Here is a 53,761-nt window from a genome sequence, read left to right as displayed (position 1 = left end):
TTTCGGCTGAAGGCCAGATCGTTGCCTTCAAGGACTGGAATTCAGGCAACGCCTTCTCCGCTTGCCAGGAATAAGCGGCGCGCCCTGCCCCTTCGGCCGGCATCACACCGGCGGCGGTGCTGCCGGTGTCAGCCCGTGGCGGCGCATGATCTCCATCATCTTGGCCTTGTCCGGCGGGCCACCGGCAGCGGCGTTGAGCAAGCCGAAGGCTTCGCGGAAATAGTCCGGGCCGATCGCCGCCGGCGTGATGACGCACAGCGCCTTCGCGTCTCGGGTGCCATTGTTGTCGAAGCGGTGAACGGCGCCGCGTGGAATGCACAGCGCCTCTCCCGGTCCGACCTCGATCGGCTTGCCGTTCACGGTCCAGGTCAGAACCCCGTCAATGCCGTAGATCGTTTCCTCGTAGTGGTCGTGGCTGTGCGCCGGCGCAGGCAGGCGCTGTGCGCCTGGCACCATCAGCTCGAAAGCGGCGACACTGCCATTCGAATTTTCACCCGATACCAGGAAGCGGACCGACAGCCCCTTGGTGCCGATGGTCTCGTTGGCTGGATTGACCTGAAGATTCATCACGGACATTGCGCAAACCCCTCCGGTAAATTACATTTACTAGATATCAGTAAACTCAATTTACCGGATCGTCAATGGCCACCTCCACCGAAGTTCTCCAGACCAAGACCGAGAACCTTTTGATCGGCGCCCTGCTGCGCGTGCCGGCACAGGCGATCCAGCGCCGGCTGATCAAGGAACTCAACGCCGCCGGTTTCGACGAATTGCGCCTGCCGCACATGGCCGTGCTGCAGTTTCCCGGCCCGGACGGCGCGCGCCCTGGCACCATTGCCGAGCGTGCCGGCATGAGCAAACAGGCCATCAACCAGTTGCTCAGCAGCCTCGAAGGCTACGGCTATCTCGTCCGCTCCGACGGCGAAGGCAGCGCGCGCGTGGTGCACTCCACCGAACGCGGCCACGCCGCTTTCTGGAAGATGGTCGACATATTGCGCGACATCGAGGAGGAGTGGCGGAGCGAGCTCGGGCCGGAGCGCTTCGACCAGCTGAAGGCGCTGCTGTTCGTCGTCTGGGACAGCCCGCTGGTGCGCTGAGCGGGACGTGCTCTGCGGGCACCATCGGCCTCTCCGATAACACCATCGGTTTCTTCCGTTTTCCCTCGGCACACCGACCTGCCAATCCCCTGCCCTTGTCCCAATCCAGCAAAGGCAGAGCGACATGAGCATTTCAAACCAGAAAATCCTGATCGTCGGCGGCGGCTCCGGCATGGGCCTGGCGTTGGCCAGGCGCTGCGTCGAGGCCGGCGCCGAAATCGTCATTGCCGGGCGCGGTGAGGACCGGCTGCAGCAGGCGCGCGAGGAACTCGGCAATCCCCCCGGCCTGGAGGTGGCCGTGGTCGACATCGCGCGGGAAGACCAGGTCGCGGACCTGTTCGCGCGCATTGGCGGGCTCGACCACATCGTCAGCACGGCGGCCGACATCGAAGGCGCCTACAGGCTGTTGCCGGAGCTTGACCTCGAGGCGGCGCAACGCGCGGTCGACAGCAAGCTCTTCGGCCCGCTGCTGCTTGCCAAGCACGGTGCCCCACGGTTGGCGGTGAACGGCTCGATGATCTTTGTCTCCGGCATCGCCGCCTACCGGCCGGCGGCGCGCGGCTCGGTCGTCGCCGCCGTCAATGCAGCACTTGAAGGGCTGGTGCGGGCACTTGCCGTCGAACTCGCGCCGATCCGCGTCAACGCCGTCTCGCCGGGCTGGGTCGACACCACGATCTGGGCGCAGGTCGCCGGCGACCGCAAGGCCGAGATGCTGGCCGCGATGGCCGAGCGGCTGCCGGTCGGCAGGATCGGCCAACCCGACGACATCGCCGACGCCATTTTCTTCCTGATCGGCAATGGTTTTACCACCGGAACGACGCTGCATGTGGAAGGTGGACACCGGCTTGTCTGAACCGGATCGGCATCGGGAACTGCTTTCAAAGCAAGACCTTGGGACGGCTTGTCGATTCGGGCTCTGAACTGGTTTGAGAGGGTTCCGGTGTCAGTATATCGCGCGCGGCGGCGAGCAACTGCCGCAGCGCCGGCGGCTGGACGCGCCGGCGTCGCCAGATCATCGTCAGCGGTGCCGCCTGTGCCAGGCCGGGCCACGGCAGTTCGACAAGATCGCCACGCGCCAGCGCGTCGTTGACGGCAAGGCGTGGAACGAGGCCGAGGCCAGCGCCCGTCGCCACCAGCCGGGCAATGGCGCCGATGCTGCCGACTTCGGCGGCAGGTTTGGGCGGAGCCATGTCCGCCTCGGCAAAAGCGCTGTCGAACATGTGCCGGTAGATGCATCCGGGCTCCGTCACCACGAAGCGCAGCGCGGCAAGGTCTGCCAGGTCGCGCGGCGCGGTGGCTTGCCCGGGAGCGGCAACCAGAACCAGCGGTTCGGTCCCTATCGTGCGCCTGGCCAGGCGTTCATCGGTCGCGACCGTCTCAGCATCGCGACGCTCGAAGCAGAAGGCGACATCGATGTCGCCATCCCTGAGCAGGCGCCGCAGCGTGCCGCTGTCGGTCACCTTCATCCGCACGGTGATGTCGGGATGGCTGGCCTGGAACACCGGCAGCCATGGCGCCAGCCTAGCCGAGGCGATCGTTTCCAGCGCACCGATGGTCAGCGGTCCGCTTGTCTGTCCCGCCGCCGCCAGCACGGCCGCACGTCCCTCGCCATCGAGCCGCAACAGCTCTTCGGCGATCGGCTTCAGCGCCAACCCTGCCGGCGTCAGCTCCAGGCCGGATTTCGAGCGCGTGAACAAGGCGGCACCAAGCTCAGCCTCCAGCGCCTGGATCTGGTCGCTGACACTCGACTGGGCGAGGTTCACCGCCTCGGCGGCGCGGGTGATGTTGCGGCTACGCGCCACCGCAAGGAAGGTTCTGAGCAGTCTTGGATGCATTGCCGACGCAACGCGGCTACTGCAGCTGCGGCTTCTTCAAAAAGCTGCCCCGGTCGGCGGATTTCACCCGCAGCCAGGTCTCGCGGCCATCGCGCACCACCCGCATCGGGATCTCGGCGCCGGCCGAGCCGCTGTCCCACAGCTTGCGATAGAAATCGGCGAGCCCGTCGACCGCGCCGTCGCGGACCTCGGAGATGACATCGCCCTGGCGCAGGCCGGCCTTGGCGGCCGGGCCGCCTTCGGTCACGCTCATCACCACCACCTTGCCGTCGCTTTCGGCCGACAGGGCGCCGAGCCACGGACGCGGCGGCCTCGGCCACCTGGCCACGCGTCAGGAGATCGTCGAGGATCGGCGGCAACAGATCGATCGGCACCACCATGTTGATATCGGCGACCTCGCCGGCGCGGCTCATCTGCAGGCGCAGCGAGCCGATGCCGAGCAGCGCGCCATCGGCGCCAAACAGCGGCGCGCCGCCCCAGGACGGATGCGCGGGCGCGATGAAGATCGCCTCGTCGAGCAGATACTCCCAATAGCCGGCGAATTCCTGCTTGGTGACGATCTTGGCCTCGACAGCCCGGCCGATGCCGTCGGCAAGCACCACCGCGTCGCCGATACGAGCCTTGCCGGCATCGCCGAGCGCCACGGCCGGCAGCCCGGTCGGCGCCAGCGCCTGGACCAGGCCGAAGCCCGATTCCTGGTCATAGGCCAGCGCGTGCGCGGGGATGACGCGGCCGTCATGCGCGGTCAGCCAGACCTCTTCTGCCTCGGTGATGAGATAGCCGATGGTCAGCACCAGCCCGTCGTCACGGATGACAACGCCGCTGCCCTCCCGGAGCGTGCCCAGCGCGCCGGCCGTAAAAGCATCCTCTGGGACGGTCGCGCGCACGGCAACGACGGAGCGCGGATTGGGATTGATGGTCATGATTTTGTCCTGCGATGCATATGCCCTGACGGCTTCTTCTATAGGTATGCCGTTGAGAGGAGCGCGCAAGGGTGCGGAGCGCGGTTCTTCCTTCTCCCCCTGTGGGAGAAGGTGGCCTCGCGAAGCGAGGTCGGATGAGGGGTGCTCCAGCTTGGCAAGGACGGCACTCCGTCACCCACCCCTCAACCGTCTCGGCGCGGTGCGCCGATCCACCTTCTCCCACAAGGGGAGAAGGGAAAACCGCGCCAACATTGACAATAGTTCAACGCAAGTTGAACTTCCGCCTCCGCAGCCCTAGCTATGGATGGATCTGCCCATCCCGTCCCACGCTATCTTCCCCACGAGGCCCGACATGACAGACTACACCCCGCCGAAAGTATGGACCTGGAACAAGGCAAATGGCGGCGCCTTTGCCAGCATCAACCGGCCGATCGCCGGGCCGACCCATGACAAGGAATTGCCCGTCGGCAAGCACCCGCTTCAGCTTTATTCGCTGGCGACGCCGAACGGCGTCAAGGTCACGGTCATGCTGGAAGAACTTCTGGCGCGCGGCCACAAGGGCGCCGAATACGACGCCTGGCTGATCAAGATCAACGATGGCGACCAGTTCGGCAGCGGCTTCGTCGAGGTCAACCCCAACTCCAAGATCCCGGCTCTGATGGACCGCAGCGGCGCCACGCCTGTGCGCATCTTCGAGTCCGGCTCGATCCTGGTCTATCTCGCCGAGAAATTCGGCGAATTCCTGCCCACCGAACAGCCGGCGCGCGCGGAAGTGCTGTCCTGGCTGTTCTGGCAGATGGGCTCGGCGCCGTATCTTGGCGGCGGCTTCGGCCATTTCTACGCCTATGCGCCGCAGAAATTCGAATACGCCATCGACCGCTTCGCCATGGAAACCAAGCGCCAGATGGACGTGCTCGACCGCCGGCTGGCGGAAACTGAATATCTCGGCGGCAAGGATTACTCGATCGCCGACATGGCAGTGTGGCCCTGGTATGGCGGGCTGGCGCTCGGCCGCATGTACAACGATTCCGCCGACTTCCTGTCGGTGCAGGAATACAGCCACGTGCAGCGCTGGGCCAAAGCGATCGACGCGCGCCCGGCGGTCAAGCGCGGCCGCATGGTCAACCGCGCCTTCGGCGAACCGGCCCTGCAGCTGCACGAGCGCCACGACGCCAGCGATTTCGACACCAATACGCAAGACAAGCTGGCGGCTGAATAGACCGCCACAAGGCCGACAAGAAAAACCCGCCACGAGATTGGTGGCGGGTTTTTAAATGCCAGTTGTTGCAACCGTTAGTTCAGAACCTCGACGATCTGACGGGTCTCGGGGTCGACGAGCACAGTCTGGTCGTTGATGACGGCGACGCGGTATTTGACGTCAGGCACCTCACGCAGTTCGACCGTGTCCGGCACCGGCGAGCCGAGCTTGAGCTCGAGGCCCAGCAGATTGACCGACGCCAGCGGCTGTTTCTTGACGTATTGACGAACGACCGTCTCCTGCTCCGGTTGAATCACGACCCGCTGCGCCGGCTGGACAACGACGACGTCTTCAGCCAGGGCCGCACCAATGCCACCCATCAGAACGATCGCGGCCGCCGCACTCGAAAGATAATATCTCATAACAAATCTCCTTGTTAGCTATCTGGGTTCCGCCCTGCAGGAAAACTCGGCCATCATCGCAAGGTTCCATTCCAATTCATGGAATAAATATACGACAATCCGGCAAATGCCGATTTTGATTGTTTTCGCGTACGAGCGCACAAACCCATATTTTTCTTCAAAAATTCGGGAAATACCAAGGGTATCGCGCAAGATAGACTTTCCTCGAAGGCGCATCTGAGGTGCTTCTTGCGAAGGGAACGCGATCCGCTGATTGCCTTAGCGATAGCCAACGTAGAGCGCACGGTGTCGTTCCAGATGCCGTCGTCCAAGGCGTGAAAAAAGGCCCGCCCTGCCGGGAGCAGGGCGAGCCTTACACTGTGCCGGCGGAGGTGGCAGCCTCACCGGGTCACATATGGAAAACGCCGGTGCCGGCATCCGGTTCCAGCCACCGAGTGGCGTGGCCTTCGTTCGATGCAACCATGTCGCCGCGATGACGTTGTCCCGCGCATTTCACCGATAAACCTCTCAAGGACGATCGCGACATGGCTCCCCGACCCTCCGTGACCAGGCATCCCTTCACGCTGATGTTTGTCGTCATCGCGCTGATGGCGCCGTTTGCCGGCCTTGCCTGGCGCACCCGCGAATGGATGGGCTGGTAGCCGCAGCCGCCACTGCTGGTCGATACCGGGCGCCCGGCCTCACAGCCAGCCGCCGTCGCGATGCAGCGGCGGAACAGCGTCGACCTCATCCTGGCTTGTCGCCTCGTGCGCGCGGTTCGCGCGGTTGAAGATCAGCCGCACGACGAGCACGAAATAGCCAACCTGCAGGACAACCAGCACCGCTATCGTCCAGGCAAGCGCCTCCCAGAAAGAACCGGTGGCGATATAGGTCCAGACTGCGACGATAACGGTCGTTGCCGACATCCCTACGAGAAACGGTCCAAAATACATCGATGCTCAAAGCCGCCGAAACCGCCCCGGTTCGAACGACTCCCTTCCCGAACTCCCATTGCCCGCACACAAGGTTCCATTATTTTAGCAACTTCGCAAGTATGTGATCGGTCGGTTCCGCAACGGCTGTTGCGCGTTGGCTTGGTCCGGCGCAATTTGATGCTCACGGGCTGACATAACGGAGAAAACAAGTCCGCGGGGATGGGGGAATGACGCTCAAATTGATCGGGGCCGGTTTCGGCCGCGCCGGCACGTGGTCGACTTTTGCCGCGCTGAACAGGCTCGGCCTGCCTTGCTATCACATGCAGGAAGTGATCATGAACAAGGCCAACAAGGGCCATCTCGATTTCTGGCGCAAGGTGGCCAACAGTCCGCCCGGCAGCCAGCACGACTGGGACCGTGTCTTCGCCAACTATACGGCGACCGTCGACAATCCCGGCTGCTGCGTGTGGAAGGAATTGCTGGCCACCTATCCCGATGCCAAGGTGCTTTTGACCTTGCACCCGCGCGGCGCCGAGGCCTGGTACGAAAGCACGATCGATACGATCTACTTCACCGAGAATGTCTGGCAGTTCAAGATCCTGGAATGGCTGACGCCGTTCGGGCGGAAATTCGGCGACATGTCGCGCAAGTTGATATGGGGCCGCACGCTGGACGGCGTGATGGGGGACCGCGACAGGGCCGTCGCGAGATACAACGCCTATATCGATGAGGTGAAGGCGGCGGTGCCGCCGCACAAGCTGCTGGTCTACAAGGTGACCGAAGGCTGGGCGCCGCTCTGCGAATTCCTCGGCGTGGCGCTGCCCAACGATCCCTTCCCCAACCTCAACGACCGCGAGACGATCAAGAAGATCATCCGCGACATCATCAAGGGGTCGTACATCATGCTTGGGCTGGCGGTCGCCGCTGTGGTGGCGGTGCTTGCCGCGCTGTGGTGGTGGCTGGGGTAGCTGCGCCTGGAACCCGAAGCGCGAATTGCGCCCGACCCCTTTGCCGCCGAGACCCTTTGCCGCCAATACTGGGAACCAACAGCTGCACCCCGAGTTTCGCCTTCAGTCTTTCATGGATTGGAGGCCAGCATGGCACCGCGCAGCAAACCACGCACCGACGATGACGACAGCCCTGAAGTCGAGGGGCCGGCCATCGAGCAGCTGGACCGGGACGCGGTCAAGGGCGGCCAAATCCTGCCCGACTCCGTGCCGGAAAACGGCGACATGCGCTACGGCGTCGAAAAGGACGGCGACCTGCCCGAGGAAGACGACGACAACGCACTCCAGGACAGCGACGACGCCTTGCCCGACGATGAGGAAGAAGCCGCGATCAAGCGGCACCCGACGCGCGAGGGTCGGTTCGACGAGACGTGAGGGCTGGAAATTACCGGCCCCTTTCCTGCGCTACCACCGCTTTCTCCCCCGCAATGTCGGCGTAATCCCTCCGGGCTAACCCCGCTCCCACAACAGCCGTGTGGGATGCATCTTGATTTTCGAAACGAGCGAGCACGCCGGGTTGCGGGAAACCGCTGGCGTCTTCAGTCAGATCCTTGGCCTTTGCGGACGGCTGGGGGTGCGGCAATCCAGGATTTTCCTCACCCGCTTCGCCTGCAAGCCGGTGAGCTCTTTCAAATGGTTCCGCTTTCTCGCGGGTTTCCGGCGGCGGCACGGGCTGGGCCGCCCGCATGACGATCTCATGCGCAAGAAGCCCTACAAATTCTTCGCCCTAGGGCTGCCCGGCCATCGCGGCTTCGACCTTCTGGTCGACCACTTCAATCTGGCAGCGGCGGGCCTGCCACGGGAAATGCTTGAGGCGGCCTGGCGCGGGCGGGCGATCGACATCGGCCAGGTCACCGGGCGACGCGATGCCTATGCGCTGACCATGCGTCTGTCCGTTCATTCCGGCACCAGCCACGAAGGCGCCTTCTCGATAAGGCTGACGCGACAGAGTGACCGGCTCGACCTGGTCAGGTTGAGCTTCATCCTCTATCCCTTGGGCGCCAGCCCCTGGGCGCCAGCCGCTACACCGTCGCCATTGGCGGGCTTCAGGGCAGCAAGAAGCCGGAGGCCAAGCGTGCCGTCATCGACGCCACGCGCGACCTGGGCGGGCTCAGGCCCAAGGATGCGGCACTGCTGGTCATGGAAGGCATCGCCATCGGCGGCGGCTCCGATCAAGTCCTCGGCGTCTGCGATGCCAGGCACACCATCAACTTCCGCTCACCCGAAAAACGCGCCCGCAAGCGCGCCGACATGGACCGGTACTGGATCGATCGCGGCGGTTGCGAAGGCGGCGAATTCGGCTTCGCCATGCCGGTACGGAGCCGCGACATGGCAGCGCCGCTCAGCCGCCGCGATGTCTACAAGTTCGAATTCCTGGAGTTCGGCAAGCGCCTGTTTGCCGCACCGCCCAGGCTGAACGAGGTTCCACTTGACCTACCTACAGAAGGGTCATCGCCCGACGAAATGTGGAGGGCAGCACATCATTGCCGGATGACGGCGGGCCGTCATTTTACCCTTCCCAGCGCCCGAATTCGCCCCTCGACGGGGGACAGACATTATATCTCATTTGGCTAAAATAGCAGAACGTCCCATGGACATTGCCGGAACCGAACAAGGCCTCTCGGACCTTTGCTTAAGCCACCTAAGACCTTGGTCCTACAAGGAAACGCAAAGGGCCGATGCGGCTCGTCATCGGGAACATCCCGCCTTTGTCGTCGTTTGCCGCAAGGTCTCCGGACCGGACTGAATTTCGGAGGAAAGAGCGATGCACCATCGGTCCATTATCACCAGAACAGGCCACGGCCCGGGCACGGCGATCGCCGTGTTGATGGTCGGACTTGTGGCAGTCGGGATTGTGTTCCTCGTCCTGGGCGGTTTGCTCTATTTCGGCGAGCAGCAATCCAATGAACACGCTCTGTCTTCCGTGCCGGCCCGATCGGCCCAGGCAGCCGACCAGAGCGCGGCGGAGTGATCGGCCGGAGCGCCACTTTCTTTGCACAAAACCTTATTCACAATGGAAACCCAAAGTGAAAGCCAATCTTCTCTGCGCACTTCTCTTTGTCTCTGTGCTGTCCCCCGTCAACGTTGCCCCGACGCAGGCCGCCAGCCTCGTCATCACCACGGACAATGGCGGCATGGGCCGGCATCACTGGCGCGATCATCGCTGGCGCAAACATCACAACCGGCATTGCTTCGTAAAGGTCAGGAAGCATTGGCGCCACCACCACTGGGTCATCGAGAAGGTGCGGGTCTGCGATTTCGATCGCTTCTGAGCCATGCCGAGGATGGAATTGCCCAGGCGTCGTCGAAGGTTCCGTCTGAACGGGCAGACCTTGGCAGTGGCGGCTGCCTGGGGCGTGGCGGCGGTGGTTCTGGTGCTGATGGTGGCGGGCGCGGCCGGTTTTTGAAATCCGGCAGCGTCTATCCCTAGGGATGCCGCGCCTCCATCTTGCAATTACATTAGATACTACTAATGTAAAAGCCGCCGGCTCCCGCCAGAAGCCGGCGGGGCCTGGCGTGCTCCCTTTGCACCTGCCCGCCGGGCCCCTTCCGCCATCAACCCATGGCGTCAACGTGCCAGTACAGTCCCGCCCTTCGCCACCGCCCTGCCCCGGCGATACACCGTCCGATCCTTCGGCACCGCCACCACCGCCTCGGGCACGTGCTGCGCCCGCATGACGACGAAGTCGGCGCTGGCGCCAACCGCAATGCCGTAGCCCTCCAGCCCCAACGCCTTGGCGCCGGCGTGGGTCACCACATCGAAAGCGGCGGCCAGCTCGTGGTCCTCGTAGAAGCCGGAGCGGTAGCCGATCATGTTGGCCCGGTTCAGCATGTCGCCATCGCCATAGGGCCACCAGGAATCGCGGATGTTGTCGGAGCCGCTGAACACGGTGACGCCTTCCTGCCGCAGAGCCGCCACCGGCGGGAAGGCATGGTTGCCGGGCGCGTTGGTATTGATCGCCACGCCAGCGGCCGCCAGCATCGCACCGGCCTGCTTGAGCGCATCGGCTGGAATGTCGCCAAGCCCATAGGCGTGGCTGACGGCGACGTTTCCCCGCATGCCGAGCGCCTTTGTCCGCGCGGCGATCTCCTCGACCTGGAACAGGCCGAGCGTGTCGCCATCATGCAGGTGGATGTCGATGCCGGCGCCATGCTTTTGCGCCATGGCGAACACCACATCGAGATGGCCCTTCACATCGCGGTCGAAGCTGGCCGGGTCGAGCCCGCCGATGAGGTCGCAGCCAAGCTTCAGCGCCTCGTCCAAAAACTCCGCCGTGCCGGGCGAGGAGAGAATACCGCTTTGCGGGAAGGCGACGAGCTGGATGTCGATGAGGTCGCGGTATTCTTCACGCACGGCGAGGATGGTTTCGACATGTTTCAGCCCGACCGAGCCGTCGACCATGACATGGCTGCGCATGGCCAGGCTGCCATTGCCGATGCAGAGATCGAGCTGGTTTTTCGCCCGCTCCGCCATCGGCGCCGCGGCGGCGAGGTTCTGCGCCTGGAAGGCAACGCGCTCGCGCACGTCGAAACCGTTGGTGCAGGGAATGTGCGGGCGCCAGGCATCGCCATAGAACGAGGTGTCGAGATGGATATGCCCCTCGACGAAAGCCGGCACGACAAGCTGGCCGCCGAGATCGATGATGGCTGGGCCGGCGAGATCAGCCGGCGGCGCACTGCCGGCCGGCGCGATGGCGCTGAAGCGGCCGCCGGTGACAAAGAAATCCGCCAGCGAGCCATCGGCCAGTTTCGCGTTGCGGAAAATCGTCTGTTCGCTCATGGGCACCATCCCTGCTGAAAGCGCCAGTCCTCGCCGCCCGCCCGCCGCGGGTCAATGCGGCAGGCAAGAGAAACTGTTTCTCGGCAATTGTCCTGGCGAAGCAGGGCGCCGAATCCGCACTACGGCTCCTGCCTATTCCGCTATCACGGAAGTTTCGAACGCCCGGCAACGTGTCATGGTGTTGCTGCGGCGGTACGAGCCGCCCTGGTTGACGCGGGCGCCCAGCCATCCCAACAATGCGCCCCCCGTCCGCGTCGACCACGGCAAGCGTCCCAGACGACGCAGCCGCCGCGCGAGCGAGGATTCTCCAGCAGCGTCATTCGTTGCAGCTTCAGCCGTCGACCAGCGCCTTCGTGGTCACCACAGTCGCGCCGGCCGCGGTGAATTCACCATTGTGCCGGGTGATGATCTGCTCAGCGCTTTCCCTGGCGCTGTCCAGCGTGCTGTGGGCATCGGAAACCACGGTCACGCCGAGCCCTCTGGCGATCGCGCCCTTGACGGTCGCCGCCACGCAAAAATCGGTCTGCGCACCGAGGATCACCACGGCACCCGCGCCCTGCCCAGCGACCCAATCGCCAAAGGCCGGATTGCTGAAAGCATCGCGCACGGATTTGGCGAAGGTCGGCTCATCGTCGGCCTGGCCAAGGGCGGGCCAAACCGGCCAGCCCGGCTCACCCGGTGCCAGCGGGTCGCCCTCGGGTCCGTCATGCCTGACGAAAGCGACCTTGCGCCCACCGCGCCTTGCCCAGTCGATCACCGCACGGGCGCGCTCGGCAATGGCAGGCGCATCATGGATCGGCGGCTCATGCACACCGTCAAACATGCCGGTCTGGAGGTCGATGACGATAAGCGGCGCTTTGGCAGTGGGGCTGGGTTCTGACATGGGCGCGAACATAGCTTGGACGGCGGGAGGGTCAAGGACGGGAATGGCGGACGTGGCCGTAGTCACCCCGGCGCCCCAGCAAACAGGACCACACCATCGCCGCCGCTCGCCGGCCAATCCCTGATGGTGCGGTCGTAGCCGCCGGTCAGCACCGTGCCGTCGGGGGCGAAGGCCACGGCGTAGATCGGGCCGGTCTGGCTGTCGAACATAGCGATCTGGTTGCCGGTTTCCATGTCCCAAAGCCGCGCCGTGCCATCGAGCGAGCCCGACAGCAGGCGCTTGCCGTCGGCCGACAGCGCCAACGTATAGACCGTGCCTTCATGGCCTTCGAAACGCTTCACCTCGCGGCCGCTGTCGAGATCCCAGACCTTGATCGTCAGGTCGCCGCTGCCGGTGATTACATGGTGCCCGTCGGCGGTGAAGACGGCGCCATAGGTGCCCTGCTCGTGGCCGTGCCAACTGCGCAATTGCTTGCCGCTTTCGATGTCCCAGAGTTTCAGCGTACCGTCGATGCTGCCGCTCAGCGCCTGCTTGCCGTCGGGCGAGACGGCGACCGCGCTGATCGACCAGTCGTGCCCAGTCAGCACATGCAGCACGGAATTGTTGACGAGGTCCCAGACGATGACATTGCCGGTGTCGTGTCCGCTAACGGCGCGCTTGCCGTCCGGGCCGATCGCCAGCTTGTTGACGCCGCCATTCTGGCCGGACTGGAAGACATGCAGAACGGCACCATCGGCCAATTTGCGCAGCACGATCTCGCCATCGTCGCCGGCCGTCAGCGCGCTGACGCCGTCGGGCATATAGAGCGCGGTGCGCGCCATGTCCTTGTGGACGCCGAGATTGCGGATCAGGTGCTTGCCGCCAATATCCCACAGCTTGATCACATGGTCGGTGCTGGCGCTGAGGATCGAGCGCCCGTCGGGCGCCACCGCCAGCCAGACGACCGCGTCGCGATGGCCGTCGGGCTGCGTTGGCGCCGCCGGCGGCGGTGGCGGCAACGGCGCCACGGTGGGCGGCGGAATGACCGCGACCTCCGGCGGCGCGACAGGCGTTGGCGCAGGCGCGGCCACGGGCGGCGCTGCGGGTGCCGGCGGCGGGTTGGCAGCTACTGGTGGCGGAGCGGATGGCGCCACTGGCGGGGCCGGCGCAGGTGCCGGTTCGGGAGCCGGCGGTGCGCTGGCGACATCCTGGCCCTTCGGCTCAACGGGTTTGGGTTCGGCAAGTTTCGGTTCATCGGGTTTCGGTTCGCCAGGCTTCGGTTCGGCCGCCTTGGGCTGGCTGGGCTGGCTGGCGATCTCGCCACCATCATGCCACGGGCCGAACCGGTCGACGGCCAGCGCCGCCAGCACAATCAGCGGCAAGGCGAAAAAAACCTTGCGCAGGCCGGGCCTGCCGGTCTCCTGCACTTCGGCCGCGCGACCGAACAGCGGCGCCCCGGCCGGTTGCGCCGGCCGGCCCGGCAACAGGCCCGACCAGAACAGCAAGGCGCCGGCCAGGCAGGCAAATGTCGCCACGCAGAAAACCAGAATCCGCAAGGAGGCCGCATCCGCCAGCAGCCCGGCAGCGCCATGCCAGGCAAAGCCACCGGCGAGCGGATAGACCCGCACCAGGCAGGCCATGGCAACCGCAGCCAGCACGAGCGCCAGCACCCTGTCAGCCAATCTGTTCATCGCGCTCTCCGCCCGCGGATTTGGCGGAGATTATCAGCGCCGCCGTATACCGCAAAGCGCCGCCCTCGCTTCCTGCCCCATGTATATCACCTGACATATCCCGATTTGGGCCCGGGATATACATAGAAACAACGGCTTAAGCATGTCGGACCGCGCTTTAGAGTGTCGGTCTATGCGCAATCAGGCCGAAGCAATCGGCATCCCGGAACCAGAGTCTCCGATCTTCTGGTTGAGATAGTCTGGACTATCCCCAGCGCAACATTGACAGAAGATCGAGATGTGTCACACTCACGGCGGGATATAGTGGAGAGACTGCATCATGAAGAAGATTTATGAACGGCCTGCTTTGATCAAGAAGGGCAATTTGAAATCGATCACCGCCGCGACCAACGGCCCGGTCGTGACCTCGAATCCTGTGATACCGCAATAAGTCAGCCCGTCAGCATCAGGTCGTCCAGCACCATCTGCCAAGAGTGTTTCGTCGAAAGACGAACACGGGTTACCGCTTTGAGCATCGGGGCGTAGTGCAGCGGCGTCAGCGCCGACAGCGCCAACTGATCGCTGGCGACCAGCTGCTCGCCCAGCCAACACTCGATCAGCGCCATCTCCCCTTCAGACTTCAGCCACGCCGCGCTCAGCAGCACTGAGTGGAAACCAAACGGGGTTTCGCGGCTGAACTCGGCCGGGTAGCCGCTGCTGGTATAAGCGACGTGATCGCCCGAGACATTGCCGTTGACATAGCCTTCGCTGCCCTTGGTGTGATCCTGCGCCATGGCGTTGAGGTTGCACCATTGCAGCCCGGCATGGCCGCACGGGATCTTGCGGAAGCCACGCCCCGTGACGTCGTCGAAGCCGATCGTCCGCAGCGGGGCCTCGTTCGGCAGTGTTTGCGATGACAACAGCCCGAGATCGGTCGGATAGGGCGAAAGCGCAAGCTGCCGGTCAAGCCCGCCGCCGGAAATCACCACCATGTCGGCCTCGCCGGCAAGGTCGAGCCGGAAGGGTAAACCCGGCGCCAGCGCCCGGCTCTCCAGCTCTTGCCCATTTGCCATCACCGACAGTGTCGCGGTGCCGCCCGCCGCCATCCTGCCGGCCAGGCAGCGCGGCGGCGCCAGGCCGACCGGCTGCGGCAGGTCCTGCGACACCAACCCGGCGGGCGAGCCGGGCGCCAGCCGGAAATCCTGCGATTGCGTCTCGTTGGCAGTGGGCGAGCGCCAGCCCGGCGGCATCGAAACCGCGAACCGGTAGGTGCCGGGCGCGCGGATCATGGCGTTGGCCGAAGAAATCGACATGGCGAAGTTGGCAAAGCCGCCATTGTTTGTCCTGGTCGAAGCGACGAAGCCGCCCTGCCCGTCGAACAGCCGCACCATGATGCCGGCCATCGGCCGGTCGCCAACGCCGTATTTTCCGTCGCGGTCGACATCGAAATAGACGAAGGACGAGTAGTTGACGGTGCCAGTGCTGCGCTCCCAGTCGCTGCGCACGGCATAGTCGTTGGCCGGATCCGCACGGCGTTGGGTGCGGCGCCGGACACGCGCCTTGCGCAACAGCCAGACGACGCATGCCGCGACCGCAATAAGGACGGCGGCCGCGAGCAGGATGTCGACGAGGCTGAAATCATGCATGGCGGGCAGGCTTCGATAGTGGCCGTTCGCGGCTGTCAGACATGCAATGCATCAAACGCCCCCGATGCTGATCCATCGCCAGAGTAGCGCGAGATGGCGCCTGCGCAAAAGCACTGTGCGGCCTTCGAGATTGGCTAGAATGATCCGACGTCCAATCTTGCGTCAGCTTCGCCGGGCACGACCGGGAACAATACACCCTTCACCTTAACTCCACCCACACGGGCGCGTGGTCGCTGGCGCCGTCCTGCCCGCGCACGTCGCGGTCGATGCCAGCCGCTTTCAGCCGGCGGGCGAGCGTCTTCGACAGCAATATGTGATCGAGCCGCAGGCCCGCGTTGCGTGGCCAGCGGTTCCGGCGGTAATCCCAGAACGTGTAGAGCGTCTCCTTCGGATAGACCTTGCGCAGCGCGTCGGTCCAGCCCTGCTCGATGAGCGCGGCGAAGGCGGCGCGGCTTTCCGGCTGCACCAGCGCATTGTCGTCATAGGAGCGGGTGGCATAGATGTCGCGCGGCTCGGGCACGATGTTGTAGTCGCCGGCCAGCACCACAGGCAGGCCGGTATCGATAAGCTGTTCGGCATGCGCCGCTAGCCGCGCGTGCCAGGCGAGCTTGTACTGAAATTTCGGCCCTGGCTGCGGATTGCCGTTCGGCGCATAGAGGCAAGCGATGACAATGCCGTTCACCGCTGCCTCGATGTAGCGGCTTTGCGTGTCGGTATCGTCGCCGGGCAAGGCATCGCGGGTCAGGACGGGTTCGGATCCTCGCGCGAGGATGGCGACGCCGTTCCAGGTCGGCTCGCCCTTCCACACCGCGCCGTAACCTGCGTCGGCCAGCGCGGTACGCGGAAACTGCATGTCGCGGGCCTTGAGTTCCTGCAGGCAGACGACATCCGGTTTGGCCGCAGCCAGCCATGCCAGCAGGTTTTCCAGCCGGCTGTTGATGTTGTTGATGTTGAAGGTGGCGATTTTCATTGGCGGATCAGGAGGCCACGCTGCCTACCCAACCCTTCACCGTCTCCGCCAGCGTCTTCAGATGATCGGCGGTCGAGAACCCCGAAATGCTCTTGCGCGGCTTGAGATCATGGTCGCCATCCTCCAACCACACCACCTCGATGCTGTCGGAGAGCTCGTAACCGGCCACCTCGTCCTTCGTGCCGAACTCGTCGCGCGTGCCTTGAAAGACCAGCGTCGGCGTCTTCAACCCGGCGAGATGCTTTGTCCGTAATTGCTCGGGCTTGCCGGGCGGGTGGAAGGGATAGCCAAGGCAGACCAGCCCCGAGATTTCACCCTTGGCGAATATCTCGTCCGCCACCATCGAGGCGACACGCCCGCCCATCGACTTCCCGCCGATGATGAGCTTGCCCACCACGCCCCTGGCTCTGAGGTCGGCGATCGCCTTGATGTATTCCGGGTTCACGGTCTCGGCGCGCGGCGGCGGTTTGCGCTGACCGTAGCGGCGCGCCGCCATGTAGTGGAATTCGAAGCGCGCGACCTGGAAGCCGGCGGCGGCAAAAGCCTTCGCGGTGGCGGTCATCGAGGGCGAATCCATCGACGCGCCGGCGCCATGCGCGAGCAGGATGGTGACGGGGGCGGTGTCGTCGCCGTCGAAGAGGACGCTGGTCATGGGGCGGTCTTTTCCGAGAGGTCGCGTTCCTTCACACCCCCTCTGTCCTGCCGGACATCTCCCCCGCAAGGGGGAGATCGGCAGCTTTGACGTTCCACCCACCTTCCAGTGTCGATGATTGGCGAAAGCGATGGCGATATCCAATCTCCCCCTTGCGGGGGAGATGTCCGGCAGGACAGAGGGGGTGTTCAAGCACCAGCATCAGTCCCTCACCCCGCCGTCCGTGCCAACTGCATATCCACGAACTGCACGCCCCTGGCCGCCACCCCGGCCCATTCCGACTCCGGATCGAGCTCCAGATAGCGCACCCACAGCCGGCGCGCTTCCAGCAGATTACCGGCATCGAATTCCACGCGCGCCAGGTTGAACACCGGATCGGCATAGCTCTTGTCGAGCGCGATCGCTTTCTGCAGATGTCGTCGCGCTGAGGCGTCGCGGCCTTGCTCGCTCATCAGCCCGGCAAGGTTGAACCAGGCTTCGACAAAGGCCGGGTCGAGTTTTATCGCCCTGGCATAGTCATGCGCGGCGTCCGCCGCGTGGCCGCCGGCGCGCAGGCAGTTGGCGCGGTTGAAGGCGGCGATGGCGTCGCTCGGGTCGATGGCGAGGCAGCGCTGGTAGAGTGCGGCAGCACCGTCATGGTCGCCGCTCTCCTCCACCGCTTCGGCCTCGGCAAACAGCTCTTCCAGCGTGTCGTCGCTCTGTGCCGCGGCACCCAGGTCGAACAGCAGCTGCCCGTCGAGTTCGCTCTGGCCGCCTTCGAGATAGATCGCGTCAGGCCTGCCATGCTGCGAGCCGACATTGAGCGACTTGGCGGTGAGCGAGGCGACCGGTCCGGAGCGGTGCACCGAACGCGCGATCGCCCCCCATGTCGCACCGCCGGCCACCAGTCCGGCATATTTGCGCGCCAGGATCAGGTCGCGGAAGGAATAGGGTTCGTTGTCATGCTCGAAGGCATCGAACAGCGACAGCAGGTCGAGATCGGCGCCGGACAGGCGCGATTGCTCAATCAGCGATTGCCTGGACAGCGAGGACGCCTCCGGCGCCTTTATCAGCCCGAGCAGGCGCAAAAAACCGTTCTCGCTGAGCAGCATGCGCCCGGCCGCACGCTCGGCGGCGACGCGGCGCTCGATCCCGGCATCGCCGTTTTTCGTCAATCCAGCCTTGGCAAGCAGCGCCCGGCCGAACACGACATGCGTGGTGCGCCTTGTGATGCCGCGCCGGAGCTGGCCGTGCTGGCGCTCGACCTCGCGACCCGCCAACCTCAGCGGAAACGCCGCCAGCGCGCCGATGGTGCCAAAGACGGCGCCCGCCGGTGCCGTCATTTCTTGCTCTTGCCGACCGCCTTCAGCAGACTGGCCTTCAGCGGATTTTCAGGCGCACCACCCGCTGCCGCCTTTTTGGCGGCGGGCTTGGCCGCCACGTCGTCGGCCTTGCTCTTCGACTTGGCTGGCGGCTTCGACTGCGACAGGCTGGCCTTCAGCGCATCCATCAGATTGATGACATTGCCGCGCTCGGGTGCCGCCGCGATGATCGGCTTGTGGCCCTTCAGCTTCTCGCGGATCATCGCCATCAGCGCGATCTCGTAGCGGTCCTCGTAGTTCTTCGGATCGAAGGTGGTTTCCTTCTGCTTGATCAACGCTTCGGCGAGCTCAAGCATTTCCTGGTCGGGCTTGCCGGCAGGGATGTTGCCGAAATACTCAACCGTGCCGCGCACTTCGTTCGGGTTCCTCAACGTGCACACGAACATCCCGTTCTCGCGAGCGCCGATCGTCACCACGCGTTCGCGGCTCGACAGCACCAGCCGGGCGATCGCCAGCTTGCCGGATTTCCGCATGGCTTCGCGCAGCACGGCGAAAGTCTCCTCCGCCATCGCCCCATCCGGCGCCATGTAGTACGGCGCGTCCTGATAGATGACGTCGACCTCGCCCTCATCGACGAAGGCCTCGATGTTCATCGTGTGGTTGGATTCGATGCGCACCGCGTCGAGGTCGGCATCATCGATGATGATGTACTGCTTGTCCTCGTACTCATAGCCCTTGACCAGGTCCGAGCGCTCGACCAGCCCGAGTTCCGGATCGACCGGCTTCATGTTGATGCGGTTGTGGGTCTTCTTGTGCAGCTGATTGAACGAGATGCGCTCGCTGGTGGTCGTTGCGGGGTATAGCCGCACCGGACAGCTGACGAGGCTGAGCTTGAGATAACCCTTCCAACTTGCCCTGGGCGCCATGATATACTCCTACGCGGCCATGCACTGACATTTTAGCTTGAGCATGATCTTATCCGAAAACCGGTTCCCACTTTTCGGGATCATGCTCTCTGCAGCGCTTTTCGTCCGAAGGACGAACGAGGCTGCGCAAATCCTACACCGACCCCGCACAATACCGGCAAATCCCTGACGAAATCTTCCGCTACGCTTTTGAGGTCGTTGCGAGAGAATAATTCAAATTGTCGGAAGCGTCGATGGCACCCAGCCCCTTCGGATCAAGCCAAGTAGATGACCCCGCATCCCTTTCCTTCGTCATCCTAGGGCGGAGCAAGGAGCGAAGCGACGCGGCGCAGACCCTAGGATCCATGCCGTGACTCTCAAGCGTCGCTACGGTTCAGAATTCTGATCCGCCGTATTCCACGACCACCATCACGGCATGGATCCTCGGGTCAAGCCCGAGGATGACGAAGCGTGAGGTGGCCTCACCATCCAGTTCCACGAAACAGTTCGAACCAGTCTGGATTCGCCTTTTCGATCAGGTCGATCTTCCATTGGCGCGGCCAGCGTTTGAGCGACTTCTCCCGCTGGATGGCGTCGGTGATGTCGAAGTATTCCTCATACCAGACCAGTCGTTGCACACCGTATTGACTGGTGAAGCGCGAGCCTTCGCCTGACTTGTGCTCCGGCATGCGGCGGCCAAACACCGATGTAGATCGTGCCGCGTTTCTGACTCGCGGTCATGTAGACGTAGCCGGTCATGCGACGACTTTAGCTGGCGTTATAGTCGGCGGCCATTCTGAGCAGCCGCATTTTACGGCCAACGTCACGGCATGGATCCTTAGGGTCTGCGCGCGTCGCTTCGCTCCTTGCTTCGCCCTAGGATGACGAAAGATGGGGAGGCAAATCCCTGGCAAACTCCTCAATCTCCGCCCACGGATCGCCCGACGTCTCCAGCAGCCCCGGCAGCGACGAATAATTCAAATCCTGCGGCGCATCGATCGTCTCCAGATCGCCCCAGCTCACCGGCGTCGACGCCGGCAAATTGGTCCGCGCCCGCAGCGAATAGGGCGCCGCCGATGTGTGGCCGCGCGCATTGCGGTGATAGTCGATGAAGATGCGTTTCTTGCGGTTGTCCTTGCCCATGGTGGTGGTGAAGGTGTCGGGCGCGGTCGCCGCCAGATGCGTGGAGATGGTGCTGGTGGCCTGGTGCAGCTTCTTCCAGTTCTGCTTTGGCGTCACCGGCACGGTGATGTGGATGCCGTTGCCGCCCGACGTCTTGGCGAAGGGCACCAGCCCCAGCCTCTCCAGTTCGCCCTTGATGTGGACGGCGGCCTCGACCACCTCGCGCCAGGAAATCCCCTCGCCCGGGTCGAGGTCGAAGACGATCTGGTCGGGCCTGTCGAGGCTGGTGCGGTGCGTGCCCCAGGTGTGGAACTCGACGACGCCGAACTGCGCCAGTGCCAGATAGCCTTTTGCTCCTTCGATCGAGAGGTAGGATTTGGTCTCGCCCTCGGAATTGGTCGCCTGGAACGTCACCACCGAAGGCGGCATGCCGGTGAAGGCGTGGCGCTGGAAGAAGCAATCCTTGGGCAGGCCGGTCGGGCAGCGCACCAGCGACACCGGGCGGCCAAGGATGTGCGGCAGCATGAAATCGCCCACCAGCGCGTAATAGACGGCGATGTCGAGCTTGGTCGGCCCGGTCTTGCCGAACAGCCGGCGCTCCGGATTGGTCACCCAGATGGTGGCGAGATCCGCCTCCGAGATCAGCCGCTTGCGTTTGGCCGAGACCGGCGTCGACAGGCCGACATCCCTGAGGCCGCGAAACACGCCATGGCGCAGCGAATTGTCCGCGGTACGGTTGGCATAGTGGATGCGCGCCGAAAACAACGGCTTCACCCAATGCATCTCGCGCATGATTTCGCGCGGCACGCCTTCGGGTGGCGTGGCACCCGATGTCAGCGGCTCCAGCCGGGCGAGCAGGTCGGCTGCGGTCCCGGCGTCGAAGCCGGTGCCGACCTTGCCGCGATAATGCAGTTCGCCGTCCTGCCACTCGGCCATGCCCAGCGCCGCCAGCCCTTCCGCCGCTTGCGAGATCGTGTAACCCGCGATGACGAAATCGTCCTTCTGCAGCGCCTTGCACTTGGTCCAGCTCTTGGTGCGGCCGCTCTGGTAGATCGCGGTGGCGCGCTTGGAGACGACGCCTTCGAGCCCGAGCTCCGTCGCCTGATCGTAAAGCCCCTGCCCTGAGCCTTCGACATGGTCGGAGAACTGGATGGCGGAGTTGGCGCCCAGCCCGCCAAGCAGCTCGGCCAGCAAAGCCTTGCGCCGGATGAGCGGCGCCTTCAGCAGGTCCCAGCCATCGAGATGCAACAGATCGAAGGCATAGAAATGCAGCTTGCTGCCGGCGCCCTCGGCCAGCGCATCCTGCAGCAATGCGAAGCGGCTGATACCCCGGCCGTCGAGCACGACGATCTCGCCGTCGATGATCGCCTCGCGGCACGGCAGTTTGGCAAACGCGTGCGGCAGGTCGCCGTAGCGCTTCGTCCAGTCGATGCCGCCTCGGGTGATCAGCCGCACCTCGCCATTGGAGATATGCGCCATGGTGCGGTAGCCGTCGAATTTGATCTCGTGCAGCCAGAGCTCGTTGGTGTTTTCGGCAGGCCCTTCGCCGCCCGGCGGGTTTGGCACCTGCGTCGACAGCTGCGGTTCGATGCGGCTCAGCGCCGGCGCCTTCACCGCGCCCGGCAGTGTAGAGGGCTTCAGCGAACCCGGCTTTGGCGCGGACTTTGCGGCCGGCTTCGGAGGCGCCACCAACTCCTCGATGCGCAGGCCGGATTTCACGCTTTCCGGCCGCGCTTCGAGGATGTCGAGCTTGGCATCGGCGGCGAGATCGCGCTCCTTGAACAGCAGCCAGTTCTTTTTCTCCGCGTCCTCGCCGGGCTTGGGCTTCAGGCGGGTCAGCATCCAGCCGCCATTGAGCTTCTTGCCGGCCAGCCGGAACTTGAAAGCGCCGGTCCTGAGGCTTTTGTCGACATCGTCCATCGGCGCCCAGGTGCCGGTGTCCCAGACGATCATCGGCCCGCCGCCATATTCGCCCTCGGGAATGACGCCCTCGAAGTCGATATATTCGAGCGGATGGTCCTCGGTCTCGACCGCCAACCTTTTGTCGGCCGGGTTGAGCGAAGGCCCGCGCGGCACCGCCCAGCTTTTCAGCACGTCGCCGACCTGCAGACGCAGATCGTAATGGTCAGCAGTGGCGTGGTGCTTGTGGACGACGAAACGGTTGCCGTCACCGGAGATGAGCCCGCCGGCCGGTTCGGGTGTTTTGGTGAATTCACGCTTGGCGCGATAGGTTTTGAGTTTTGGCGGAGTGGTCATGGATAGGCGGTGGCGGATGCGGATGCGCCTTCCCAGCGCCGCGTTCCGTCACACTGTCCCGCCAGCATTTCAGATTTCCCAGCGCAGTGCGAAGAAACGGTGGTCACGCTCTCAATCGTCGGCAGCCGGCGTCAGCTCGAGCTCGGCCGGGGTCAGTCCCTGCTGCAGCTGGCTCAGCCGGAACTCATCCACCCAGTAGGCCTCGCCGTCGACCAGCACGCGTGCCTGGTAGGCACCGTCCGAAAAGCTTTGCGCGGTGATGTAGACCTTGTGGCTGTCAAGCGCCTTGCGCACCGCGGCGCGCTTGGCATTCTGGCCGATGACGGGACTGAACATGACGCTGCCCTCGGTCGCCCTGACACGCAACATGGCCGCTTCCACGGCCTGGCGACTGGTCTCAAGGATGACGGAGACGCGCTGTCCTGTCAATTTCGCGGCCGCGCAGCTTACGATCCGCTGCTGGTGACCTTCGTGCCGATCGTCGTGAACTTGGCATTGATGGCATTGCCGAGCGCGCCGGCGCCGGTGATGATGGCAAGCGCGATGAGGGCGGCGATCAGGCCATATTCGATGGCGGTCGCGCCGGTTTCATCCCGGATGAAACGGGAAACGATTGCTTGCATTTCAAGCCCCTGGTTTCTGATCCCTCGCACAACCCTATAGACACCTTGAGTTGCGGTTCGGTCAAATTTTGCCAGCCTTTTGAAGGTGCTTGCGCGCGGACCTGAATCAAAACATGAAACATCCGGCCACCGAGCGCGGAATGGTTGCAGGCGGTCCAGGCCGGAGCTGTTTTCAGCTTGCCGGCCTGGGACCACCCACCCGCCTTGTGTCCTTCCCAAGACAGGAGACCAGATAGGCGCATGGACGCCGATCCGCTTTGACATGGATCAAGTGCCAACTGCGCCCACGGGTTTGGCCTTTGGCAGGCGCGAAATATCTTCAAGCGCCGGGGCCATTTTACTGGGCTCGCGAACCCCCATGTCGAAATCCGCTCCCGGCGAACGACATTGGTGCGGCGCCGACGAGGCGCGATCACGTCAAACGACAGGGAGCACCATCATGGCCAAGATGCTTGTCATCTACAAAACCCCCGCCGATCCGGCGGCCTTCGAGCGCCATTACCACGACATTCACGTGCCGCTGGCCAAGCAATTGCCCGGACTGCGGCGCTACGAGATCAGCCGACCGCCGATCATGAACGTTCTGCCGGGCGAGACGCCCTACAGGGTCGCGACACTCTATTTCGACAATCTGGAGGCCATTCGCACGGCTTTTGCCAGCGATATCGGCCGGGCCTGTGCGGTGGACCGGCGCAAACTCGCCGGCGATGACGATCTGGTGACGATGCTGCTCTTCGACACCGAGACACTTTGAGAAGTCACACGTCCTCGCCGTCGAAGATCAGCATGTCGGCACCGCCGGTCGCGAACACCTGGAGATCGGCGGCCGTCACCTGCCCTTCGGCGCTGGCGAAGGCATTCTGGATGGCAGCCAGGTCATCGAAGTGCAAGGTGGCGACTAGGTGGACTTTCGACGGCCCGGCCGGTGTCATCACCGGGCCGCGGCTGATTTCGTAGCGCCGCAATCCCGGAATGGTCTTGGCCAGCGGGATATGCTTTTCACGATAATAGGCGTCGAATGCCGCCGAATCCGCAGGCGTGCCGTACATCACCACCAGGCTTGCCATCATTGCCTCCCGAAATCGTTGCGCTGCAGAAGCGTGATGACTTTGCCGGGAGCTTGTCAATCCGCCCTTCCCTGCTAGGCAAAGGAGCCTGGACGGCAGCCTCAGTTCTTCAATCGCCGCAACCGCCGCATCACGCTCTGCACGGCCTTGTACAGCGCGGGCTTGGAGCGCACGAAAAGCTCGGCCTTCCCGCGCAGCTTGATATAGGCGGTCGAGCCCCTGCCCTTCAGCGTCACCGCCTCGCACAATTCGGCCAGCACCGCGCTCGAAGCGCCGATATGCTGCTTGTAGCCCTGGCTGCCGACCGAGAGGTCGAAATGACCGAGCCCCTGCGCACGCGCCCAGATCATCAGCTTGCCGATCGTCGTCAGGCCCGGCGAGACGTTGGGAACCGCGTCCTGGTCGATCCCGAGCAGAAGCGCGTGCAAGGTGCCCTTCATGACCAGCACGTAGATGACGGCGAGATAGGCTTGACCGGCACGCAGTCCGAACAGCCGCACCGAGCCGTCGGACAGGCCCTGCAGGGCGGCGTTGCGGTAGAACTCGACGACCGGCGCCTGCGTCAGGAGATCGAAGCGCCCGAGCTCGCGGAAACGGTTGAGCCTGAGCTCCAGCAGCGTGGCGAACTGCTCCTCCACCGCGTCAGGCGTCTCGGCTTCGACCAGATCGAGCTTGCCCAACTGTTCGAAGCGGCGGCAGTGCTTGTGGAAATTCTTGGCGAAGGACGGTTTGCAGATGCGCTTGATCAGCGTCTCCGGATTGCCATCCAGGGCCAGGCCCGAGGCGATCTGGATGGAGTCGCGCGCCACCGAAAGCAGCGCCAGCGGATTGTCGACGCCGTGGATCTGTTGCGGGATTCCCGCGATGTGGAAGCGGTCGGTCGGCGGCAGCACGGCACACACCGCCGCCCAGGCATCGTCGGCGCTCTGCCTGGTCCATGGTCTCGCATCGGCCAGCAGTGGCGCCGCGTAGTCGCACACGCCGCCGCTCAGCCATTCGATCACAGTGTGGCCCCGAGCGCGGCGGCGCATCAGCGGCAGCAGCATGACCGGCGCACCCGTGGCGGCGTCATTGACCTCGACGACGAGCAACTCCGCGCTCTTGGGCATCAGCCGTTTGGCGATCCCTTCTACCCAGGCAAAGCCCTGGTGGCCGGTGCACAGGCCAGTCTCCTCAAGGCGCAACCAGAGGGGCTTTATGGCGTCGAAGCTGGCGTGCAGCCGCGCCGTATAGCGCACGACCATGCCGAAGCCGACGGTGATCGGCGAAACCTGCTTGACGGCGCCCTCGGTCGCCGCAGCCTGTCGCATTGCCTGGCTTGCCAAACGCTTCTCCTGTTCGTTCTGGCCCGCCCTCAGCGCCCTCCACGCAAGCGCCGCAAGCCCCGCATCGTTCCCTGAGCCGCTTTCAGCAGCCGTGGCTTTGAGCGCACGAAAACCTCGGTCCAGTCGCGGAGCTTGATGGCAGTGCTCGCGGCATTGCCCCGCATCGTGAACCCGTGGCAGAGTTCGACCAGGACCGAACCCGTAGCGCCCATCTTTGCCTTGTAGCTCTGGTTGCCGACCGACAGGTCGAAATAACCAAAGCCTTGCTTGCGCGCCCAACTCATCAACCTGCCCATGATTGCAAGTCCTGGTGACACATTGGGCACCGCGCTCTGGTCGATTGCTATCAGCAGAGCATGAACAGTGTCTTGATGAACCAGAAGATATTGGACCGCGATCAGGGCCTCGGCCACGCGCAGCCCGAACAGCCGCACTGCTCCGTCCGACAGGCCCCTAACAGCGGCGTTGCGGTAGAAATCGACGACTTTCTCCTGCGTCAGCAGGTCGAAGCGGCCAAGCTCGCGAAAGCGGCTGAGCCGCATCCGGACCAGTTCGCCGAAGATACGCTCTACCTCGGCCGGCGTGGCGGCCTCGACCAGTTCGACATCGCCGAGCCGTTCGAGCCGGCGCCAGTCCTTGCCGAATTCCTTGACGAAGGAGGGCTTGCACAGGCGCTTGAGAACCGTGTCCGGATCGCCGTCGATAGCAAGGCCGAAAGTGGTCTGGAGGGAATCGCGCGTCTCTGCGAGCAAGGCAAGCGGATTGGCAACGCCGTTGATCTCAGGTGGAATCCCCGTAATGTGGAACCGATCCGCTGGCGGCAGCACCGAGCGCACCGCGGCCCATGCGGCCTGTGCGGATTGTGTGGTCCACGGCCTCGCATCGGCCAGCAGCGGTGCCGAATAGTCGCAGACGCCACAGCTAAGCCACTCGATCACCCGATGACCCAACGCCGGCCGGCGCATCAGCGGCACCAGCATCCTGGGTTCGCCCGTCGCGGCGTCGTTCACCTCGACGACGAGAAGTTCGGCACCTTGCGGCATCAGCCGCGCGACGATCCCCCCGGCCCATGCATAATTCTGGTGACCGGTGCACACACCGCTCTCCTGGAAGCGCAGCCAGAGCGGCCGCACTGTTTCGAGACTGGTGTGCAATCGCGCCGTGTAGGCGTCGTTCGCCGCTATGGAGACTGGGTGCGAGACCTGCCCGTCGGCCAAGCCGTTCACCGCAACTATTTCCACTGCCTGGCCCGTCACATCGCCCTCCTATCGTTTCGCCGGGGCGAATGTGATGGCCCGCCGCCAGGAGCCCAGGCGGCTGTAGCGCTGCTGGTCCGGATGCTCGATGTTCCACATGCGGTGATGCGCGAAATACCATGATGCCGCGAGCACGAAGGTCTCGGAGACCGCCGAGCCCAGCAGTGCCCACTGCGGCGACGCGACTGAAAGCAGGATCGCGATCAGCGCCAGCCCGACGATCGCGCCGCCCATCGTGATGAAGGCGACGATGCGGAAGTCACCGAATATCTCCAGGACGATGCGGGGCATGATGTAGAGCATGATCGGGATAAAATTCGCCGTAACGAAAAGCCCGATGAACTCGACCGAGGCATCCTGGAGGGCCTGGGATTTGATCATCGGCAAGACGAACAGAATGGCGCATCCATAGGCCAGGCCGCCCAGCCCCATGACGACCGACCAGATCTTCGCCTGCGACCAGACGCGGCGCGTTTCATTCTGCCGCATCAGCTTTGCAAGCTCCGGCTGCGTCATGTTGACGAAGGCGAGGCTGATGATGCGCAGCGGCGCGAACAGCACGATCACCGCCGCCAGCGGCGCGTAAGCCGCGGGTCCGGCAATGCCGGCGACCAGCAGTGCCAGGCATTGTCCCTGGATGTTCGTGGTGGTCGCGCTGAAGGCGGACCAGCACAGCTGACGCCACAGCCTGGCATAGCGCCGCCGCGTCGGCATGCGGAAGGATATGCGAATTGTACGGCGCGCCAGCCGGACCAGGACGAAGATGCCGAACACATTCGCCGCTGCAAGCGCATAGAACACGGCTTGCAACGCATCCCGGGCGTACCAGATTGCCAGCCCGGCGAGCACGGTGCCGGCGATGGTGAAAGCGGCATCGCTGATGGAGACGACCACCTGCTGGCGGCGCGCGAAGAAGGCCGTGCGCATATGGCTGCGCAACGACCATGCGCCGACGAAGCAGCCGGCGGCAATGCCGCTCGGGTCGCCCAGGAGATGCATCAGGACAGCCGTGCCGACCGCCATCAGCAGCGCCACGATCAGCGCCGCCGTTCCGAAGGCCACGTCATAGGCATCGACGCCGGCGGTGTTGGTGCTCTTGCTCATCCATATCGAGGCGGGGACGGCGGTGAGCGACCTGATGTACGACAGGCCGACGCCGCCCATCACCATGCCTATGGCGAACAGGCCGTAGCCTTGCGCCGACAGCAAGTGCAGCAGCATGATGTTGAGGGCAAAGTGGAAGCCACTCTGCATCGCCTCGCCGCCGATCATCAGCACGAGGCGCCGCACCAGATGGATCGGGAACTTCACGACCGTGTCTCCGCCTGGCGCGTGCTTGCCGCCCTGCCCGGCCTTGCGATGGCCGCCTTCAGCTTCTCAGTGGCGATCGCGGCGATCGCCGCGGCCGCGACCGGCTCGCTGAACATCGTCTCGTAGCGCTTGCGCCCGGCGGCGACAAAACCGCGCCAGGCCTCGGGGGCGAGGATGATCTCGCGCAATTTCGTGGCCAACGCCGCCGCATCGCCCGGCGGAACATGCCAGCCGGTCTCGCCGTCTGCGACCACTTCGACCAGCCCGCCGATCGCCGACACCAGCGGCGGACGGCCATAGGCCATCGCCTCGATGGCGACGCGGCCGAGCGATTCCGGACGCCGCGACGGCACGGTGACGATGTCGGCCCAGCGATAATGCTCGGAAGGGTCTGACAGGAAGGGCAAGGCGCTGACCTGTCCGGCCAGCCCCATGGTCTCGACCAGTTCGGCCAGCGCACGCTCACGCTCGACGCTTTCAAAGGCGCCACCGACCAGCCGCACCTCGATCCGCGACTTGATCTCTGCGGGCAGCGAGGCGATCGCCTGCAAAAGCACTTCCTGGCCCTTGATCCGGTTGATGCGGCCAAGCAGCAGCACCCGCAGCGGGCGCGTGCCGTCATAGGTCATCGCTTGCGCCGCCGCCGGACCGGCAACGCCATTATAGACGACGTATGAGCGTGCGGATCTGGGCTCGCCGAAGGTGGCGCGCGTCGCTTTCGAATTGAAGATGAGGTCGGCATGGCTCCAATGCATCAGCCCGACGAGGATCCGGCGCAGCACGCCTTCGGGAATTTCGTGGATGTGCAGCAATGCCTTGCTGGGCAGCAGGCGCGAGGCCAGCGCATAGTCGGCGACGATCGAGGTGTTGACGTAGACGAGGTCGCAATCGCGCAAGCGCCGCCAGGCCCGCCATAGCGCCACCGGCAGCCGCGCCATCTCGACGGTCGCCAGCCTCAGCATCGCCTGGCGCCTCAGCACCCAGAGCGGCTCGAAGACGATGCGGCTGGCATGAGGCTCCAGGATTTCGACGATCGGTCCGCTGCGCGGCAAAACCACCTCGATGTCGGCCGACGGAAACGCGGCACGCAACGCGGCGACGCTCTCCGCGAAGCTGCGGTCGGAACCGTAGAGTTCGTAGCCCTGATGGATGCAAGCAATCCGCATCTTCACATGCATCTTTCTGTCAGGGTGGTGAGACGATTCCGCCGCCTGACGCTATCGGCGGCCGGAAACTTCAAGCCAACACCCCTTTGGACTTCCCTCGTTTTCAGTGTGGCCATGAAACGGATGTTGAACCCGGATCACCACACCAATACTGCACGCCCTCCGCCGATACTGGCGCACAGAAGTCCTTACGCAAGCATTATGCCGTGCTAATATATCTATTCGCAGGCCGACAAGCCGCGGCATTGCCTCGTTTCGATACACATACGTGTGGAAGGTTGACCGATAATGAAACAACCCGGGCGTTTGGAAGAAATATTTTACAACCCGGGTGCGATGATAGCTGGAATCGGGCCTGGCAACCATCTTGCAAGGCCGCGGTTTTGAGATGAGACAGCCTCGCATCGCGGATCGGGCGGACCTGAAAGTGCCAGCAGTCATGAAATCGGAACAGCCTGCCATCCTGATCCTGGGAACGCGCGGCATTCCTGCCGCCCATGGCGGCTTTGAAACCTTCGCCGAGAAGCTGGCGCTTTTTCTCGTCGGGCGCGGCTGGAAGGTCGGCGTCTACTGCCAGGACGAGGTCGAGCGTGTCGACCAGAGGGTGCGCACCGAAACCTGGAACGGCATCGACCTCATCCACATCCAGGTCGCCTCGAAAGGCCCGCGCGCGACGCTGGAATTCGACTGGCAATGCGTGCTCGACGCTGCGCGCCGGCCCGGCGTCTGCCTCGTGCTCGGCTACAATGGCGCGGTCTTCCTGACCTGGCTCAGGCTGATGCGGCGCAAGATCATCACCAATATGGACGGCATCGAGTGGCGCCGCCCCAAATGGGGGCGCGCGGCGCGCACATGGTTCTGGCTCAATGAATGGATCGGCGCGTGGGCCTCGCACCGCCTGGTCGCCGACCATCCTGTCATCGCCGATCACTTGGCGACGCGCCGGCCGCGCAGCGCCATCACCACCATCGCCTATGGCGCCGACCCGGTGACATCGGCACCCGAGGCGCCGGTGCGCGCACTCGGCCTCGAGCCTGGAAAATATCTGATCTCGATCGCGCGCATCGAGCCCGACAACAACATCCTGCCCATCGTCGAAGCCTTCTGCAGCCGGAAGCGCGACATGAAGCTGGTGGTGCTGGGCACGCTGTCCGACGAGATTCCCTATCATGTCGCGGTCCGCAAGGCGGCAAACAGCTCAGTGGTCCTGCCGGGCGCCATCTACGACCAGGCGGCGGTGAAGGCGCTCCGTTACCACGCGCGCGCCTATATGCATGGCCACACGGTCGGCGGCACCAACCCGTCGCTGGTCGAGGCGCTGGCCGCCGGCAACATGGTGATCGCGCACGACAATCCCTACAACAGGTGGGTCGCGGGTGCTGCTGCCATCCATTTCACCGACACGCAAAGCTGCGCCGAGCGGATGCAGCAGGCGATGGAGGACGATGCGCTGGTCAAGGCCTGCGGCGAAGCCGCCAGGACGCGTGCCCGCGAAGCCTTCCGCTGGGAGGATGTCCTGCTGGCCTATGAGAAGGAGGCGCTGCATCTGCTCGGCGCCAAAGCCCCGGCGCAAGCCGCGATCGACCGCCCCTCGCCCGGCGCCGTATGACGGACTGGTCGCGCCGGCGGCTTATCACCACCGCGCTGTCGACGGCGCTGGTGCCTGCCGCGGTGGCGCAGCTTTCGTCAGCGCCGCCCGCGCTAGCCGCCGAAGGCGAATGGCGTTTTCGTCGCGGCGTCAACGCCTGGCCCTGGTTCTCGCTGACGCGCGAATTTCCCGCCCCGCGCACCGACTATGACTGGCCGCCCTTCCAGTCGCAGCGGCCGGTGCCGACCCCAGATGACCTTCACCGGCTGCGTGCCACCGGGCTCGACTTCATCCGCCTGCCGGTCGATCCCGGCCCATTCCTTGCTGCCGACGCCGCCACGCGCGGCAAGTTGCTGGACATGGTGGACGCCGCCGTCACCGCCACGCTCGACGCCGGTCTCGGCATCATCGTCAACGTCCAGGCCAATGGCGCCACGCATTACTGGAACCCCGACCGCATGGTCTCCAGCACCGCCGCGCCCGAATTCGCAGCCTATCGCGCACTCGTCGGCGAGCTTGCCGGCAGGCTGGCGCGGTTCACATCAGGAATGGTGGCGCTGGAGCCGGTCAATGAACCGCCGCAGTCCTGCGATTCCAACGTCTGGTCAAACGTCCAGGCAGCCCTGCTGACGGCGGCCAGGGCGCAATCCCAGACCTTGCCGATGGTCGTCACCGGCGGCTGCGGCTCGATGGTGAGCGGGCTGGCGGCGCTCGATCCGGCGCCGCTGGCGTCCTTCGAGCCGATCCTGTTCACGTTCCACTTCTACGAGCCCTATCTGTTCAGCCATCAGGGCGCGCCGTGGATGCGCGAACCCGTCTACCGCGCGCTGAACAATGTGCCCTGGCCGGCCTCCGCCGGTTCGCTCGACGCGACGCTCGCCTCCGTCAGGGCGCGCATGGCTGCGGATACCGAGACCTCCGAAGCGGACAAAAAGGCCGCCTATACCGAAACCGAGCGCGTGCTGAAAGTCTATTTCGACGCCCAGCCCGACCGCTGGTTCATCGATAAATACCTCGCCCAGGCGCGCGCCTGGGCCGATGCCCACGGCATTGCGCCGGAGCGCGTCATTATGGGCGAATTCGGCGCGCTGCGCACCGACGCCCACTATGTCGCCGCGCCCAACCCCGACCGCGCCCGCTACATCGCCGACGTCAGGCAAAGCGCCGAGTCGTTCGGCTTCCCCTGGGCGTTCTGGGACCTCTTCGACGGCATGGGCATGATGGACGGCACCACGCGCGCGCTGGATCCTGCAATGGTCGAGGCGTTGGGGTTGAGGATGCCGGAGTAGGTCGCGCATCTTTCGAAATTGGCCAAGCGCCTCCCCCTCTCTTCGTCATCCTAGGGTCTGCGCCGCGTCGCTTCGCTCCTTGCTCCGCCCTAGGATGACGAAACGCGGGGTTGCGTCTGCGGTCGGTGCCCCGCTTGTACCCTTTGGCCCACACTCCTTGCCGGCCTGTAAAGCACCAGCGCGATCACCACGAATTTGGTCATCAGCGTCGTCTTCGAGGCCAGGCTTTCGGAGGTGTTGAGCAGGATCAGCCAGCCCAGCATCGTCAGCCAGATGCCGGAATGACAGCGGCGCGCCACTTCGTGCATGAACAGGGCGAAGCCGACAAACAACAGCAAGGTGAAGAAGGCGCCCTGGTAGAGGATCAGGCGGATGACCGGGTTCTCGATGCCCTGTTCGAGGCCGCTGATGCGGCGCAGGCTTTCGATGAGATCGATATCGGGCCCCACGATCAGGTCGCGCAGTTCGAAATGTTTGAAGAGCTCGAACATTTCGACGCGGGCATTGGCGCTGCCACTGTCCGACACGAAGCGTTCGAGCAGCGCGTCGAAGAAGCCGTATGACGCCGCGAGCGCGATGACGACCGGCACCAGCGCGGCAAGGATGAGGCCGAGTGCGGCGCCAAGCAGGTTGACGCGCCCCGTGCGCAGGCTGCGCAGACCCTGAATAAGGAGGTAACAACCGCCGAGAACGATCGTCGTCACCATCGCCGAGCGGCCGCCGAAGGCAACGAGAGCGGCGAATTGCAGGCCGATCAGCCCGAGCCGCACTGGCATGGACAGCGATCTCGAACCGGAGAGCAGCGCCAGCACATAGACCGAGGTGACCGTGGCATTGGACAGCGGATGGCCCTGAAGTGCCGTCGAGCGCAGGTCGGCCATGAACACCTCGCCGTCGAGGCGATAGGGAAAGATCAGCGTCTTGGTGGCAAACTCGAACAAAGCGAGCAATGCGTTCACGGTCATGATGGCGTGAACGACGGTCTGCATCCGGGCGAATGTCTTCTCGTCGTCCTCGCCCAGCATCATCACCAGCAGCGCCGGCGCCACGAAGGTGTCGATCATGCCGGCCATGCCGGGGCGCTGCCCGGCGATGACGACGACCAGCAGCACGATCGAGATGACCGCCATCAGCGTGCTGGCCGGCCGCCGGTCGGCGACGGCGACCATGTAGCCGATCGGATTGCCGAAGGTGCAGGCGCGCCAGGCAAACATCAGCACGAGCAGGTAGGTCGAAGGATGGATCTTGGTCGCCGGATTGCCGGTCAGGCCGTCGTAATTATAGCCCACCAGCCACAGCATGCCGCCGGAGATGGCGAACAGCAACGCCACCGTTGCGACCAGGCCGAAGCTGGTCAGCCAGTCGACGGAGCTGCCCGCGCGCCCGGTGGCCTGACCCGAACCGCCTTGGCCCGAACCGGGCCAGCCGGCAGCCGGGTTGGCGGCTCCCCCGGTGGTGGCCATGTCAGGCCGCCTCGTCGACCAGCAAGGCGCCGGTCGGCAACCGCCCCATGACGGAAATGGCCTGCGAGGCCGCCGTGACGTCGGCCATCGGCGTCGAGTTGAGCGTCGCGACCATGACGATCTCGTCGACCATGGCGACCAGCGGCGAGGCGTTGAGATTGTCGGCCAGCGCGCCGCCGTCGACGACGACGAGGTCGAAGTTGCGGCCGGCCTGGGCCAGCATGTGCTGCGTGAAATAGACGCCCTGCGCCTCGGAGAAGACGGCCGTCTGCCGGCCCCTGCCCAGCACCGCGACATTGCTGCCGGCCGTGTACTGGCTCAACGCCTCGAAGGCATATTCGCCGCGCAGCACGTCGAGGAGACCGGGCAGCGGCTCCTTCTTGCCGCTGCCGGCATTGGTGTCGATGAACAGGACACGGCTGCCCCTGGCAGCCGCGGCATTGGCGAGCAGGCGTGCCACCCGGCTCCGATGCACGGCGTCCTCGGGCGGCGACGTCAGCAATATGGACGGCACCAGCGGCCAGTTCGGCGGACGCCGGCTGGAGGCGAACAGGCGCCTCAGCGCCAGGCCCGCGACCGCATCCGTCTTCTGCCCTGCAGCAGTGGCGGCGCCGAAAGGCCACCAGCGGCGACGGGATGATTTCGCCGGCAGCACGCCAAACACCGGCGCGTCGATGGCCGATTGCATCTGCGCGCTGGAAAGCACGGTCGGCGAGGAATATTCCGCGATCAGCGCCAGCGCGGTGCCGAGCCCCAGCCCGCCGAAGAGGGCGCCGAAAAGCAGCAGCGGCAAAGGCGGCCAGCTCTTCTTCAAGGCGGGCATGGCGTTGGAGATGATGCGCGCATTGGTGCTGTCGACATTGATCTGCTCGCGCGTTTCCTGCGCCCGCTGCAGATAGGTGGCGTAGACGGAGCGCACCGCCTCGAGATCGCGCTGCAATTCGCGCAGCTTGACCGAAGCCTGGTCGGTGTCGAGCGACTTGCTCTTCATGCCGGCGACCTTGGCCTCCAGCGCCTGCTGGTTGGCCAGCGCCCGCTCATAGTCGGTTTCGGCGGCAGCGCCGATGCGGCGGAGTTCACGCGCGATGAGCGCGCGCGTGTCGCGCAGTTGCTGCTGGGCGGCGATCATCGAGGGGTGGCGCGGCCCGAGTTCGGTGCCGAGCTGCGAGACCTGGTCGACAAGCGTCGCCTCCTGCGCCCGCAGGCTCGAAATCACCGACGAGCGCATCGCTTCCGATGTGGCGTCCGGCGCGCCGCCGGACCGGCGCAGCTGGTCGACCTGTGCCTTCAGCGTCGCGGTGCGGCTCTGCGCGGCCGAGAGCTGCGTGTTGATCTCGGTCAGTTCCTGGTCGCTGACCAGATTGCCCGCCGCCATCACCATGTTGTTGGCGGACTTGTAGGCCTCGACGGCGTTCTCGGCCTTCTGCACGCGCTTGCGCTGCTCATCCAGCCGCGCGGTGATGGAATCGGAGGCGTCCGTGGCCATCTTGGCGCGCGCGCTCGCCTGGTCGGCCAGATAGGCCTGCGCGATGGCATTGGCGAGCTTCGCCGCCTTGTCGGCGCTCTTGGCGGTGACGATCACGTCGAGGACCAGCACCTTGTCGGCCCGCTTCACCGCCAGCCGCCGGCGCAGTGCATCGAGCGTCTTGCCCGTCCTGTCGGTTTCGGCCGAGCCCGAGCCCAGCACGCCGCCAAGCAAACGGCTCAACAACCCGCCCTGCCCGTTGAATTCCGGATCGTCGGTCAGGTTGGTTGCCTGGATGGCCTTGAGCAGCACGCCCGTCGACTGGACGACACTGACCTGGCTTTCCACCATGGTGATGCCGCCATCGGGCGGAACACGGCTCGGATTGACGTCGTTGGTCACCACCTGCAGGTCTTGCGGATCGATGAGGATTTCCGAAACCGAACTGTAAAGCGCCGGCGTGAGCAATCCATAGGCCAGCGTCGCAAGCGTCAGCAGCGCGGCGGTGGCGAGGATCAGGAAACGGCGGCGCACCAATATGCGCTTCAGGTCACCCAGTTCGACGGTCGAGGATGAATAGGTCGCCATCGGCACCGGCTCCGGGGCATATTGCATCGCCTCCGGAGCGTTTTGTTGCGGCAACGAGAGCAGGGATGATTGCAAAGGTCGCTCCGACAACACTCCATGTGCCTGCAAAGATTAAATTGCGGCTTCAGCCTAGCTATTCCTTCAACTGTTAAAACACTGTTAATTATGTTGGGAGCTCTTCTGATTTTTGGCAGGGCGTTTACGCATTTTTGGCACGGAGTTTGCGTAATATTAGGCACAGGCGCTGATACGGGCGCGAGCGAGCAGGAGACGAATGGAAATGGGGCAGCACATCAGTCCAGCCCCGCCGTGCGCCCATCTCCCCTGCCCTGATATCGAACACCGGCCAGATACAAGACATCACGACGCCAGGGGTGCGACATGCAAGTGAGCCTGCGCCTGGACGGCGAATGTGTCCGTGCTTTCCACCTGACGCTGCTGCAGCGGCTGGCGGCCCTGGCGCAGGTCGAGCTTTCCGTCGACGCCAGGCCGGCCGGGGGCGGCATTCCAGGCAGCGCCGCGGCGCTGTTCCAGCTTGAAACGGTCCTCCATGGCCTGCCGGCGGACGGGCTTGCCAAGCGCCTGCCGCTGTCGGCGCTCGCGCCCTATCGCACGCAGCCGCCCGCCTCTCCCGATCTGGTGATCGACCTCTGCGGCGACGTGAGCCTGGAAGGAGCGCGGGTCTGGCGCGTCACCTATGACGGCGCCGCCGGCGAAGCGGCTCTGCTGGCGCTGATCCTCGACGGCCGCACGCCGATTGCCCGCATCGAGGAGAGCGGCACCACTGTTGCCGAAGGACGCCTGGGCACCGAATATGGCGGCATCGCGCTGGCCTCCTTCCAGGACATGCTGGCGCGCACCGCAAGCTTGATCCTGGCGGCAATGCCCCCCTCAGCAATGAATGGCGCGGCGCGAGCCGTGCCCGCGCTGCCGGAGCCGGCGCAAGCCGGTCCCTCGCCGCAGATACCCTCGCCCACCAAGCTTGGCATCAGAGCGGGCAAGGCGCTGGCGCGGCGCATCGTCCAGAAGATCTACCACCTCTGCTATAACGCCCCGCACTGGAAGGTCGGCTGGCGCCAGACCAATGGCCGCGACCTCTACGACCTGCGCGCCCATCCGGCATCCGGCTGGCAGGTGCTGCCCGACGACGGCAGCCGCTTCTACGCCGACCCGTTTCCGATCCTGTATCAGGGACAGGTCACCCTGTTCGTCGAGGACTATATCCACCGTCTGGGCCGGGCCATCATCTCCGCCGTGCCGTTCGGCCCGTCGGGGCCGATCGGACGTCCCGAGCCGGTGCTCGACCTGCCCTATCACCTCTCCTACCCCTTCGTCTTCGAGCGCGACGGCGAGGTCTGGATGGTGCCGGAAAGCTGCGCCAACCGCACGGTCGACCTCTACCGGGCGACAGCCTTTCCCGGCGGCTGGGTCAAGGAAGCAACGCTGCTGTCCGACATCGTCGCCAGCGACGCCACGCTGGTCGAACATGGCGGGCGCTGGTGGCTGTTCGCCACCGTCCGCGACGGCGGCGGCGCTTTCTCCGACGCGCTGCATCTGTGGTCGGCGCCGGACTTTCGCGGCCCCTGGACGCCGCATGCCAAAAATCCCGTTTTGGTCGACATCGCCTCGGCGCGGCCGGCCGGCCGCATGGTCGCGCGCGGCAACGATCTGCTGCGTCCGGTGCAGGATTGCCGCAGGAGTTATGGCGCCGCCCTTGGCATCGCACGCGTCGCTCACCTTGATTTGAACGGCATGGAGCAGGTCGTCGAGACCATCTTAACTCCTGGCGCGCTATGGAATGGGCGCAAGCTGCACACGCTCAACGAGGCGGGCGGCCTGGAATTCATCGATGGCTCGGCCATCGCGCCGCGCTGGAAACAACAGGCCCGGCGTTAAGGTAAACAAGTGTTGCTACCGGGCACGCGCATGGGTTGCTTGAGGTTGATAGAAGGCTGGAAGATATTTTCCACCACAGATTGTGGAGAGAAACATGACCAGCAGAAAGGGCAGTGACATGACCCCCGCTGAACCTGCCCCGGCTGAAGTCGACGTGGCGATCATTGGCGCCGGAATGGCCGGCACCACCCTGGCAACGGTGTTGGGAAACGCCGGCCGCAAGGTGGCGCTGATCGACCCGCACCGCGTCCATCACGACGAGTTCCGGGCCGAGAAGATCGGCGCGAACCAGATGCAACTGTTCGAGAAACTCGGTCTCGACAAGATGGTCATGCCTCTCGTCACCCCGTTTACCGACATCGATGTCTTCCGCCTCGGTCAATTCTTCGCGCGTGAAAAGAAGTGGGAATACGCATTTTCCTACGGCGCGCTGATCAATGGCCTGCGCGATGCCTTGCCCTCGCAGGTACCGCTAACGGTCGGCAAGGTAACCGAGGTCTCGACCGGACCGGACCGGCAGCGGCTTGTGCTGGCCGACGGGAGCGTCATCAATGCCCGCCTGCTGGTGGTGGCCACCGGCTACAGCGAATTGGTGCGGCGCGCCATCGGCGTCGAGCGCATCGAACTGTCGAAGGCGCATTCGCTGTCGATGGGGTTCGACCTCGCCATTGCGCCGCGTGATTGCGCCTATCAAGCCGTCACTTGTTACGGCAAGCGGGCCTCGGACCGCGTCGCCTATCTCACCGTCTTTCCCATCGGCAACAGGATGCGGGCGAACATGTTCGTCTATCGCACCGTCGCCGACCAGTGGACGCGGGATTTCCGCACCGATCCGCAAAAGATGCTTTGCGAACTGATGCCCGAAATAGCGGCGCAGTGCGGCAACTTCGAAGTGGCGAGCCCCGTCGAGGTCAGGCAGGTCAATCTGACCACGACGCAAGGCCATCGTCGCGACGGCGTCGTCTTCATTGGCGATGCATTCGTGACGACATGCCCGACGCCAGGCGTCGGCATCGGGCGGGTCATGATCGATGTCGATCAGCTCCATTCGGTTCATATTCCGCGCTGGCTGGAAACGCCAGGCATGGCGGCTGACAAGATCGGCGCTTTCTATGACGACCCGGTCAAGGTGGCATCCGATGAGGAAGGCATGCGTGTTAGCATCTACGCCAAGCAGATCACCACCGAAACCGGACTGGAATGGCGCGTACGGCGCCTGCGCAACAACACGGCACGGCAGCTGATGATCCTCGGCCGCAAGGTGCGCCAACTGGCACCGCGGCGGCAGCCCGGCATGGCGTGAGGGTCTTCCCCCTCACCCCAATTGCAGCCCCGCTCTCCTCGCCTCCTCGCGCAGGAACGGCAGCCCGACGCCGATCACATCGTCTGGGTTCTCCGCCACCGGCCGCCACACCGCCAGCCCGCCGGCAATGTCGACATCGACATGGTTCATGCTTTCCAGCGTAATCGCGCCGGTATAGCCGATGGCGGCGATGGCCTTCATGCAGGCCGCCCAGTTGAGCATGCCGCGCCCCGGCACGCCGCGATTGGCTTCGGAGACATGGACATAGCCGAGATAGGGTGCCGCCGCCTTGAAGCCGGCCTCGAAACTCTCCTCCTCGATATGCATGTGGTAGGTATCGAGATGGATGAAGATGTTATCGGCGCCGACGCGCTCGATGATCCGCGTTGCGTCGATGCCGCGGTTGATCAGATGCGTCTCGTAGCGGTTGCAAGGCTCGATGCCGAGCTTCAACCCATGCGCCTTGGCGGCCTTGGCCGCGCGGACCAGGAAGCGGCACATGCCGTCGATCTCTTCTTCGGTCGGCGCGCGTCCGGACGTCTTGCCAATCGTGCCATAGGTGACACCGCCCAGCGCTTTACTGCCCACCGCTTCGCAGACGCCGAAGGCCGGCTCGAGAAAGGCCAGCGCCTCGTCCGGCCGTGCCACGACGTCGAGTGAAGCAGGCAGGCCAAGCGACGGAATAAGCTCGACATTCCACCGGTCAGCGAAAGCGCGCGTGCGCAGAGTGTCGATCTCCTCGGGGCGCAGCAACGGGATTTCCAAGAGGCCGATGCCGAGCCCCTTCAGCCGCTCCATCTGCGGCTCGATCAGGTCGAGGTCCCAGACCGCGGCGATGGCGAAAGTGTGCAGTCCAAAGGTATTCATCTCAGCCTCTCTGTTCGTGCGCCGCGCCGCCACCGCCGATGGGGGGCTATGTTCGGTTTCCGGAATGCGGGCCGCTGCCTGGCGAGCCAACGGATTCCCGCATCAAAACCCGGCAAGGCTCGAGCCGCGCTCTCGGCGGCCCCTCCTCGCCTTCAATCCTGGCAAACAGCGCCTCCATGGCGTGGCCGGCGATCTGCCGCACCGGCTGCACCACGGCGGCGATGGCCGGCCATGTCACCTGCATCCATTCGGCATCGTCGAAGCCGACCAGCGAAATGTCGTTGGGACAGTGCCAGCCGCGGCGGCGGAACTCCGACAGCGCCACCAGCGTGCCCTTGAGGAACAGCGAATAGACCGCCGTCGGGCGCTCGCCTTTCGCGAAATAGTCGCGCAACTGCGCCCTGAGCGGCTCGACACCGGTTTCGGCAAGCACAACATCGATGCGCACATCCGGCGCCAGGTGCAGCGCGGTGGTGCGAAACCCGTCGAGACGGGCGCGCACCGTCGCCGCCTGCTCGCCGAGGCCGACGACCAATATGTGGCGGTGGCCCTTGCCGATCAGTTGGCTCGCCACTTCGGCGCTGGCCGCGGCACTGTCGGCCGACACGGTGTCGAAGGCGTCGTCGGACAGCACGCGATCGATCAGCACGCCGGTCATGCCGTTGGCCTTCATGAAGGCGGCCGCCGGGCCGTGCTCGTTGCGCACCGGCGCCAGCACCACGCCGGCGACGCGCCAGTCATGCATGCGGGCCAGGATTTCCGTTTCGCGTTCTTCCGATTCGCGGCTCGACGCCGCCACCAGCGTGTAGCCGCGCTGCTCGGCCAGGCTCTCGAGCTGAGTAACCATCTGGCCGAAGAACTCGCTTTCGAATTCCGGCATGATGGCGCCGATGATGCGGCGCTTGGCCCGGCGCAAGTCGGAGGCCAGCGGATCGACGCGGTAACCCAGATGCTCGATGGCATCGAGGACGCGCTGCGCATTCTCGGGCTTGACCGTGGTGACGCCGGCCATGACCTTGGAGACGGTGGCGGCGGACACGCCGGCACGGCGGGCCACGTCGTGGATCGACGGACGCCGCTGCTGGTCCCGCCTATGCGCCATGGCTCCTCCTCCCGAGGCGCGGACAAAGGCATTTTCTGTCCGCTGGAGAAATGAGTAAATCGATTTTTCGCAGTTGTAAATCGGTTCATCGGCGGTATTTTAGCCGCCGAACCACATGTCGCCCAAAAACTATACAGCGGTTTTGGGACAACCACATGTGCAAAGCAAAAACGCGCGCTAGCATCGCGTCGGGAGGAATCGTCATGCCAAACAAGGATTTGCCGCTGGTCATTAGCGCGCCGGAACCACGCTCGCTCGAGCTGATCTTCACGCCACCGCAGCTGGCGCGCTTCAAGGCGAAATACCGCATCGTCGAGACGACGGACGATGGCTTCGCCAGGCTGCCGGCCGATGTGCTTGACGAGGCCCGCTACATCCTCGGCCAGCCGCCGATATCGCCGCAGACGCTGGACAGGATGAAGGCGCTGCGCTGCGTTTTCAATGTCGAGACCAACCTCCTCAACAACATGCCTTACGAGACGCTGTTCGCCCGTGGCATCCATGTCGTCACCACCGGCCTCGTCTTCGCCGAGCCGGTGGCCGAGCTTGGCCTTGCCATGGCGCTCAACCTTGCCCGCAATATTGTCGATGCCGATCTTGCCTTCCGCAAGGGCGAGGAGCTGTGGGGCGGCGACGGCAATCTGACGGCGCGGCTCTTGTCGGGCGCCGATGTCGGCATCATCGGCTTCGGCGATCTCGGCCGTGCGCTGAACCGGCTGCTGTCGGGCTTCCGCACCCGCACGAAAGTCTTCGATCCCTGGCTGCCGCCATCGATCCTGATCGACAATGGTGTCGAGCCGGCCTCGCTCGACGAGGTGCTGACGCAGAGCGACTTCATCTTCGTCGTCGCCTCGGTGACCTCCGAGAACCAGGGCTTTCTTGGCGCGGACGCTTTCGCTGGCATGCGCAAGGGCGCTGCCTTCATCCTGCTCAGCCGCGCCGGCGTCGTCGATTTTCCCGCGCTGATGGCGGCGGTGAAGAGCGGCCACATCGTCGCCGCCAGCGACGTCTTCCCGGAAGAGCCGCTGGCGCAGGATCATCCCGTGCGTGCCCTCCCCGGCTTCCTGCGCTCGGCCCACCGCGCCGGTGCGCTCGACATCGCCTTCAAGCGCATGGGCGACATGGTTTTGGAGGACATGGACCTGATCGACCGTGGCCTGCCGCCGCTGCGCTCCAAGCGTGCCGAGCGCGAGACGGTGTCGAGGATGCGCTCCAAGCCGGTGGACAGGAATTGAGGGCAACCGAGCATCGTTTCCGCACCCGTATTTACGCCGTCCTGGCTGCTCGCTTGACAATGAGCCGGCATGCAACGACCTTCCACCCTTCGAACGGGAGAAGGACTCGGATGCGAAAGACCTATGACAAGCCGACACTCGTCAAGCGACAGAAGCTGTCGGCGGTGACGGCGCAGGAAGCGATCTCGGGCCCAATCGGCCCAGCCGGCTAGTTCTCGACCCTCGATAGCAGCAAATGCCTGCTCGCTCGGCCCAGCCGCGCGGCTAACAACGGACCGAGGCCCCGGCCATCGGAACCTTTTCCGCAGCGTTTGCGTTTTTTATCCGGATCGTATCCCATTCGATCCGTTGATCCTCCAATCAACACCCCGTCAGGCTCCTGCCGGCGGGGTTTTTTGCGTCTGTTTGCGGCGACAAGAATGTTGGCCATCGCTTCTTCTGGCACGAAATCCAGCCATTTTGCGCTATTTTGTGGGGTTTTAGCATCAGCAAGCCCTAAAACAACGAACGCCTCGCCACTCAGGGACGGAAACGTTTTGACACCGCGTTTTCCCCAGCGTCATGTGCGCTGTCTAACGTTTGGGTAAGGGGAAATAAATGAAGAAAAACTACGCAAAACCGACACTTTTGAAACGCCAGAAACTGTCGTCAGTTACCGCGCAACTTTGTCCAATCTCGCAGTGCGCAGACTGAAATCATCATGCGCCCGGGGCTACGGGCGCTTTGTTGAGACCTCAATAACAATAGCCCGGGACGGTGCTCGCCTCGGGCATATCAGAACGGGGGATTGCATGAAAAAGACCTACCAGAAGCCAGTTTTGGTGAAGCGTGACAGGCTGTCGGCTGTGACCGCCGACTGCACCCCGTCGAACCCTTGCCAAAGCTGATCTCACACAGAGGATAGGCCATGAAGAAAACCTACGCCAAGCCGACGCTTTTGAAGCGCGAGAAACTCTCGGCGGTCACCGCGGGTAGCTGCACCTCGATTTGCATCTGAACCGCCGGGCCTGTCGAAGAGCTGAAGCTTGAGACATAGGCGAGGTCTTGCGACCTCGCGCCAGCAAGACCGGCACGATCGATCCCGCTCTGGGGAGGCGGCTTCCTGTTGTGATGGAACGATCATGGCGCCGTGAAGTTTTCCAGACAGCCGGGCGGTGGGACGCCCGGTGTACTCCAGAAGGCCCGTCACGATTCGCGTCGGTGGCGGGCCTTTTCGTTTTGCTTGGTTCTCTCCACGGCATGCGGAACTTTCCAAACAAAGCGACGTTGGTCTCCGCAAACAATCCGCGAAAGGAACTCCCATGGGAAGCACCAGCGACAAGGCATCGGGTCTCGCCAATCAGGCCGTCGGCAAGGCCAAGGAAGGCGTCGGCAAGGCCGTCGGCAATGACCGCCTGCGCGCCGAAGGCGCGGCACAGGAAGCCAAGGGCAAGGTCCAGAAGGCTGTCGGCGACGCGAAGTCGGCCGTCAAGGACGCAACCAACAAGACCGCCGCCGCGATCAACAAGAACCTCTGAGGGTTCCTCACTCTTGAAGAGACGATTGAAGGCCGCCGTGCGAACCGGCGGCCTTCTTCATTTGCGGATCTGAAATCGGCAGGGAACGCATTGCCATCCCGGAGATTGAGGAACCAGCGCAGCCCGCGCATTGGTCCCAGGGATTTTCAGTCATGGCGAAGCAAGCATCCACACCGGCCGCGACAGCCGCGACCATCCACGATCAGAAACTGAAGCGCGGCGCAGGCGGCGAACTGCACCAGACCGCCTCCGGTTCGACAGAGGTGCTGACCACGGCGCAGGGCGGCCCTGTCGCCGACGACCAGAACTCGCTGAAGATCGGTGCCCGCGGGCCAACCGTGCTCGAAGACTTCCACTTCCGCGAAAAGATCTTCCATTTCGATCACGAGCGCATTCCCGAGCGCGTCGTCCATGCGCGCGGCTATGGCGCTCACGGCTATTTCGAAACCTATGAATCGCTGGCCAAATACACGCGCGCCGACATCTTCCAGCGCGCCGGTGAAAAGACGCCGGCTTTCGTACGCTTCTCCACCGTTGCCGGCAACAAGGGCTCCGCCGACCTTGCCCGCGACGTGCGCGGCTTCGCCGTCAAACTCTACACGCAGGAAGGCAATTGGGACATTGTCGGCAACAACATGCCGGTGTTCTTCATCCAGGATGCGATCAAGTTTCCCGACCTGATCCATGCGGCAAAAGCCGAGCCCAACAGCGACTTCCCGCAGGCGCAGACGGCGCACGACAATTTCTGGGACTTCATCTCGCTCACGCCGGAAAGCATGCACATGATCATGTGGGCGATGTCGGACCGCGCCATCCCGCGCTCGCTGCGCTTCATGGAAGGCTTCGGCGTCCACACCTTCCGGCTGCTCAACGCCAAGGATGAATCGACCTTCGTGAAGTTCCTCTGGAAGCCGAAGCTCGGCATGCAGTCCGTCGCCTGGAACGAGGCGGTCAAGATCAACGGCGCCGACCCCGACTTCCACCGCCGCGATCTCTGGGACGCGATCCATGCCGGCAATTTTCCGGAATGGGAATTGCAGCTGCAGCTGTTCGACCAGGCCTTCGCCGACAGTTTCGACTTCGACATCCTCGACCCGACCAAACTCATTCCCGAAGAGGTGCTGCGGCCGATCGCGGTCGGTCGCCCTGGTGCTCGATCGCATGCCCGACAATTTCTTCGCCGAGACCGAGCAGGTGGCGTTCATGACGCAGAACGTGCCGCCCGGCGTCGACTTCTCCAACGACCCGCTGTTGCAGGGCCGGAATTTCTCCTATCTCGACACGCAGATCAAACGGCTGGGCAGCACCAACTTCACCCATCTGCCGATCAACGCGCCCAAATGCCCCTTCCACAATTTCCAGCAGGATGGGCACATGGCGATGCGCAACCCGGTCGGCCGCGCCAACTACCAGCCCAATTCATGGAATGAAGGCCCGCGGGAATCCCCGTCCAAGGGGTTCCGGTCCTTTGCCGAAGTCGAAGCCGGACCGAAGGCCCGTTTGCGGTCGGAAACCTTTGCCGATCATTACAGCCAGGCGCGCCAGTTCTACATCAGCCAGCAGCCCGTCGAGCAAGGGCACATCGCCGCCGCACTGACCTTCGAGCTGAGCAAGGTGCAAACGCCTGTTATTCGGGAGCGCATCGTTTCCCACCTTCTCAACATCGATGATGCGCTGGCTCGCAAGGTGGCGGATGCGCTCGGCTTGAAGGCGATGCCGAAGCCTGCCGATGCGGCGGTGCCGACGCGCCGGGATCTCCCTGCGTCGGACGCGCTCAGCATCCTCAAGAACGGCCCCGGCCGTTTCGAGGGCCGCAAGCTCGGCATATTGGTGACCGACGGCACGGACGCTGCTTTGCTCAATGCCCTGAAGCAGGCGCTGACCAAGGCCGGCGCCAAGTTCGAGATCATCGCGCCGAAGGTCGGCGGCGCCAAGGCGAGCGACGGCACCTGGATCGACGCACAGCAGATGATCGCGGGCGCGCCATCGGTTCTCTATGACGCGGTCGCGCTTTTGCCGGCGAAACCCGCAATGGCCGACCTGCTGAAGGAATCCACCGCCCGCGACTTCGTTGCTGACGCCTTCGCGCATTGCAAGTTCATCGGCTTCGTCGAAGCGGCGGCACCCCTGTTGGACAAGGCGGGCATTGTCGGGGACGAGGCGGTCATTGCGCTGGCATCGCCCAAGGATGTCGCGGGCTTCGTCACCAGGCTCGGCGAGTTGCGCTTCTGGGCACGCGAGCCGAAGGTGAAGTTGGGCTGACTTCGAACATAGCTCGGTCGGCTCGAGAGCAAAGGCGCCGTGACCAAGTAGGCACGGCGGCTTCGCCCTTTCGACAGGGCTTGCGTATATAAGCGGTATGTCGGTCCTCGATTCTGCGAAGCAATGGACGCGCAACATCAAGCGCGATGTCGTGGCACTCTGGCTTGCCGCGCGTGATCCGCGCGTTCCATGGTATGCAAAGGCCACTGCTGGCGCGGTCGCGGCCTACGCTCTAAGCCCTATCGACCTGATACCGGACTTCATTCCGATCATCGGCTATCTGGACGACCTCATCATTGTGCCGCTCGGCATCATGCTTGCCGTCAAGCTGGTGCCGGCCGATCTCATGCAAGAGTTTCGAGACGAAGCGACACGCCGCGCCAAGCCGGTAAGCAAGGCAGGGCTGGCGTTCATGGTCGCGGTCTGGATACTGGCGGCGCTTGTGTTGCTCTGGCTGTTCTGGCCGAAGCCAGCCTAGGTTGCGCGACTTCGATTCGGGGCGCGCGAAGGAAGCCTTGGGCGGATGGAGCTGGTCCACCGCCAGCGGGTCCTGCTTCAGCATGTCAAAACCGAAATAGTTGAACCCACCCTCTCGGCGAAAGTCAGGATGGACCGGAGGCCTGCAGTCTCGTCAGTTGCTTCTCGGCTTCTTCGACAGCGTTTGCCATCAGCCTGTCGAAGTCGATCATCGCCTCGAGATGACCATGGTCGACGATGGATTTCCGCAGCATCCGCATTGCCAGGATCGCCTCCGCCATCGCCTGTTCGATACTGACCACCAAATAAACCTTTCTGGAAGCGTGCGGTTCCGCGCGGGCGTGCCAGGGTGCGCACGGCAAACAAGACGGCATTTGCCAAACCGGTACCTGCCTGGTCTCGCATCGATGCGACGAGGTGCGCCTTAGACGTCCGAAGGGGCACTCTTCGTCATGTCGGCCTGGTTCGGAAAATCCGCCTGAGAATGTCGCGCGCGATCTCGGCCCGATGCCTATCCTGGCCGCGCAACTCAACCCCACCCAGCTTTGCCGGCGCGCCGCCCTTGTGGTCCCATACCATCCAGTTGCCGGAATTCTCCTTCAGGCACTCGAATCTGTCCCCTGGCATCAGGCAGATCTATCTCTCTGCATCAGCGTCTCCATTCACAGGCCCGCAATCGAGGTATTGTCACCGATGGCCATGCCGGCTTGGGTTTGGATGGTGGCCGTGTCCCGTATCGGCCAAGGCGGCATCCGAAATCCGCCGCGTCGCGAGGCTAGCGAGTTGCCGGTGACCGAACAATGAAGAAGGTCGCTTGGTACGTTTCCGAACAGTTCGCGGGACTGGCTAACCGATTGTCGGAAGCGTACAGTTGCCCTGTCGCCGGCCGTTGAATGGGCGCTGGCGCTTGAAAGAGTCGTTCGCGCTTTCGCCCCACCGATGGGAGAAACGCGATGATGCCAAACGGTTCGGCGGACTCAAATCAGCTTTCGATCCTGGCCAAAGTGCTCGACGAGTATTGTCGCCAGGCCGGCATTGGTGCCGGTCACGCGGCGCGGGAGCGGCTTGGCCGCCGCGTCATGGAGCTGTTCCAGGGCGGCATGGACAAGTCCGCGGAATTGCATGCCGCCATGAACGCCAGCTATGCCGAATGGCTGGGCGAGGTTGATCGCCTGTCTTCATCTTCACAACAGCCTGTCTTGTGGGCGATTGACCCGGCAATCACGGAACCATCCCCTGCCGAGACTGTTGATTCAGGTGGCGGCGGAGCATTGCGCTTCCCTCAAGCTGATGGTGCGGATCACTCCGCCATTTCGTCGCCACGCCCCCTCTGAGAAGATATTCAGAAAAGCCAATTCGGCACGGGTAGAAGACGGACGCCGTCGCGCCGAAGCCTGGCAAGCGCGGCTTACAAAAAGGCCGCCTAGAGGAAAGCCATTCTAGAGGAATGACTCGCTAACCGATTGTCGGAAGCGTACAATGCACTATCGGCGATCAGGCCAAGGGCTTCGCTGATTGAGAGACATATCGCACTCTCGCCCGTGAGGCGTTGAGATGTTGAAACGTACTCCCCAAAGCGAGTTCCTGAGTCCGGACGACTTGGCTATCTGCCAGCGTGTATTCGATAAAGTATGCGCCGACTGCAAATGGAATAGCGCGTCCAGCGATGCCGAAGGGTTGGCGATCGTCGTAATATCTGTCTTTCAACACGGTCTATTCAACGAAGTTGATCTGCTCGCAGAGATGCAGGCGCGGCGCCATGATTTCGAGCGGCGCACCGGCTGACACAGCCGTAGGAGATGGCGCGGGCACTTTTCGAATTTCAAACTGAGACGCCACACCCGCACGGAATGACTCGCTATCGGAATGTCGAAAGCGTACAGTTCTCCTGTCGCTAGCCACTGAACGGGCGCTGGCGCTTGAGAGTGTCGATCGTACTCCCGCCCCTGCGGGAGCTACGCGATGAACTACGAAATCCCAAAATCGACTGTCACCGGCCAGGCACTGGCTGGCGAGACCGCCTCTGCGTCAACATTTCAAAATGGACTCTTGCGCAGGATGAGCGCGGATGATCTTGCGCTGCTTGAGCCGAGTTTGCGCCCTGTAGCCCTTCCGCTCAGAATGCCGCTTGTCACGCCCGGCGTCCCGATTGAAGCTGTCTATTTCATCGAGCACGGTATTGCGTCGGTGGTCGCGCGCACATCCAGCGGACACGAGGCGGAGATCGGGTTCATTGGCTATGAGGGGATGACTGGGGCTTCGCTGGTGATGGCCGACGACCGCTCGCCACAAGCCTGCTTCGTGCAACTCGAAGGCGAGGCAATGCGCATCGACGCAAGCAGCTTTGTCGCGGCTCTGACGGGTAGCCCCACCTTGCGAATGTTCCTGCTGCGCTTTGTCAATTCTTTGCATATCCAGACCGGGTGCACCGCGCTCGTCAACGCGCGACTGAGGTTGACGGTCCGGCTGGCGCGGTGGTTGCTGATGTGCGACGACCGCGTCGTGGGCGTGCGGTTTTCCATTACCCACGAATTCCTCGCCACGATGCTCGGCGTAAGGCGGCCAGGCGTCACCGTCGCCCTGCAGGAACTGGAAGGTCTTGCCCTGATCCGGTCACGCCGGGGTGAGGTCATCATCATGGACCGGCCCGGACTGATTGCGCTGGCCAGTGGCGGATATGGGGTGCCGGAAGCTGAATATACCAGGCTTTTTGGAGCAATCGGCTCGGGGCTGAATTGACTGGCTAATGGATTGTCGGAAGCGTACAATTCCCAGGTCGTCCGCCGTCTACGGCACACGGACGCTTGGGAGCCAAATCAGGTGCTTTCGCCCTTTCGGGAGGAGAGTCATGGCTGAAGCAGAACAACCTATTCCGGATGGCGTCGAAGTCACCGAGACCATGGGCGAATGGCGTGTTCGGGTCGTCATCAACGGCAATGTGCACTTGAGCACGTTTGATGTGGAATCCTACGCCCGGTCCTTTGCCGATAGCCAGCGCATGCGCGTGGGGCTGACCCGGCTCGCTTCGCGCATTTGATGCGAATTGCCCGCGCCGCCTAGATTGTCGGTTTGGTACCAATAGCAACCAAAGAAATGTCGGAACCGTACGGTTTTCACAAAAGTAAACATCGAAGTTTATTGAAATTGAATATTATTAGACTGATGCGTCATAGTTAATAGACGGCGCCTTGTTTAAGTGCTTAGTCAAGATGTCATCAGCTTTTGCACGGGCGCTGGTGCTTGAGAGCGCTTAACATTCTCCCGCCCAAGCGGGAGCTATGCAGTGACCGTCAACCGGCCAAACATGTTTTCGGGAATTCCCATCGAGCGAAGTGACGGCACCATTTCGGTGCTTTGTACACTTCCCCAAATGGCGCACGCCTTGGCAAACGACTGGCCGTCCAATGGCCCGATGTTTCTGGCGGCACTTGCCGCCCTGGTTGGGGAACGGGTGGGACGCTGCAGCACAAGGGAGGCCCACCGGGCTTTCATTGCGGCCGCGGTCGAAGCCGATTGTCTTCCCGACAGCTACATGAAGGAGTGAACGCGAAATGCCCATCACCCTGCGCACGACACTTTGCGAGACGAGAGATGCGCTGCACGTGCTGCGACGGGCTTTGTTTGTCCGCGGGCATATCGAAGCCATGGAAGAGATCGATTCTCTCATAGGCGTCGCCCAAGACAAGGCAGTCCACGCGATCGGCAACATCGACCGGGCGGAGATAAGAAAGCCTGTCCTGGTGGCGGTCGCACATCCGGCGGAGCCGGCAGATATTGTTCTGCCGATTGCGCAGCCGAAGAACCTTGGCGAGCTTCGGGAACAGGGCATGGGCCTCAGCGCGTATTGCGGCAATGCACGCTGCGGTCATCTGCGTTCGCTGGATCTCGATGGCCTGATCGAGACCTACGGCACCCACTACGATTTCAACACCGAAAGGCGGCTGGCATCGAAGCTCGTCTGCAAACGGTGCCAGCATGTTGGAGGGAGATTGGTCGTCGTTTCCGATAAAAGGCCCCGCTATTGAAAACGGGACGACGGACTAACCTCTGAGCCGCTCGTGCTTTTCGTGCGCGGACGGAACCTCTTGGCCGACAGCCCGTTCCTGGTAGCGCCTCGGAAGCCCCTCAGCCGAAAAAGGCGCCGGAAAGTTAGTCAAACAACTTTTCATTGAGCCCGCCACTGACCCCTCCGTGGCGGGCTTACATTTGTCGGTTTCGTACCAAGCCTCGCTATCCGATTGTCGGAAGCGTACAGTGTTGTTGTCGCTGGCCACTGAACGGGCGCTGGCGCTTGAGAGTGTACATCGTACTCCCGCCCTGAGGGAGTCAGACGATGAACGACCACACCGACAGCCCGGTCTCTGCCCTCGATTTCCATACCCTTCGCAGCGCATTCAGAAGTTTGGTCGCCGAAGGCTTGTTGCCTGAAGCCATATGGGTGCGCCATGCCGAGGAAATGGTCAGGGAGCTGACCGGATCGAGTGTTGTCGACCCCGAGATTGTCCTTCAGATCATCCGCAAGTGACGCCCAGGATGCATTGGCAAGTGCAGTCAATTGCAGCTCGGGCGGCGCGGCCGAAGCCAAACACCAGCCGTTCGGCGAAACGTTCCGACGCTACCCAGCCAAATACAGCCTGGTATTAATCCTTCGCAGGGCAAGCCCTATGGGGAGCGGAGTGCCGCCTGTCGATATGGCCCATTGAACCTGTCACATCAGCGTAACAATTCGCGGGTAGTTGCTAGGAGCCTACTAACTCCTCCAGCCCCGCCAGCTTCGTCCCAAGAAGGCGGGGCAGTTTTTTTCAAGACGCCGCGTCCGAATCCAGCTTTGACCGTATGGTATTGATGGCATCCACGATGGCGTCGGCAGTCGGCTGGTCGATCGCGATATCCAACAATCCTTCAGTTGTCTCGATCGAGAGAATGCCAAGAGGACCGTTCTCATCCCTGACGGTGCTGACGTGGATTTCGGTCGGCACGAAAGGTTGCGCCTTTTTTACCGTACGCTTCATTGGGTACTCAGTTGCCTAGGCCGCGCGGCGACAATCGCGCAATGCGGCAACAAGTTCAAGCGGAGGCCATTGCCTATCCAGCGGTAGGAGGCCGCACCGGTCCTGTGGTGTTCCACCGGATGAACTCGACTTCCTTCCCGGTGACTTCCCGCACGGCTTTCAACAGCACCTCATGCAGAACACGCGTTGCCCGGTAGTGGTCGCAATGTGGCGATATGAACGGCTTGATGATGCTTAGGTGCAGCGCTTCCGCTGCCACCAGAAAGCGCTCGATTTCAGCCTGCGATAACTGCTTTGACGGTTTCGACCTAGCCATTGCGATCTCCTACGAGAATCGCCCCACCTAGGATTATCGTCCTACATACGGGAGGCTGGGTAAAGTCGCACCTGGCCTGAAAGCTCAGGATCAGACCGCGGCATCGACGGATTGCAGACGGTTGAGGAGTTCCAGCAGGTTGGTGTGTTTCACAGGCTTCTCTCATCGCACGATGCCGAGAGGCCGGTCCGATTAACGGATCGCTCTTGTCAAAAGATTGCTATCAGGCAATGACCAGATGAATTGTCGGAAACGTACAATCCAGGCTCAGGCGGCGCGGCCATACTCGTTCTGGACGATGTCGAGAAGCAGGCCGTCATTGTCCCAACCGACAGGCTCTTTCAGCCGCCAATCGCAACCCGAGCGGTCGAACACGATCGGTGCCGAATAGAGCTGAGCGAAGCCAAGCACCAGCCGTTCGGCGTCAGCGATCGACAGGTCGCCGTGGCGGTCGGCCAGTTGAGCGGCCAGGACCGGAACGTTGACGATTCCATACTCGTAGATTGTCTTGACCAGCGTGTGATTCAGGTCGTCACGCAGTTCGACCGGGTAATGATGCATGGCAAACTCCTGTCCGAAGGACTGGGTTTTCCCTCACTTTCACCATGCGCCAGGCGATTCGTTAAAGCAAGACAAATCTCAACAAATCATTAATAAAATCAATTAGTTAGTATGTTTAGCCGGTGACGCAACCGAGGCACTTTGAGTAGCTGATGCAACAAATGTATTTGGCTACCTCGGAACCAAATAGGCCATTGGCAGATTGTGAGACAGATAAGTCACTTACTCATTCGGCTCACCGGCTGGATTGCCGGAAGCAGGAGGCCATGATGACCGACAATCTTGAACGCCCCGAACGGCTGCAGGTGATGCTGAACGAAGAGGAATTCGCGGCGCTCGACACATGGCGTTTCGACAAGCGCATGCCGAGCCGCGCGGCTGCCGTGCGTGAGTTGCTGCGCCGTGGCCTGGCCGCCGACGGCTTTCTGCATGCCAACAGCGGCACCCGTTCGGCCGATTTCGGTCTTCTGAGCGGCGAACAGGGCGCCGGCAAGACCAAGCGTGCGGATGGGTGAGGATATCAGCCTATCGCGCCGACGGCGGCGCGATGGCGTCCGCCGGGGCTTCGAAGTTTAAAACCTCGACCAGCATTTCGACAGGCGCGGTCAGGCCCTTGAGGGTGGCATGGATGCCCAACGTCAGCGCAGCAAGGTGATCTTCAGCCTTGCTATTGTCGTCCGCCAGCTTGGCGGTGAGCGGCTGCTTCACTTGGATGATCCACTCGATGAAGCCGGTATCGACGTGAGGACTGCCGGTGAGGTCGCGCATCATCGCCTTGGCGTGCTCGACCCATTCTGCTTCAGGCAGTTGCAGCTCGGCGATCGATGCCTTGAAGGCTTTTCTCAAAATGTGAGAATCGTGAGCGGATCTGATGCCGCCCGGGCCTCGGTCGTCTTCCATCTCATGTCTCCGGCAGGGCGGGAGTACAAGACACTCTCAAGCAAGGCTGGAACATGCCGACCCGAAGGAAATCAAGGCGAAGCTCGTTAAGCTCGAGGAAGAAGCGGCGCAAAGCGCCGCTGAGCAGGCTTAGCCGGTGTTCTACCGATCACTGGCGTCCATTGAAGGCGGTTCCAGACGTGCCCGCTGAGGCACATCGTCAGCGTTCATCTGGGTGCCTGGACAAAAATCCAACCGCCCAGCCCAAGGATAGCGCTAAGCCAAGTCCGAGAACGAGTGCAGCCAGAAACCACATATGAGGTGTTTTCCTCCCGATGCACGAGCAGGAATTCGAAGCGCCGCCAGAGGCGGCGATATCTACTTGCGCAAGATCCAGTCGACAATGTCGTCGTCGACATCGTCAATCTCGGTCAGTTCGCGTGCCAGCAGTCTTGCATTTTGGCGCCTATTCCTTTCAGCGACGCGTCTTTCCACGACCGATCGTCTAAAGGCGCCGCGAAGGATCTCGCAGTCGAACGCCGTTACCCTGTTGCCTGAATGGTCCTCTGCCATGTCAGTCTCCGCATCGTGGCGGGAGCACCTGAGTTGGCTACCAAGCGTCCGTATGCCGT

General features: G+C 63.5%; 60 protein-coding genes and 4 pseudogenes (1 of these 64 running past the window's edge). 30 read left to right on the top strand and 34 right to left on the bottom strand.

Annotation, left to right across the window (positions count from 1 at the left end; all coding sequences use genetic code 11):
* Positions 1–74 carry the 3' end of a hypothetical protein gene (locus AC56QX_RS16540; RefSeq protein WP_497117382.1) on the top strand. The gene continues 538 nt to the left of window position 1, outside the view, so only the last 74 of its 612 coding nucleotides appear in the window; its start codon lies off the left edge, out of view; it ends in the stop codon at positions 72–74.
* A 28-nt stretch (positions 75–102) separates the two neighbouring features.
* On the opposite strand, the gene AC56QX_RS16535 is transcribed toward AC56QX_RS16540, so the two are convergent.
* The gene (locus AC56QX_RS16535; RefSeq protein ID WP_497117380.1) at positions 103–576 is read right to left on the bottom strand and encodes a cupin domain-containing protein; all 474 of its coding nucleotides are present in this window, start codon (positions 574–576) and stop codon (positions 103–105) included.
* Positions 577–641: 65 nt separating this feature from the next.
* On the opposite strand from AC56QX_RS16535, the gene AC56QX_RS16530 reads away from it, so the two are divergent.
* Both AC56QX_RS16530 and AC56QX_RS16525 read left to right on the top strand, forming a co-directional pair.
* Positions 642–1,097, top strand: coding sequence for a MarR family winged helix-turn-helix transcriptional regulator (locus tag AC56QX_RS16530; RefSeq protein WP_475459600.1), 456 nt, complete (start codon positions 642–644; stop codon positions 1,095–1,097).
* A gap of 124 nt (positions 1,098–1,221) precedes the next feature.
* Positions 1,222–1,950 (top strand): SDR family oxidoreductase, encoded by a 729-nt coding sequence (locus tag AC56QX_RS16525; RefSeq protein ID WP_497117378.1) that lies wholly within the window; start codon positions 1,222–1,224, stop codon positions 1,948–1,950.
* Between the two features lie 25 nt (positions 1,951–1,975).
* On the opposite strand, the gene AC56QX_RS16520 is transcribed toward AC56QX_RS16525, so the two are convergent.
* Both AC56QX_RS16520 and AC56QX_RS16515 read right to left on the bottom strand, forming a co-directional pair.
* Positions 1,976–2,932 (bottom strand): LysR family transcriptional regulator, encoded by a 957-nt coding sequence (locus AC56QX_RS16520; protein ID WP_497117377.1) that lies wholly within the window; start codon positions 2,930–2,932, stop codon positions 1,976–1,978.
* Positions 2,933–2,948: 16 nt separating this feature from the next.
* A pseudogene (locus AC56QX_RS16515) lies at positions 2,949–3,855 on the bottom strand (S1C family serine protease).
* Between the two features lie 352 nt (positions 3,856–4,207).
* Here AC56QX_RS16515 and yghU point away from each other — a divergent pair.
* Positions 4,208–5,074, top strand: coding sequence for a glutathione-dependent disulfide-bond oxidoreductase (yghU, locus tag AC56QX_RS16510; protein ID WP_497117375.1), 867 nt, complete (start codon positions 4,208–4,210; stop codon positions 5,072–5,074).
* 74 nt (positions 5,075–5,148) lie between these two features.
* Here the strand turns inward: yghU and AC56QX_RS16505 are convergent, their stop codons facing one another.
* Both AC56QX_RS16505 and AC56QX_RS16500 read right to left on the bottom strand, forming a co-directional pair.
* Positions 5,149–5,475 carry a DUF1236 domain-containing protein gene (locus AC56QX_RS16505; protein ID WP_497117373.1) on the bottom strand — a complete coding sequence of 109 codons (327 nt, stop codon included), beginning with the start codon at positions 5,473–5,475 and terminating at the stop codon, positions 5,149–5,151.
* Between the two features lie 680 nt (positions 5,476–6,155).
* Positions 6,156–6,407, bottom strand: a complete 252-nt coding sequence (locus tag AC56QX_RS16500; RefSeq protein WP_497117372.1) for an exopolysaccharide production repressor protein — start codon at positions 6,405–6,407, stop codon at positions 6,156–6,158.
* A gap of 209 nt (positions 6,408–6,616) precedes the next feature.
* Between AC56QX_RS16500 and AC56QX_RS16495 the strand changes: the two genes are divergently transcribed.
* A complete protein-coding gene (locus AC56QX_RS16495) occupies positions 6,617–7,357 on the top strand; it encodes a sulfotransferase family protein (protein WP_497117370.1) in 741 nt (246 codons plus the stop codon).
* 129 nt (positions 7,358–7,486) lie between these two features.
* On the top strand, positions 7,487–7,771 hold the full coding sequence (locus AC56QX_RS16490) for a hypothetical protein (RefSeq protein WP_497117368.1): 285 nt from the start codon (positions 7,487–7,489) through the stop codon (positions 7,769–7,771).
* A gap of 10 nt (positions 7,772–7,781) precedes the next feature.
* Here AC56QX_RS16490 and AC56QX_RS16485 read toward each other — a convergent pair whose 3' ends face one another.
* On the bottom strand, positions 7,782–8,084 hold the full coding sequence (locus tag AC56QX_RS16485) for a hypothetical protein (protein ID WP_497118087.1): 303 nt from the start codon (positions 8,082–8,084) through the stop codon (positions 7,782–7,784).
* Between AC56QX_RS16485 and AC56QX_RS16480 the strand changes: the two are divergent.
* From AC56QX_RS16480 to AC56QX_RS16465, 4 genes and pseudogenes are all read left to right on the top strand, one after another.
* Positions 7,971–8,327: pseudogene (locus AC56QX_RS16480) on the top strand (DUF535 family protein); the annotation flags it as partial. The gene AC56QX_RS16485 and the pseudogene AC56QX_RS16480 overlap by 114 nt on opposite strands.
* A 77-nt stretch (positions 8,328–8,404) precedes the next feature.
* On the top strand, positions 8,405–8,971 hold the full coding sequence (locus tag AC56QX_RS16475) for a DUF535 family protein (RefSeq protein ID WP_497117784.1): 567 nt from the start codon (positions 8,405–8,407) through the stop codon (positions 8,969–8,971).
* Positions 8,972–9,161: 190 nt separating this feature from the next.
* Positions 9,162–9,368, top strand: coding sequence for a hypothetical protein (locus tag AC56QX_RS16470; protein WP_497117366.1), 207 nt, complete (start codon positions 9,162–9,164; stop codon positions 9,366–9,368).
* Between the two features lie 55 nt (positions 9,369–9,423).
* A complete protein-coding gene (locus AC56QX_RS16465; RefSeq protein ID WP_497117364.1) occupies positions 9,424–9,669 on the top strand; it encodes a hypothetical protein in 246 nt (81 codons plus the stop codon).
* Between the two features lie 296 nt (positions 9,670–9,965).
* On the opposite strand, the gene AC56QX_RS16460 is transcribed toward AC56QX_RS16465, so the two are convergent.
* The 3 genes from AC56QX_RS16460 to AC56QX_RS16450 all read right to left on the bottom strand — a co-directional run bounded on the left by AC56QX_RS16460 (position 9,966) and on the right by AC56QX_RS16450 (position 13,730).
* On the bottom strand, positions 9,966–11,177 hold the full coding sequence (locus AC56QX_RS16460; RefSeq protein WP_497117362.1) for an amidohydrolase family protein: 1,212 nt from the start codon (positions 11,175–11,177) through the stop codon (positions 9,966–9,968).
* Between the two features lie 331 nt (positions 11,178–11,508).
* On the bottom strand, positions 11,509–12,060 hold the full coding sequence (locus tag AC56QX_RS16455; protein ID WP_497117360.1) for an isochorismatase family protein: 552 nt from the start codon (positions 12,058–12,060) through the stop codon (positions 11,509–11,511).
* 62 nt (positions 12,061–12,122) lie between these two features.
* Positions 12,123–13,730 (bottom strand): WD40 repeat domain-containing protein, encoded by a 1,608-nt coding sequence (locus AC56QX_RS16450; protein WP_497117358.1) that lies wholly within the window; start codon positions 13,728–13,730, stop codon positions 12,123–12,125.
* A 319-nt stretch (positions 13,731–14,049) separates the two neighbouring features.
* On the opposite strand from AC56QX_RS16450, the gene AC56QX_RS16445 reads away from it, so the two are divergent.
* Positions 14,050–14,160 carry a putative RiPP precursor gene (locus tag AC56QX_RS16445; RefSeq protein WP_497117356.1) on the top strand — a complete coding sequence of 37 codons (111 nt, stop codon included), beginning with the start codon at positions 14,050–14,052 and terminating at the stop codon, positions 14,158–14,160.
* Between the two features lies 1 nt (position 14,161).
* Here the strand turns inward: AC56QX_RS16445 and AC56QX_RS16440 are convergent, their stop codons facing one another.
* The 9 genes and pseudogenes from AC56QX_RS16440 to AC56QX_RS16400 form a co-directional block, all read right to left on the bottom strand.
* Positions 14,162–15,355 carry a hypothetical protein gene (locus AC56QX_RS16440; RefSeq protein WP_497117354.1) on the bottom strand — a complete coding sequence of 398 codons (1,194 nt, stop codon included), beginning with the start codon at positions 15,353–15,355 and terminating at the stop codon, positions 14,162–14,164.
* 199 nt (positions 15,356–15,554) lie between these two features.
* Positions 15,555–16,325 carry an exodeoxyribonuclease III gene (locus AC56QX_RS16435; protein ID WP_497117351.1) on the bottom strand — a complete coding sequence of 257 codons (771 nt, stop codon included), beginning with the start codon at positions 16,323–16,325 and terminating at the stop codon, positions 15,555–15,557.
* 7 nt (positions 16,326–16,332) lie between these two features.
* Positions 16,333–16,977, bottom strand: coding sequence for an alpha/beta hydrolase family protein (locus AC56QX_RS16430; RefSeq protein ID WP_497117349.1), 645 nt, complete (start codon positions 16,975–16,977; stop codon positions 16,333–16,335).
* 209 nt (positions 16,978–17,186) lie between these two features.
* Positions 17,187–18,299 carry a tetratricopeptide repeat protein gene (locus tag AC56QX_RS16425; RefSeq protein WP_497117348.1) on the bottom strand — a complete coding sequence of 371 codons (1,113 nt, stop codon included), beginning with the start codon at positions 18,297–18,299 and terminating at the stop codon, positions 17,187–17,189.
* Complete coding sequence (gene ku / locus AC56QX_RS16420; RefSeq protein ID WP_497117346.1) at positions 18,296–19,204, bottom strand: non-homologous end joining protein Ku; 909 nt, start codon at positions 19,202–19,204, stop codon at positions 18,296–18,298. The genes AC56QX_RS16425 and ku overlap by 4 nt, the downstream gene beginning before the upstream one ends.
* Positions 19,205–19,665: 461 nt before the next feature.
* Positions 19,666–19,942: pseudogene (locus AC56QX_RS16415) on the bottom strand (GIY-YIG nuclease family protein).
* A gap of 117 nt (positions 19,943–20,059) precedes the next feature.
* Positions 20,060–22,561, bottom strand: coding sequence for a DNA ligase D (gene ligD / locus AC56QX_RS16410; RefSeq protein ID WP_497117345.1), 2,502 nt, complete (start codon positions 22,559–22,561; stop codon positions 20,060–20,062).
* Positions 22,562–22,672: 111 nt separating this feature from the next.
* The gene (locus AC56QX_RS16405; RefSeq protein ID WP_497117783.1) at positions 22,673–22,897 is read right to left on the bottom strand and encodes a hypothetical protein; all 225 of its coding nucleotides are present in this window, start codon (positions 22,895–22,897) and stop codon (positions 22,673–22,675) included.
* A 110-nt stretch (positions 22,898–23,007) separates the two neighbouring features.
* On the bottom strand, positions 23,008–23,184 hold the full coding sequence (locus AC56QX_RS16400) for a Flp family type IVb pilin (protein ID WP_497117344.1): 177 nt from the start codon (positions 23,182–23,184) through the stop codon (positions 23,008–23,010).
* Positions 23,185–23,623: 439 nt separating this feature from the next.
* Between AC56QX_RS16400 and AC56QX_RS16395 the strand changes: the two genes are divergently transcribed.
* Positions 23,624–23,938 carry an EthD family reductase gene (locus AC56QX_RS16395; protein ID WP_497117342.1) on the top strand — a complete coding sequence of 105 codons (315 nt, stop codon included), beginning with the start codon at positions 23,624–23,626 and terminating at the stop codon, positions 23,936–23,938.
* Positions 23,939–23,942: 4 nt separating this feature from the next.
* Here AC56QX_RS16395 and AC56QX_RS16390 read toward each other — a convergent pair whose 3' ends face one another.
* From AC56QX_RS16390 to AC56QX_RS16370, 5 genes are all read right to left on the bottom strand, one after another.
* Positions 23,943–24,251 (bottom strand): EthD family reductase, encoded by a 309-nt coding sequence (locus AC56QX_RS16390; protein WP_497117341.1) that lies wholly within the window; start codon positions 24,249–24,251, stop codon positions 23,943–23,945.
* Positions 24,252–24,352: 101 nt separating this feature from the next.
* A complete protein-coding gene (locus tag AC56QX_RS16385) occupies positions 24,353–25,576 on the bottom strand; it encodes a GNAT family N-acetyltransferase (protein ID WP_497117340.1) in 1,224 nt (407 codons plus the stop codon).
* Positions 25,577–25,605: 29 nt separating this feature from the next.
* Positions 25,606–26,832, bottom strand: coding sequence for a GNAT family N-acetyltransferase (locus AC56QX_RS16380; RefSeq protein ID WP_497117338.1), 1,227 nt, complete (start codon positions 26,830–26,832; stop codon positions 25,606–25,608).
* Positions 26,833–26,841: 9 nt separating this feature from the next.
* Positions 26,842–28,143, bottom strand: a complete 1,302-nt coding sequence (locus AC56QX_RS16375) for an MATE family efflux transporter (protein WP_497117336.1) — start codon at positions 28,141–28,143, stop codon at positions 26,842–26,844.
* Positions 28,140–29,309 carry a glycosyltransferase gene (locus AC56QX_RS16370; protein WP_497117781.1) on the bottom strand — a complete coding sequence of 390 codons (1,170 nt, stop codon included), beginning with the start codon at positions 29,307–29,309 and terminating at the stop codon, positions 28,140–28,142. The genes AC56QX_RS16375 and AC56QX_RS16370 overlap by 4 nt, the downstream gene beginning before the upstream one ends.
* A 439-nt stretch (positions 29,310–29,748) precedes the next feature.
* Between AC56QX_RS16370 and AC56QX_RS16365 the strand changes: the two genes are divergently transcribed.
* Together AC56QX_RS16365 and AC56QX_RS16360 are read left to right on the top strand one after the other, a co-directional pair.
* Positions 29,749–30,918, top strand: coding sequence for a DUF1972 domain-containing protein (locus AC56QX_RS16365; RefSeq protein ID WP_497117334.1), 1,170 nt, complete (start codon positions 29,749–29,751; stop codon positions 30,916–30,918).
* Positions 30,915–32,186, top strand: coding sequence for a glycoside hydrolase family 5 protein (locus tag AC56QX_RS16360; protein ID WP_497117332.1), 1,272 nt, complete (start codon positions 30,915–30,917; stop codon positions 32,184–32,186). Before AC56QX_RS16365 ends, AC56QX_RS16360 begins: the two co-directional genes overlap by 4 nt.
* An 89-nt stretch (positions 32,187–32,275) precedes the next feature.
* Here the strand turns inward: AC56QX_RS16360 and AC56QX_RS16355 are convergent, their stop codons facing one another.
* On the bottom strand, positions 32,276–33,649 hold the full coding sequence (locus AC56QX_RS16355) for a VpsF family polysaccharide biosynthesis protein (protein ID WP_497117330.1): 1,374 nt from the start codon (positions 33,647–33,649) through the stop codon (positions 32,276–32,278).
* Between the two features lies 1 nt (position 33,650).
* Positions 33,651–35,702: a GumC family protein gene (locus tag AC56QX_RS16350; protein ID WP_497117329.1), complete on the bottom strand. Its 2,052-nt coding sequence runs from the start codon at positions 35,700–35,702 to the stop codon at positions 33,651–33,653.
* 381 nt (positions 35,703–36,083) lie between these two features.
* Between AC56QX_RS16350 and AC56QX_RS16345 the strand changes: the two genes are divergently transcribed.
* Positions 36,084–37,598, top strand: coding sequence for a glucosamine inositolphosphorylceramide transferase family protein (locus AC56QX_RS16345; RefSeq protein ID WP_497117328.1), 1,515 nt, complete (start codon positions 36,084–36,086; stop codon positions 37,596–37,598).
* A gap of 94 nt (positions 37,599–37,692) precedes the next feature.
* Positions 37,693–38,901, top strand: coding sequence for an FAD-dependent oxidoreductase (locus tag AC56QX_RS16340; RefSeq protein WP_497117327.1), 1,209 nt, complete (start codon positions 37,693–37,695; stop codon positions 38,899–38,901).
* A 12-nt stretch (positions 38,902–38,913) separates the two neighbouring features.
* Here AC56QX_RS16340 and AC56QX_RS16335 read toward each other — a convergent pair whose 3' ends face one another.
* Both AC56QX_RS16335 and AC56QX_RS16330 read right to left on the bottom strand, forming a co-directional pair.
* On the bottom strand, positions 38,914–39,768 hold the full coding sequence (locus AC56QX_RS16335; RefSeq protein WP_497117326.1) for a sugar phosphate isomerase/epimerase family protein: 855 nt from the start codon (positions 39,766–39,768) through the stop codon (positions 38,914–38,916).
* Positions 39,769–39,814: 46 nt separating this feature from the next.
* On the bottom strand, positions 39,815–40,870 hold the full coding sequence (locus AC56QX_RS16330) for a LacI family DNA-binding transcriptional regulator (protein WP_497117324.1): 1,056 nt from the start codon (positions 40,868–40,870) through the stop codon (positions 39,815–39,817).
* 203 nt (positions 40,871–41,073) lie between these two features.
* Here AC56QX_RS16330 and AC56QX_RS16325 point away from each other — a divergent pair, with 203 nt between their 5' ends.
* The 6 genes and pseudogenes from AC56QX_RS16325 to AC56QX_RS16300 all read left to right on the top strand — a co-directional run bounded on the left by AC56QX_RS16325 (position 41,074) and on the right by AC56QX_RS16300 (position 46,362).
* Positions 41,074–42,105, top strand: a complete 1,032-nt coding sequence (locus AC56QX_RS16325; RefSeq protein ID WP_497117323.1) for a hydroxyacid dehydrogenase — start codon at positions 41,074–41,076, stop codon at positions 42,103–42,105.
* A gap of 110 nt (positions 42,106–42,215) precedes the next feature.
* Positions 42,216–42,317, top strand: coding sequence for a putative RiPP precursor (locus AC56QX_RS16320; protein WP_497117321.1), 102 nt, complete (start codon positions 42,216–42,218; stop codon positions 42,315–42,317).
* Between the two features lie 695 nt (positions 42,318–43,012).
* Complete coding sequence (locus AC56QX_RS16315) at positions 43,013–43,102, top strand: putative RiPP precursor (RefSeq protein WP_477445857.1); 90 nt, start codon at positions 43,013–43,015, stop codon at positions 43,100–43,102.
* Between the two features lie 304 nt (positions 43,103–43,406).
* Positions 43,407–43,622, top strand: a complete 216-nt coding sequence (locus tag AC56QX_RS16310; protein ID WP_019859538.1) for a CsbD family protein — start codon at positions 43,407–43,409, stop codon at positions 43,620–43,622.
* 152 nt (positions 43,623–43,774) lie between these two features.
* Positions 43,775–45,884, top strand: a pseudogene (gene katE / locus AC56QX_RS16305) (catalase).
* Positions 45,885–45,981: 97 nt separating this feature from the next.
* Positions 45,982–46,362, top strand: coding sequence for a YkvA family protein (locus tag AC56QX_RS16300; protein ID WP_497117320.1), 381 nt, complete (start codon positions 45,982–45,984; stop codon positions 46,360–46,362).
* 124 nt (positions 46,363–46,486) lie between these two features.
* Here the strand turns inward: AC56QX_RS16300 and AC56QX_RS16295 are convergent, their stop codons facing one another.
* On the bottom strand, positions 46,487–46,663 hold the full coding sequence (locus AC56QX_RS16295) for a hypothetical protein (protein ID WP_497117318.1): 177 nt from the start codon (positions 46,661–46,663) through the stop codon (positions 46,487–46,489).
* Between the two features lie 148 nt (positions 46,664–46,811).
* Entirely contained in the window at positions 46,812–46,988 is a 177-nt protein-coding gene (locus AC56QX_RS16290) for a hypothetical protein (protein WP_497117316.1), read from the bottom strand.
* A gap of 326 nt (positions 46,989–47,314) precedes the next feature.
* Between AC56QX_RS16290 and AC56QX_RS16285 the strand changes: the two genes are divergently transcribed.
* From AC56QX_RS16285 to AC56QX_RS16255, 7 genes are all read left to right on the top strand, one after another.
* Positions 47,315–47,695 carry a hypothetical protein gene (locus tag AC56QX_RS16285; protein WP_497117314.1) on the top strand — a complete coding sequence of 127 codons (381 nt, stop codon included), beginning with the start codon at positions 47,315–47,317 and terminating at the stop codon, positions 47,693–47,695.
* A 220-nt stretch (positions 47,696–47,915) separates the two neighbouring features.
* Positions 47,916–48,146, top strand: a complete 231-nt coding sequence (locus AC56QX_RS16280) for a hypothetical protein (protein WP_497117312.1) — start codon at positions 47,916–47,918, stop codon at positions 48,144–48,146.
* Between the two features lie 273 nt (positions 48,147–48,419).
* Positions 48,420–49,100, top strand: a complete 681-nt coding sequence (locus AC56QX_RS16275; protein WP_497117780.1) for a Crp/Fnr family transcriptional regulator — start codon at positions 48,420–48,422, stop codon at positions 49,098–49,100.
* A 109-nt stretch (positions 49,101–49,209) separates the two neighbouring features.
* Positions 49,210–49,398, top strand: a complete 189-nt coding sequence (locus AC56QX_RS16270) for a hypothetical protein (protein WP_172226416.1) — start codon at positions 49,210–49,212, stop codon at positions 49,396–49,398.
* Positions 49,399–49,644: 246 nt separating this feature from the next.
* Entirely contained in the window at positions 49,645–49,905 is a 261-nt protein-coding gene (locus tag AC56QX_RS16265; RefSeq protein WP_497117310.1) for a DUF982 domain-containing protein, read from the top strand.
* A gap of 7 nt (positions 49,906–49,912) precedes the next feature.
* Positions 49,913–50,386: a hypothetical protein gene (locus AC56QX_RS16260; RefSeq protein ID WP_497117309.1), complete on the top strand. Its 474-nt coding sequence runs from the start codon at positions 49,913–49,915 to the stop codon at positions 50,384–50,386.
* Positions 50,387–50,694: 308 nt separating this feature from the next.
* Entirely contained in the window at positions 50,695–50,886 is a 192-nt protein-coding gene (locus AC56QX_RS16255) for a hypothetical protein (protein ID WP_497117307.1), read from the top strand.
* Positions 50,887–51,163: 277 nt separating this feature from the next.
* Here AC56QX_RS16255 and AC56QX_RS16250 read toward each other — a convergent pair whose 3' ends face one another.
* The 3 genes from AC56QX_RS16250 to AC56QX_RS16240 all read right to left on the bottom strand — a co-directional run bounded on the left by AC56QX_RS16250 (position 51,164) and on the right by AC56QX_RS16240 (position 52,250).
* Positions 51,164–51,373, bottom strand: coding sequence for a hypothetical protein (locus tag AC56QX_RS16250; RefSeq protein ID WP_497117305.1), 210 nt, complete (start codon positions 51,371–51,373; stop codon positions 51,164–51,166).
* A 73-nt stretch (positions 51,374–51,446) separates the two neighbouring features.
* Positions 51,447–51,689: a hypothetical protein gene (locus tag AC56QX_RS16245; RefSeq protein WP_497117303.1), complete on the bottom strand. Its 243-nt coding sequence runs from the start codon at positions 51,687–51,689 to the stop codon at positions 51,447–51,449.
* Positions 51,690–51,956: 267 nt separating this feature from the next.
* Positions 51,957–52,250, bottom strand: a complete 294-nt coding sequence (locus AC56QX_RS16240; RefSeq protein WP_497117302.1) for a hypothetical protein — start codon at positions 52,248–52,250, stop codon at positions 51,957–51,959.
* Between the two features lie 269 nt (positions 52,251–52,519).
* On the opposite strand from AC56QX_RS16240, the gene AC56QX_RS16235 reads away from it, so the two are divergent.
* The gene (locus AC56QX_RS16235; RefSeq protein ID WP_497117301.1) at positions 52,520–52,765 is read left to right on the top strand and encodes a hypothetical protein; all 246 of its coding nucleotides are present in this window, start codon (positions 52,520–52,522) and stop codon (positions 52,763–52,765) included.
* A gap of 10 nt (positions 52,766–52,775) precedes the next feature.
* Here AC56QX_RS16235 and AC56QX_RS16230 read toward each other — a convergent pair whose 3' ends face one another.
* Together AC56QX_RS16230 and AC56QX_RS16225 are read right to left on the bottom strand one after the other, a co-directional pair.
* Positions 52,776–53,150 (bottom strand): hypothetical protein, encoded by a 375-nt coding sequence (locus AC56QX_RS16230; protein WP_497117300.1) that lies wholly within the window; start codon positions 53,148–53,150, stop codon positions 52,776–52,778.
* 357 nt (positions 53,151–53,507) lie between these two features.
* Entirely contained in the window at positions 53,508–53,702 is a 195-nt protein-coding gene (locus AC56QX_RS16225) for a hypothetical protein (RefSeq protein WP_497117299.1), read from the bottom strand.
* Positions 53,703–53,761: the final 59 nt, after the last annotated feature.

It is taken from the genome of Mesorhizobium sp. RCAM 06353, from assembly GCF_059683585.1.
This window is presented reverse-complemented; position numbering and strand designations above follow the sequence as displayed.

Bases quoted from the DNA above. Each gene is read 5' to 3' on its own strand.
- AC56QX_RS16535 (WP_497117380.1), bottom strand. From the start codon at position 576: ATGTCCGTGATGAATCTTCAGGTCAATCCAGCCAACGAGACCATCGGC.
- AC56QX_RS16530 (WP_475459600.1), top strand. From the start codon at position 642: ATGGCCACCTCCACCGAAGTTCTCCAGACCAAGACCGAGAACCTTTTG.
- AC56QX_RS16525 (WP_497117378.1), top strand. From the start codon at position 1,222: ATGAGCATTTCAAACCAGAAAATCCTGATCGTCGGCGGCGGCTCCGGC.
- AC56QX_RS16520 (WP_497117377.1), bottom strand. From the start codon at position 2,932: ATGCATCCAAGACTGCTCAGAACCTTCCTTGCGGTGGCGCGTAGCCGC.
- yghU (WP_497117375.1), top strand. From the start codon at position 4,208: ATGACAGACTACACCCCGCCGAAAGTATGGACCTGGAACAAGGCAAAT.
- AC56QX_RS16505 (WP_497117373.1), bottom strand. From the start codon at position 5,475: ATGAGATATTATCTTTCGAGTGCGGCGGCCGCGATCGTTCTGATGGGT.
- AC56QX_RS16500 (WP_497117372.1), bottom strand. From the start codon at position 6,407: ATGTATTTTGGACCGTTTCTCGTAGGGATGTCGGCAACGACCGTTATC.
- AC56QX_RS16495 (WP_497117370.1), top strand. From the start codon at position 6,617: ATGACGCTCAAATTGATCGGGGCCGGTTTCGGCCGCGCCGGCACGTGG.
- AC56QX_RS16490 (WP_497117368.1), top strand. From the start codon at position 7,487: ATGGCACCGCGCAGCAAACCACGCACCGACGATGACGACAGCCCTGAA.
- AC56QX_RS16485 (WP_497118087.1), bottom strand. From the start codon at position 8,084: ATGCGGGCGGCCCAGCCCGTGCCGCCGCCGGAAACCCGCGAGAAAGCG.
- AC56QX_RS16470 (WP_497117366.1), top strand. From the start codon at position 9,162: ATGCACCATCGGTCCATTATCACCAGAACAGGCCACGGCCCGGGCACG.
- AC56QX_RS16460 (WP_497117362.1), bottom strand. From the start codon at position 11,177: ATGAGCGAACAGACGATTTTCCGCAACGCGAAACTGGCCGATGGCTCG.
- AC56QX_RS16455 (WP_497117360.1), bottom strand. From the start codon at position 12,060: ATGTCAGAACCCAGCCCCACTGCCAAAGCGCCGCTTATCGTCATCGAC.
- AC56QX_RS16450 (WP_497117358.1), bottom strand. From the start codon at position 13,730: ATGAACAGATTGGCTGACAGGGTGCTGGCGCTCGTGCTGGCTGCGGTT.
- AC56QX_RS16445 (WP_497117356.1), top strand. From the start codon at position 14,050: ATGAAGAAGATTTATGAACGGCCTGCTTTGATCAAGAAGGGCAATTTG.
- AC56QX_RS16440 (WP_497117354.1), bottom strand. From the start codon at position 15,355: ATGCATGATTTCAGCCTCGTCGACATCCTGCTCGCGGCCGCCGTCCTT.
- AC56QX_RS16435 (WP_497117351.1), bottom strand. From the start codon at position 16,325: ATGAAAATCGCCACCTTCAACATCAACAACATCAACAGCCGGCTGGAA.
- AC56QX_RS16430 (WP_497117349.1), bottom strand. From the start codon at position 16,977: ATGACCAGCGTCCTCTTCGACGGCGACGACACCGCCCCCGTCACCATC.
- AC56QX_RS16425 (WP_497117348.1), bottom strand. From the start codon at position 18,299: ATGACGGCACCGGCGGGCGCCGTCTTTGGCACCATCGGCGCGCTGGCG.
- ku (WP_497117346.1), bottom strand. From the start codon at position 19,204: ATGGCGCCCAGGGCAAGTTGGAAGGGTTATCTCAAGCTCAGCCTCGTC.
- ligD (WP_497117345.1), bottom strand. From the start codon at position 22,561: ATGACCACTCCGCCAAAACTCAAAACCTATCGCGCCAAGCGTGAATTC.
- AC56QX_RS16405 (WP_497117783.1), bottom strand. From the start codon at position 22,897: ATGTTCAGTCCCGTCATCGGCCAGAATGCCAAGCGCGCCGCGGTGCGC.
- AC56QX_RS16400 (WP_497117344.1), bottom strand. From the start codon at position 23,184: ATGCAAGCAATCGTTTCCCGTTTCATCCGGGATGAAACCGGCGCGACC.
- AC56QX_RS16395 (WP_497117342.1), top strand. From the start codon at position 23,624: ATGGCCAAGATGCTTGTCATCTACAAAACCCCCGCCGATCCGGCGGCC.
- AC56QX_RS16390 (WP_497117341.1), bottom strand. From the start codon at position 24,251: ATGGCAAGCCTGGTGGTGATGTACGGCACGCCTGCGGATTCGGCGGCA.
- AC56QX_RS16370 (WP_497117781.1), bottom strand. From the start codon at position 29,309: ATGCGGATTGCTTGCATCCATCAGGGCTACGAACTCTACGGTTCCGAC.
- AC56QX_RS16365 (WP_497117334.1), top strand. From the start codon at position 29,749: ATGAAATCGGAACAGCCTGCCATCCTGATCCTGGGAACGCGCGGCATT.
- AC56QX_RS16360 (WP_497117332.1), top strand. From the start codon at position 30,915: ATGACGGACTGGTCGCGCCGGCGGCTTATCACCACCGCGCTGTCGACG.
- AC56QX_RS16355 (WP_497117330.1), bottom strand. From the start codon at position 33,649: ATGGCCACCACCGGGGGAGCCGCCAACCCGGCTGCCGGCTGGCCCGGT.
- AC56QX_RS16350 (WP_497117329.1), bottom strand. From the start codon at position 35,702: ATGGCGACCTATTCATCCTCGACCGTCGAACTGGGTGACCTGAAGCGC.
- AC56QX_RS16345 (WP_497117328.1), top strand. From the start codon at position 36,084: ATGCAAGTGAGCCTGCGCCTGGACGGCGAATGTGTCCGTGCTTTCCAC.
- AC56QX_RS16340 (WP_497117327.1), top strand. From the start codon at position 37,693: ATGACCAGCAGAAAGGGCAGTGACATGACCCCCGCTGAACCTGCCCCG.
- AC56QX_RS16335 (WP_497117326.1), bottom strand. From the start codon at position 39,768: ATGAATACCTTTGGACTGCACACTTTCGCCATCGCCGCGGTCTGGGAC.
- AC56QX_RS16330 (WP_497117324.1), bottom strand. From the start codon at position 40,870: ATGGCGCATAGGCGGGACCAGCAGCGGCGTCCGTCGATCCACGACGTG.
- AC56QX_RS16325 (WP_497117323.1), top strand. From the start codon at position 41,074: ATGCCAAACAAGGATTTGCCGCTGGTCATTAGCGCGCCGGAACCACGC.
- AC56QX_RS16320 (WP_497117321.1), top strand. From the start codon at position 42,216: ATGCGAAAGACCTATGACAAGCCGACACTCGTCAAGCGACAGAAGCTG.
- AC56QX_RS16315 (WP_477445857.1), top strand. From the start codon at position 43,013: ATGAAGAAAACCTACGCCAAGCCGACGCTTTTGAAGCGCGAGAAACTC.
- AC56QX_RS16310 (WP_019859538.1), top strand. From the start codon at position 43,407: ATGGGAAGCACCAGCGACAAGGCATCGGGTCTCGCCAATCAGGCCGTC.
- AC56QX_RS16300 (WP_497117320.1), top strand. From the start codon at position 45,982: ATGTCGGTCCTCGATTCTGCGAAGCAATGGACGCGCAACATCAAGCGC.
- AC56QX_RS16290 (WP_497117316.1), bottom strand. From the start codon at position 46,988: ATGCCAGGGGACAGATTCGAGTGCCTGAAGGAGAATTCCGGCAACTGG.
- AC56QX_RS16285 (WP_497117314.1), top strand. From the start codon at position 47,315: ATGATGCCAAACGGTTCGGCGGACTCAAATCAGCTTTCGATCCTGGCC.
- AC56QX_RS16280 (WP_497117312.1), top strand. From the start codon at position 47,916: ATGTTGAAACGTACTCCCCAAAGCGAGTTCCTGAGTCCGGACGACTTG.
- AC56QX_RS16275 (WP_497117780.1), top strand. From the start codon at position 48,420: ATGAGCGCGGATGATCTTGCGCTGCTTGAGCCGAGTTTGCGCCCTGTA.
- AC56QX_RS16270 (WP_172226416.1), top strand. From the start codon at position 49,210: ATGGCTGAAGCAGAACAACCTATTCCGGATGGCGTCGAAGTCACCGAG.
- AC56QX_RS16260 (WP_497117309.1), top strand. From the start codon at position 49,913: ATGCCCATCACCCTGCGCACGACACTTTGCGAGACGAGAGATGCGCTG.
- AC56QX_RS16255 (WP_497117307.1), top strand. From the start codon at position 50,695: ATGAACGACCACACCGACAGCCCGGTCTCTGCCCTCGATTTCCATACC.
- AC56QX_RS16250 (WP_497117305.1), bottom strand. From the start codon at position 51,373: ATGAAGCGTACGGTAAAAAAGGCGCAACCTTTCGTGCCGACCGAAATC.
- AC56QX_RS16245 (WP_497117303.1), bottom strand. From the start codon at position 51,689: ATGGCTAGGTCGAAACCGTCAAAGCAGTTATCGCAGGCTGAAATCGAG.
- AC56QX_RS16240 (WP_497117302.1), bottom strand. From the start codon at position 52,250: ATGCATCATTACCCGGTCGAACTGCGTGACGACCTGAATCACACGCTG.
- AC56QX_RS16235 (WP_497117301.1), top strand. From the start codon at position 52,520: ATGACCGACAATCTTGAACGCCCCGAACGGCTGCAGGTGATGCTGAAC.
- AC56QX_RS16230 (WP_497117300.1), bottom strand. From the start codon at position 53,150: ATGGAAGACGACCGAGGCCCGGGCGGCATCAGATCCGCTCACGATTCT.
- AC56QX_RS16225 (WP_497117299.1), bottom strand. From the start codon at position 53,702: ATGGCAGAGGACCATTCAGGCAACAGGGTAACGGCGTTCGACTGCGAG.